The 56,792-nt window shown below is 69.8% G+C and carries 50 protein-coding genes, 1 tRNA gene and 1 pseudogene (1 of these 52 only partly in view); 32 read left to right on the forward strand and 20 right to left on the reverse strand.

Annotation, left to right across the window (positions count from 1 at the left end; all coding sequences use genetic code 11):
* Positions 1-29: 29 nt before the first annotated feature.
* Together OG623_RS18570 and htpG are read right to left on the reverse strand one after the other, a co-directional pair.
* The gene (locus tag OG623_RS18570) at positions 30-824 is read right to left on the reverse strand and encodes an SGNH/GDSL hydrolase family protein (protein WP_406147814.1); all 795 of its coding nucleotides are present in this window, start codon (positions 822-824) and stop codon (positions 30-32) included.
* 371 nt (positions 825-1,195) lie between these two features.
* Positions 1,196-3,109 carry a molecular chaperone HtpG gene (gene htpG, locus OG623_RS18575; RefSeq protein ID WP_406147816.1) on the reverse strand — a complete coding sequence of 638 codons (1,914 nt, stop codon included), beginning with the start codon at positions 3,107-3,109 and terminating at the stop codon, positions 1,196-1,198.
* A gap of 173 nt (positions 3,110-3,282) precedes the next feature.
* Here htpG and OG623_RS18580 point away from each other — a divergent pair, with 173 nt between their 5' ends.
* Positions 3,283-4,503 (forward strand): damage-control phosphatase ARMT1 family protein, encoded by a 1,221-nt coding sequence (locus OG623_RS18580; protein ID WP_406147818.1) that lies wholly within the window; start codon positions 3,283-3,285, stop codon positions 4,501-4,503.
* 9 nt (positions 4,504-4,512) lie between these two features.
* Here the strand turns inward: OG623_RS18580 and OG623_RS18585 are convergent, their stop codons facing one another.
* Entirely contained in the window at positions 4,513-5,163 is a 651-nt protein-coding gene (locus OG623_RS18585; RefSeq protein WP_406147819.1) for a TetR/AcrR family transcriptional regulator, read from the reverse strand.
* Positions 5,164-5,281: 118 nt separating this feature from the next.
* Here OG623_RS18585 and OG623_RS18590 point away from each other — a divergent pair, with 118 nt between their 5' ends.
* From OG623_RS18590 to dacB, 7 genes are all read left to right on the forward strand, one after another.
* Entirely contained in the window at positions 5,282-5,842 is a 561-nt protein-coding gene (locus OG623_RS18590) for an NAD(P)H-dependent oxidoreductase (RefSeq protein ID WP_362894992.1), read from the forward strand.
* Positions 5,843-6,094: 252 nt separating this feature from the next.
* Positions 6,095-6,745, forward strand: a complete 651-nt coding sequence (locus OG623_RS18595; protein ID WP_406147821.1) for a GntR family transcriptional regulator — start codon at positions 6,095-6,097, stop codon at positions 6,743-6,745.
* Positions 6,746-6,865: 120 nt separating this feature from the next.
* Positions 6,866-7,636 (forward strand): 4-carboxy-4-hydroxy-2-oxoadipate aldolase/oxaloacetate decarboxylase, encoded by a 771-nt coding sequence (locus tag OG623_RS18600; RefSeq protein ID WP_406147823.1) that lies wholly within the window; start codon positions 6,866-6,868, stop codon positions 7,634-7,636.
* On the forward strand, positions 7,633-8,820 hold the full coding sequence (locus OG623_RS18605; protein ID WP_406147825.1) for a PrpF domain-containing protein: 1,188 nt from the start codon (positions 7,633-7,635) through the stop codon (positions 8,818-8,820). The genes OG623_RS18600 and OG623_RS18605 overlap by 4 nt, the downstream gene beginning before the upstream one ends.
* Complete coding sequence (locus OG623_RS18610) at positions 8,801-9,751, forward strand: catechol 2,3-dioxygenase (protein ID WP_406147827.1); 951 nt, start codon at positions 8,801-8,803, stop codon at positions 9,749-9,751. Before OG623_RS18605 ends, OG623_RS18610 begins: the two co-directional genes overlap by 20 nt.
* A gap of 195 nt (positions 9,752-9,946) precedes the next feature.
* Positions 9,947-11,275, forward strand: coding sequence for an MFS transporter (locus OG623_RS18615; RefSeq protein WP_406147828.1), 1,329 nt, complete (start codon positions 9,947-9,949; stop codon positions 11,273-11,275).
* A gap of 242 nt (positions 11,276-11,517) precedes the next feature.
* Positions 11,518-12,801 carry a D-alanyl-D-alanine carboxypeptidase/D-alanyl-D-alanine-endopeptidase gene (dacB, locus tag OG623_RS18620; protein WP_406151896.1) on the forward strand — a complete coding sequence of 428 codons (1,284 nt, stop codon included), beginning with the start codon at positions 11,518-11,520 and terminating at the stop codon, positions 12,799-12,801.
* A gap of 118 nt (positions 12,802-12,919) precedes the next feature.
* Here dacB and OG623_RS18625 read toward each other — a convergent pair whose 3' ends face one another.
* Entirely contained in the window at positions 12,920-13,825 is a 906-nt protein-coding gene (locus tag OG623_RS18625) for a CPBP family intramembrane glutamic endopeptidase (RefSeq protein WP_406147830.1), read from the reverse strand.
* 48 nt (positions 13,826-13,873) lie between these two features.
* The gene (locus OG623_RS18630; RefSeq protein ID WP_406151898.1) at positions 13,874-14,842 is read right to left on the reverse strand and encodes an alpha/beta hydrolase family protein; all 969 of its coding nucleotides are present in this window, start codon (positions 14,840-14,842) and stop codon (positions 13,874-13,876) included.
* Positions 14,843-14,932: 90 nt separating this feature from the next.
* Here OG623_RS18630 and OG623_RS18635 point away from each other — a divergent pair, with 90 nt between their 5' ends.
* Complete coding sequence (locus OG623_RS18635; protein ID WP_406147832.1) at positions 14,933-15,463, forward strand: helix-turn-helix domain-containing protein; 531 nt, start codon at positions 14,933-14,935, stop codon at positions 15,461-15,463.
* A 126-nt stretch (positions 15,464-15,589) separates the two neighbouring features.
* Here OG623_RS18635 and OG623_RS18640 read toward each other — a convergent pair.
* Positions 15,590-15,663: transfer RNA gene (locus OG623_RS18640), tRNA-Pro, on the reverse strand.
* A gap of 88 nt (positions 15,664-15,751) precedes the next feature.
* Positions 15,752-16,690 carry a metallophosphoesterase gene (locus tag OG623_RS18645; protein ID WP_406147833.1) on the reverse strand — a complete coding sequence of 313 codons (939 nt, stop codon included), beginning with the start codon at positions 16,688-16,690 and terminating at the stop codon, positions 15,752-15,754.
* A 79-nt stretch (positions 16,691-16,769) separates the two neighbouring features.
* Here OG623_RS18645 and OG623_RS18650 point away from each other — a divergent pair, with 79 nt between their 5' ends.
* Positions 16,770-17,234 (forward strand): GatB/YqeY domain-containing protein, encoded by a 465-nt coding sequence (locus tag OG623_RS18650; protein WP_406147835.1) that lies wholly within the window; start codon positions 16,770-16,772, stop codon positions 17,232-17,234.
* Between the two features lie 115 nt (positions 17,235-17,349).
* Here OG623_RS18650 and OG623_RS18655 read toward each other — a convergent pair whose 3' ends face one another.
* The gene (locus tag OG623_RS18655) at positions 17,350-19,572 is read right to left on the reverse strand and encodes a transglycosylase domain-containing protein (RefSeq protein ID WP_406147837.1); all 2,223 of its coding nucleotides are present in this window, start codon (positions 19,570-19,572) and stop codon (positions 17,350-17,352) included.
* 398 nt (positions 19,573-19,970) lie between these two features.
* On the opposite strand from OG623_RS18655, the gene OG623_RS18660 reads away from it, so the two are divergent.
* Positions 19,971-20,372, forward strand: coding sequence for a WhiB family transcriptional regulator (locus OG623_RS18660; RefSeq protein WP_406147839.1), 402 nt, complete (start codon positions 19,971-19,973; stop codon positions 20,370-20,372).
* A 64-nt stretch (positions 20,373-20,436) separates the two neighbouring features.
* Here the strand turns inward: OG623_RS18660 and OG623_RS18665 are convergent, their stop codons facing one another.
* The gene (locus tag OG623_RS18665) at positions 20,437-21,951 is read right to left on the reverse strand and encodes an ArsA family ATPase (protein ID WP_406147840.1); all 1,515 of its coding nucleotides are present in this window, start codon (positions 21,949-21,951) and stop codon (positions 20,437-20,439) included.
* Entirely contained in the window at positions 21,948-22,982 is a 1,035-nt protein-coding gene (locus OG623_RS18670) for an ArsA family ATPase (RefSeq protein WP_406147842.1), read from the reverse strand. The genes OG623_RS18665 and OG623_RS18670 overlap by 4 nt, the downstream gene beginning before the upstream one ends.
* A gap of 71 nt (positions 22,983-23,053) precedes the next feature.
* Here OG623_RS18670 and OG623_RS18675 point away from each other — a divergent pair, with 71 nt between their 5' ends.
* The 4 genes from OG623_RS18675 to OG623_RS18690 all read left to right on the forward strand — a co-directional run bounded on the left by OG623_RS18675 (position 23,054) and on the right by OG623_RS18690 (position 25,578).
* Complete coding sequence (locus OG623_RS18675; protein ID WP_019992579.1) at positions 23,054-23,212, forward strand: DUF4177 domain-containing protein; 159 nt, start codon at positions 23,054-23,056, stop codon at positions 23,210-23,212.
* The gene (locus OG623_RS18680; protein WP_406147843.1) at positions 23,212-23,682 is read left to right on the forward strand and encodes a RidA family protein; all 471 of its coding nucleotides are present in this window, start codon (positions 23,212-23,214) and stop codon (positions 23,680-23,682) included. Before OG623_RS18675 ends, OG623_RS18680 begins: the two co-directional genes overlap by 1 nt.
* Positions 23,683-23,866: 184 nt before the next feature.
* Positions 23,867-24,751 carry an NUDIX hydrolase gene (locus OG623_RS18685; RefSeq protein WP_406147844.1) on the forward strand — a complete coding sequence of 295 codons (885 nt, stop codon included), beginning with the start codon at positions 23,867-23,869 and terminating at the stop codon, positions 24,749-24,751.
* Complete coding sequence (locus OG623_RS18690) at positions 24,748-25,578, forward strand: MBL fold metallo-hydrolase (protein ID WP_406147846.1); 831 nt, start codon at positions 24,748-24,750, stop codon at positions 25,576-25,578. Before OG623_RS18685 ends, OG623_RS18690 begins: the two co-directional genes overlap by 4 nt.
* Before the next feature lie 144 nt (positions 25,579-25,722).
* On the opposite strand, the gene OG623_RS18695 is transcribed toward OG623_RS18690, so the two are convergent.
* Positions 25,723-26,397 carry a Crp/Fnr family transcriptional regulator gene (locus tag OG623_RS18695; RefSeq protein WP_164258843.1) on the reverse strand — a complete coding sequence of 225 codons (675 nt, stop codon included), beginning with the start codon at positions 26,395-26,397 and terminating at the stop codon, positions 25,723-25,725.
* A gap of 253 nt (positions 26,398-26,650) precedes the next feature.
* Here OG623_RS18695 and nth point away from each other — a divergent pair, with 253 nt between their 5' ends.
* The 3 genes from nth (at position 26,651) to OG623_RS18710 (ending at position 29,782) form a co-directional block, all read left to right on the forward strand.
* Complete coding sequence (gene nth, locus OG623_RS18700) at positions 26,651-27,565, forward strand: endonuclease III (RefSeq protein ID WP_406147847.1); 915 nt, start codon at positions 26,651-26,653, stop codon at positions 27,563-27,565.
* Positions 27,566-27,747: 182 nt separating this feature from the next.
* The gene (locus OG623_RS18705) at positions 27,748-28,485 is read left to right on the forward strand and encodes an NUDIX hydrolase (protein ID WP_406147849.1); all 738 of its coding nucleotides are present in this window, start codon (positions 27,748-27,750) and stop codon (positions 28,483-28,485) included.
* Between the two features lie 91 nt (positions 28,486-28,576).
* Positions 28,577-29,782 carry a MarP family serine protease gene (locus tag OG623_RS18710; protein ID WP_406147851.1) on the forward strand — a complete coding sequence of 402 codons (1,206 nt, stop codon included), beginning with the start codon at positions 28,577-28,579 and terminating at the stop codon, positions 29,780-29,782.
* A gap of 123 nt (positions 29,783-29,905) precedes the next feature.
* On the opposite strand, the gene OG623_RS18715 is transcribed toward OG623_RS18710, so the two are convergent.
* The 6 genes from OG623_RS18715 to OG623_RS18740 all read right to left on the reverse strand — a co-directional run bounded on the left by OG623_RS18715 (position 29,906) and on the right by OG623_RS18740 (position 38,193).
* A complete protein-coding gene (locus OG623_RS18715) occupies positions 29,906-30,109 on the reverse strand; it encodes a hypothetical protein (protein WP_406147853.1) in 204 nt (67 codons plus the stop codon).
* A gap of 105 nt (positions 30,110-30,214) precedes the next feature.
* Positions 30,215-31,192, reverse strand: coding sequence for an alpha/beta fold hydrolase (locus tag OG623_RS18720; RefSeq protein ID WP_406147855.1), 978 nt, complete (start codon positions 31,190-31,192; stop codon positions 30,215-30,217).
* Positions 31,189-31,716, reverse strand: a complete 528-nt coding sequence (locus tag OG623_RS18725) for a phage holin family protein (protein ID WP_406147856.1) — start codon at positions 31,714-31,716, stop codon at positions 31,189-31,191. Before OG623_RS18725 ends, OG623_RS18720 begins: the two co-directional genes overlap by 4 nt.
* A gap of 39 nt (positions 31,717-31,755) precedes the next feature.
* Positions 31,756-33,165 (reverse strand): Na+/H+ antiporter NhaA, encoded by a 1,410-nt coding sequence (nhaA, locus tag OG623_RS18730; protein WP_406147857.1) that lies wholly within the window; start codon positions 33,163-33,165, stop codon positions 31,756-31,758.
* Positions 33,166-33,493: 328 nt separating this feature from the next.
* A complete protein-coding gene (acs, locus tag OG623_RS18735; protein WP_406147858.1) occupies positions 33,494-35,461 on the reverse strand; it encodes an acetate--CoA ligase in 1,968 nt (655 codons plus the stop codon).
* A 197-nt stretch (positions 35,462-35,658) separates the two neighbouring features.
* A complete protein-coding gene (locus OG623_RS18740) occupies positions 35,659-38,193 on the reverse strand; it encodes a SulP family inorganic anion transporter (protein WP_406147859.1) in 2,535 nt (844 codons plus the stop codon).
* Between the two features lie 302 nt (positions 38,194-38,495).
* On the opposite strand from OG623_RS18740, the gene OG623_RS18745 reads away from it, so the two are divergent.
* A complete protein-coding gene (locus OG623_RS18745; protein ID WP_406147861.1) occupies positions 38,496-39,830 on the forward strand; it encodes a hypothetical protein in 1,335 nt (444 codons plus the stop codon).
* 49 nt (positions 39,831-39,879) lie between these two features.
* Here the strand turns inward: OG623_RS18745 and OG623_RS18750 are convergent, their stop codons facing one another.
* On the reverse strand, positions 39,880-40,875 hold the full coding sequence (locus OG623_RS18750; RefSeq protein ID WP_406147862.1) for an ATP-binding protein: 996 nt from the start codon (positions 40,873-40,875) through the stop codon (positions 39,880-39,882).
* Between the two features lie 102 nt (positions 40,876-40,977).
* Here OG623_RS18750 and OG623_RS18755 point away from each other — a divergent pair, with 102 nt between their 5' ends.
* Positions 40,978-41,802 carry an oxidoreductase gene (locus OG623_RS18755; protein WP_362895017.1) on the forward strand — a complete coding sequence of 275 codons (825 nt, stop codon included), beginning with the start codon at positions 40,978-40,980 and terminating at the stop codon, positions 41,800-41,802.
* A 336-nt stretch (positions 41,803-42,138) separates the two neighbouring features.
* On the opposite strand, the gene OG623_RS18760 is transcribed toward OG623_RS18755, so the two are convergent.
* Positions 42,139-42,972 carry an HAD family hydrolase gene (locus OG623_RS18760; RefSeq protein ID WP_406147863.1) on the reverse strand — a complete coding sequence of 278 codons (834 nt, stop codon included), beginning with the start codon at positions 42,970-42,972 and terminating at the stop codon, positions 42,139-42,141.
* 499 nt (positions 42,973-43,471) lie between these two features.
* Between OG623_RS18760 and ssd the strand changes: the two genes are divergently transcribed.
* The 7 genes and pseudogenes from ssd to OG623_RS18795 all read left to right on the forward strand — a co-directional run.
* Positions 43,472-44,620: a septum site-determining protein Ssd gene (ssd, locus tag OG623_RS18765; RefSeq protein WP_406147865.1), complete on the forward strand. Its 1,149-nt coding sequence runs from the start codon at positions 43,472-43,474 to the stop codon at positions 44,618-44,620.
* On the forward strand, positions 44,617-45,765 hold the full coding sequence (locus tag OG623_RS18770; protein WP_406147866.1) for a TadA family conjugal transfer-associated ATPase: 1,149 nt from the start codon (positions 44,617-44,619) through the stop codon (positions 45,763-45,765). The genes ssd and OG623_RS18770 overlap by 4 nt, the downstream gene beginning before the upstream one ends.
* Complete coding sequence (locus OG623_RS18775; RefSeq protein WP_406147867.1) at positions 45,762-46,631, forward strand: type II secretion system F family protein; 870 nt, start codon at positions 45,762-45,764, stop codon at positions 46,629-46,631. The genes OG623_RS18770 and OG623_RS18775 overlap by 4 nt, the downstream gene beginning before the upstream one ends.
* Before the next feature lie 41 nt (positions 46,632-46,672).
* A complete protein-coding gene (locus OG623_RS18780) occupies positions 46,673-47,440 on the forward strand; it encodes a type II secretion system F family protein (protein WP_406151899.1) in 768 nt (255 codons plus the stop codon).
* A gap of 107 nt (positions 47,441-47,547) precedes the next feature.
* On the forward strand, positions 47,548-47,820 hold the full coding sequence (locus tag OG623_RS18785; RefSeq protein WP_406147869.1) for a DUF4244 domain-containing protein: 273 nt from the start codon (positions 47,548-47,550) through the stop codon (positions 47,818-47,820).
* A 40-nt stretch (positions 47,821-47,860) separates the two neighbouring features.
* A complete protein-coding gene (locus OG623_RS18790) occupies positions 47,861-48,190 on the forward strand; it encodes a TadE family type IV pilus minor pilin (RefSeq protein ID WP_406147871.1) in 330 nt (109 codons plus the stop codon).
* Positions 48,191-48,258: 68 nt separating this feature from the next.
* Positions 48,259-48,501, forward strand: a pseudogene (locus tag OG623_RS18795) (Rv3654c family TadE-like protein); the annotation flags it as partial.
* Between the two features lie 40 nt (positions 48,502-48,541).
* On the opposite strand, the gene OG623_RS18800 reads toward OG623_RS18795, so the two are convergent.
* A complete protein-coding gene (locus OG623_RS18800; protein ID WP_406147872.1) occupies positions 48,542-51,118 on the reverse strand; it encodes a DEAD/DEAH box helicase in 2,577 nt (858 codons plus the stop codon).
* A gap of 79 nt (positions 51,119-51,197) precedes the next feature.
* Between OG623_RS18800 and OG623_RS18805 the strand changes: the two genes are divergently transcribed.
* The 5 genes from OG623_RS18805 to OG623_RS18825 all read left to right on the forward strand — a co-directional run.
* A complete protein-coding gene (locus tag OG623_RS18805) occupies positions 51,198-51,551 on the forward strand; it encodes an STAS domain-containing protein (RefSeq protein WP_003967428.1) in 354 nt (117 codons plus the stop codon).
* A gap of 207 nt (positions 51,552-51,758) precedes the next feature.
* Positions 51,759-52,205, forward strand: a complete 447-nt coding sequence (locus OG623_RS18810; RefSeq protein ID WP_406147873.1) for an ATP-binding protein — start codon at positions 51,759-51,761, stop codon at positions 52,203-52,205.
* Between the two features lie 331 nt (positions 52,206-52,536).
* Positions 52,537-54,933, forward strand: coding sequence for a sodium-translocating pyrophosphatase (locus OG623_RS18815; protein ID WP_406147875.1), 2,397 nt, complete (start codon positions 52,537-52,539; stop codon positions 54,931-54,933).
* A gap of 244 nt (positions 54,934-55,177) precedes the next feature.
* Positions 55,178-55,852: a small secreted protein gene (locus OG623_RS18820; RefSeq protein WP_406147876.1), complete on the forward strand. Its 675-nt coding sequence runs from the start codon at positions 55,178-55,180 to the stop codon at positions 55,850-55,852.
* An 86-nt stretch (positions 55,853-55,938) separates the two neighbouring features.
* Positions 55,939-56,792, forward strand: partial view of a methyltransferase gene (locus OG623_RS18825; RefSeq protein ID WP_406147877.1) — the 5' portion only. Its footprint extends 649 nt past the window's final position; 854 of the gene's 1,503 nt are visible here — the first part of the coding sequence; it begins with the start codon at positions 55,939-55,941; its stop codon lies off the right edge, out of view.

Genomic DNA, 56,792 nt, shown 5'->3' on the forward strand with positions numbered 1-56,792 from the left:
ACAGGGCCGACGGGTCCGGTCTACGCGCGTTACCGCGCGGAGTCGAAGGCCGGCAGGTAGCCGTTCGACTGACCGATGGCCTTGGGGTGGTACGAGTTGGTGACCGGGATGGACACGCTGTGGATCCACGCGTCACCCGAGCAGAGCTCGTGCCCGGTGAACTCGTCCACCACGCTCGAGAACGTGAATCCGGCGTCGGCCGCCCGCTTGGCGAGCACGCCGTTCAGGACGTCCGACGCGTCGTTGATGGCTCCGCGCTCGGTCTCCGTGAGACCGGCGATGCAGCTGCCGGACAGCTGGTAGAAGCGCGGGTAGCCCAGGACCACCACATGGGCCTGCGGCGCCCGCGAACTGATGCCCGCGTACAGGGAGTCGAGCTGGCCGGGCAGTGAGCCCTGCATCTGGGAGACCGCCGTGTTCACCCGCGCCACACAGTTGGCCTCGCTCTGCAGGACACAGGTCTGCATGACATCGGCGAACCCGACGTCGTTGCCGCCGGCCGTGACGCTGACGAGCGTGGTCGACGCGCTCAGGGCGCTCAGCTGACCGCTGGACACCGAGGACGTCGTCGCACCCGAACAGGCGACGAACGCGAACGACGAGGGGGAGTTCGCGTTCTGCCAGAGGTACGGGTAGGCGTTGGTGCTGCGCATGCAGTCACCGCTCTCCGATGTGTAGCTCCCTGCGCCGACTCCGGAGGAGTAGGAGTCACCGAGAGCGACGTAGTTCTCGCCGGCGGCCGAGGCCGGCGACGCGAGGCCGAGTGCGGCCACCGCGGCGAGCGCGAGGGCCGTGACGGACGCCCGGAAGGTTCGTACTGACATAGCTGCCAGCCCTTCGAAATGTGGGGGACAAGTGGGGAGTTCGTGGGGCGAGCACGTTTGTAGCAGCTTCCGGTACTCAGCGGTAATGGCTACGGGAAAAGTCGTCTGATATGCCCGAAGGATCGTTCGGTCGCCGACGCTCCGCGCGTAGATAAACCTTCAACGGGCCCTCGAAACGGTGAAGTTATGGATCTCTCCGACACCTCGGCGACTCCTCCGAGTCACCTTCGGCAGGAGCGCCTTCCCTTCGAACGGCAGCCGCCGCCCGCCGTCGCCCCGCCTTCACAACCACCCCCGCCCCGCACACGACTGCGGCCGCCAGGAGTCCTGGCGGCCGCAGTGGATCGGGGGAATCGAGGAAGGGGGCGAAGCTAGAGCGTGCGCTCCAGGCGGTCCGCCATCAGCCTGCTGAAGCGCGAGGGATCACTCAGCTCGCCACCGTCCGAGAGAAGCGCGAGACCGTGGACCAGCTCGGCCGTCTCGGCCAGCTCGGTGCGGGTGCCCTCCTCGTCGCTCTGCGCGGAGTACGCCTTCTGCAGACCGCTGATCAGCGCGTGCGACGGGTTGAGTTCGAGGATGCGCTTGATCTGCGGCACCTCCTGGCCCATCGCGCGGTACATGTTCTCCAGCGCCGGGGTCACATCGTGCGTGTCCGAGACGATGCAGGCCGGTGAGACGGTGAGCCGGGAGGAAAGGCGTACCTCCTTCACCGTGTCGCCGAGCTGCTCCGTCATCCAGGTCAGCAGACCGGCGTACTCCTGCTGACGCTTCTCACGCTCGGCCTCGACCTCCTTCTTCTCCTCCTCGGTGTCCAGGTCGACCTCGCCCTTGGAGATGGACTGGAGCTGCTTGCCGTCGAACTCGGGAACGGACTGGACCCAGACCTCGTCGACCGGGTCGGTCAGCAGCAGTACCTCGAAGCCCTTGGCGCGGAAGGCCTCCATGTGCGGCGAGCTCTCCATGGCGGCGCGCGACTCGCCCGTCATGTAGTAGATCTGCTCCTGGCCCTCCTTCATCCGCTCCACGTACGCGCGCAGAGTGGTGAGCTCCGCCTCGTCCTGGGTCGAGGCGAAGGAGGAGATCTCCAGGATCGCGTCGCGGTTCTCGAAGTCCTGGAGCAACCCCTCCTTGAGTACCCGGCCGAATTCCTTCCAGAGCGTCCCGTACTTCTCGGGGGCGGCGGACCTCATGTCCTTCACCGTCGAGAGCACCTTCTTGACCAGACGGCGCCGCATCATCTCGATCTGGCGGTCCTGCTGAAGGATTTCGCGCGACACGTTGAGCGAGAGGTCCTGGGCGTCGACCACGCCCTTCACGAAGCGCAGATACGTCGGCATGAGCGCTTCGCAGTCATCCATGATGAATACGCGCTTCACATAGAGCTGGACCCCGCGCTTGTGGTCCTGCATGAACAGGTCCTGCGGCGCGTGGGAAGGAAGGAAGAGCAGCGCCTGGTATTCGAAGGTGCCCTCCGCCTGCATGCGGATGGTTTCGAGCGGGTCGGTCCAGTCGTGACTGATGTGCTTGTACAGCTCGCTGTACTCCTCATCGGTCACGGAGTCCTTGGGCCTGGCCCACAGGGCCTTCATCGAGTTGACCGTCTCGGTCCCGGGCTCGGCGCCCTCCTCGCCCCCGACCGTCGCCATGCGGATGGGCCAGGTGATGAAGTCCGAGTACCGCTTGACGATTTCCCTGATCTTCCAGGGTGACGTGTAGTCGAAGAGCTTGTCCTCGGTGTCCTCGGGCTTGAGCCGCAGCGTGACCGATGTGCCCTGCGGCGCGTCGTCGACGGACTCGACGGTGTAGGTGCCCTCGCCGCTGGACTGCCAGCGCGTGCCCGTGTCCTCGCCCGCGCGCCGGGTCAGCAGGGTGACCTCGTCGGCGACCATGAAGGTCGAGTAGAACCCGACGCCGAACTGCCCGATGAGCTCCTCGGAAGCGGCGGCGTCCTTGGCTTCCTTCAGTTCCTGGAGGAATTTCGCCGTACCGGAATTCGCGATCGTCCCGATCAGCTGCACGACCTCGTCGTGCGACATTCCGATGCCGTTGTCGCGCACGGTCAGGGTGCGCTTCTCCTGGTCGGCCTCGATGGCGATATGGAGGTCGGACGAGTCGGCCTGGAGCGTGTCGTCGCGGAGAGTTTCCAGCCGAAGCTTGTCCAGCGCGTCCGAAGAGTTGGAAATGATCTCACGCAGAAATACATCCTTGTTCGAGTAAATCGAATGGATCATCATCTGCAGGAGCTGGCGAGCTTCTACCTGAAACTCGAATGTCTCGGCCGGCATGGGTGCGGGTTCCCTTTCCTGGGGTAAGTCATGAGGCGCTCCATATCGTAACCAGGCGCCGGGCCGCCCATGTGCCGGTTCGGCCACGGCCGTTGACAGCGGGGTGCGCACACGGGCCAGGACACCTGAACCCGCGTGAGGCGAGCGGCTTCCCCGCCGGGCAGACTGGACGCATGGGCGATACGCGAGAGACTTCCGCGGCCGTACGGGACCCCGGCCTCCCCCCGGTCATCACCTGCTGTGAGCCCGGCAGCTTCGCCCGGGGTGTCATGGCCGAGCGCCATCCGGCGCTGATCGAGGAGGTGCGCGAGGCCTTTCCGTACGGGCCCCCGCAGCATCGCGCGCTGGACGCCCTGCGGCAGGAGATCGCCCGGGGCGTCGTCGAACCGCTCGCCCCCGGGAGCCCGGACCGTGAGCTCTGGCTGGCGCGGGGGCGGGAGCACTTCGGGCGCCCGTGGTTCGACGCCCCGTTCCTCTGGTCCGAGAGCTATTTCTACCGTCGGCTGCTGGGAGCCGTCGGCTACTTCGACGAGGGCCCGTGGCAGGGCGTCGACCCCTTCGCCCCCTTCAAGCGCGCGGAACTGCGGGGCGGCACGGTCGACGAGGAACTCCGCGCGCTGGACGACCTCGCCGATGTCCCCGCCGCCGACCGGGCGACAGCTCTGCTCCAGGCATCGCTCTGGGGCAACCGCGCCGATCTCGGCTTCCGCGGCCCTGCGGGCGAATCCACCCCGGGTGAGGCCGATCCCGGTCTGGTGGCCGACGACAGCGCGATGCTGTGGTCACTCCTGCCCGCCGGGTCCGGGGCCACCGTCGCCGTCATCGCGGACAACACCGGGCGCGAGCTGATCCCCGACCTCGTCCTCATCGATCATCTGCTCAGGTACGGCCACGCGGACCGGGTGGTGCTCCATGTGAAGCCCGGCCCGTACTACGTCTCCGACGCCATGACGGCCGATGTCGTCGACTGCCTGCGCCGGATGCGCGAGGCCCCGGGCGAAGCGGGTTCGATCGGCGGGCGGGTCTGGGACGCGATGGGCACCGGCCGGCTCGACGTACGGGCCCATGCGTTCTTCTGCGCCCCCTTCCCGTACGAGCGGATGCCCGATGATCTGCGGGCGGAGCTCGGCGCGGCCACGCTGACGATCCTGAAGGGCGACCTCAACTACCGCCGCCTGGTGGGCGACCGGCGGTGGCCTGCGACCACGCCGTTCGCCGGGCTGACGGCGTACTTCCCCGGGGCCGTCGCCGCGCTGCGTACGCTGAAGTCGGACGTCGTCGTGGGCCTGGACGAGCGGACCCTGGACGGTCTTGAAGGCTCCGGCCGGGCGTGGCGTACGAGCGGTACGCACGCCCTGATCCAGGTGCGGCCGCCGACCGGCACCGAGCGCTGAGGAGTGCCCTCAGCGCTCCACCCCGTACCGGTGGAGAAGGTCGTGCCAGCCCTGCTCCAGCTGATCGGCGGACATGCCGCGTTCGCACGTCAGATGGTGGACGAGGGGCGCGTCGATCGAGCCGAGCAGCGTGTACGCGAGCAGCTCCGGGTCTCCGGTCGCGCGGGCCTGGCGGAGCAGCAGGGTGACATGGCTGTGCCGCAGCCGTTGGGCCGGGACCTCGAAGGTGCGCAGCGGATCGGCCCGGGAGGCCAGGATCAGCTCATGGTGATCGCGCTCGTGGCGCATCAGGGCAGGGCCGAAGGCGTGCAGCCGCTCCGCGGCGGAGGCGTCCGGGCCCATGGGGGGCGGCCCGGAGAGAAAGGCGGCCTGAAGCAGGGCCTCGCGGTGGTCGAGGAGGGCGATCAACAGGCCGGTACGGTCCTTGAAGCGCCGGAAGACCGTGCCCTTGCCGACCCCGGCGGCTGCCGCGACCGATTCCATGGTCAGGTCGGCCGCACCGCAGCGGGCCAGGAGGCGTGAGGCGGCGTCCATCAGGAGCGCACGGTTACGCGCCGCGTCCGCCCGCAGCTCAGGACCGTCGGCGGCGGCGAGCGTGAGATTCGTCCGGGCCTCACCGGGGTCGGGCTGCCCGGGCGGCGGGGGGAGGGGGAGAGTCATGGCTTCAGGGTAGCCCTGGAAGGGTGATAAGTGGACCGTGGTCCGTTTAGGTGGTACAACTTTAAACGGACCACGGTCCGCTTACTTCTGCAGTCTCAGTCTCCCGGGAGCTACCCCCATGTCTGTACGCATCCTCGCCCTTGTCGGCAGCCTCCGCGCCGGCTCCCACAACCGTCAGCTCGCCGAGGCCGCGGTCAAGCACGCGCCCGAGGGTGCCGAGGTCGAGCTGTACGAGGGCCTCGTGGATGTCCCCTTCTACAACGAGGACATCGACGTCGAGGGCGGCGTTCCGGCCGCCGCGGCCCAGCTGCGCGAGGCGGCCGGCCGCGCCGACGCGTTCCTGCTGTTCTCGCCCGAGTACAACGGCACGATGCCGGCCGTCCTCAAGAACGCCATCGACTGGCTGTCCCGTCCGTACGGCGCCGGCGCCCTGACCGGCAAGCCGGTCGCCGTGGTCGGCACCGCCTTCGGCCAGTTCGGCGGCGTGTGGGCCCAGGACGAGGCCCGTAAGGCCGCGGGTCTCGCGGGCGGAGCGGTGCTGGCGGAGGCCAAGCTCTCCATCCCCGGCTCCGTGACCCGCTTCGCCGAGCTCCACCCGGCGGACGACGCCGAGACCGTCACCTCGCTGACCGAGGTGCTCCGCCAGGTCGTCGAGGGCACGACGGCTGTCGCCGCCTGACGTCGATCCACCGCTGACAGCGGTGCGCCGAGGATGCCGCACCGCCGTCTTCGTTCCGTACGGCGCGCCATGTCATGGGCCCGGCCCCTTCTCTCGCGGGAGGGGGCCGGGCCCATGTGCGTTCGCGCGCCCGGGGTCCCGGGGCTGCGCCCGCTGTCGCGGCCGCAGTCCCGGCAATATGGCGAACAGAATCGTTGACAATCCTGTTGGCCTAGATTTAGGTTCGACAGGCACTCACTCAGGGGGGCAACGATGCCGAAGCAAGCCGGTCCGACCAGTGGGGAGCAGGCCAGGCAGCTGGCGCTGACCCAGCTGCGGCAGGCGATTCTGCGCGGCGAGATGGCACCGGCCCAGCGGCTGGTGGAGAACGAACTCGCGGAGCAGTTCGGTGTGACACGGGCCAGCGTCAGAGCGGCGCTGATCGAACTGGAGTCGGAGGGGCTGGTCGAGCGGATCCGTAACCGCGGATCACGGGTGCGTGTGGTGAGCGTCGACGAAGCCGTCGCCATCACCGAGTGCCGCATGGCCCTGGAAGGGCTCTGCGCGGCCAAGGCCGCCGTCGCCGTCGACGACGAGCAGCTGGACCGGCTCACGGACATCGGTGAGGCCATGAGCAAGGCCGTCGCGGGTGGCGAGCCCATGCTCTACTCCGATCTGAACCATGAACTCCACGCCATGGTGAGGGAGTTCTCGGGCCAGCAGACGGCCGTGTCGCTCCTGGAGCGGCTGAACGGTCAGCTGGTGCGCCACAGGTTCCAGCTCGCCCTGAGGCCCGGACGCCCGCAGCAGTCCCTGAGTGAACATCTGGCCATGATCGAGGCGATCAGGGCCAGGGATCCGCAGGCGGCCGAGGCGGCCGTCCGCTCCCACCTGGCGAGCGTGATCGAGGCACTGCGCGGGTGACGCGCGGCGCCTGATCGACGCACTGCGCGCATGGCGCGCCGGCTGGTGGGTCAACACCCTGTCCAGCAAGGAGAGTTCAGCCATGACAACCGAGACGGCGCGGATCGCGGAGCGGCCGGCATGAGCGGCGTCATCGTCACGGGACCGCCCAGGGCGGACGCGCGGGACATCGAGGCGCTCGCGGCGTACGGCGTCGCCACCGTGAGCGAGGCGATGGGCCGCACCGGCCTGATCGGCCCGGAACTGCGCCCCGTCCAGCAGGGCGTACGGATCGCGGGCAGTGCGGTCACCGTGCTCAGCTGGCCCGGCGACAACCTCATGATCCATGCGGCGGTGGAGCAGTGCGGCGAGGGTGATGTCCTCGTCGTCACCACCACCTCCCCCTCGACCGACGGCATGTTCGGCGAGCTGTTCGCCACGGCGCTGCGCAGGCGTGGGGTGCGCGGCCTCGTGATCAACGCGGGCGTCCGGGACACCCAGGAGCTGCGGGACATGGGCTTCGCCGTCTGGGCGAAGGCCGTGTCCGCCCAGGGGACGGTGAAGGCGACCGGCGGTTCCGTCAATGTCCCGGTGGCCATCGGGGGCCAGGTGATCCGCCCCGGCGACGTCGTCGTCGCCGACGACGACGGTGTCGTGGTGGTGCCCCGCGAGCGCGTCCGCAGGACCGCGGAGGCGTCCGAGGCGCGGGAGGCCAAGGAGGCCGAGGCGCGCGCCGCCTTCCTGGAGGGCCAGCTCGGTCTTGACCGCTACGGACTGCGCGAGAAGCTCGAAGCGCTGGGCGTGCGGTACGCCACTTACGAGGAGCACGAGAAGCACGAGGAGCACGAAAGGCGCGAGGAGAGCGAGGCGCACGGGGAACGCGACGGTCATGCGGGGAAGGACGAGGCGTGACCGCCGGACCGACGGAGGTCCGCTGCCTCCTGATGCGCGGCGGGACGTCCAAGGGCGCCTACTTCCTTGCGGACGACCTCCCCCGGGATCCGGCCGCCCGTGACGATCTGCTGCTGCGGATCATGGGCAGCCCCGACCCGGCCCAGATCGACGGTCTGGGCGGGGCGCACCCGCTCACGAGCAAGGTCGCGGTCATCTCCGTACCGAACGGATCCGACGGCCCGGACGCCTCCGACGGCCCGGAGACCTCCTCCGACGGTCCCGACGCGTCCGGCGCCGACGTGGACTACCTCTTCCTCCAGGTCGCCGTCGACACCGCAGAGGTGTCCAACCGCCAGAACTGCGGCAATCTGCTCGCCGGGGTGGGCCCCTTCGCCGTGGAACGCGGCCTGGTGGCAGCGGGGGACGAGCGTACGTCCGTGCGGATCCGGATGGTCAACACCGGTGATCTCGCCACGGCGACCTTCCCCACCCCCGGCGGGCGTGTCGACTACACCGGGGCGGCGCGGATCTCGGGGGTGCCGGGCACGGCCGCGCCCGTGGTGATCGAATTCGCCCGGGGCGGCGGCCCGCTGCTGCCCACCGGACGGGTCCGTGACGTCATCGACGGCACACCGGTGACGTGCGTCGACAACGGCATGCCGACCGTGCTCATCCCGGCCGACGCACTGGACGTCACGGGCTACGAGACGCCGCAGGAGCTGGAGGACAACGCCGCGCTGCGGGACCGTGTCGAGCGGATCCGTCTCGCGGCCGGCACCCTCATGGGCCTCGGCGACGTCCGTGACACGACGGTGCCCAAGCTCAGCCTGCTCGCCCCGCCCGCCCACGACGGCGCGGTGACGACCCGTACCTTCATCCCGCACCGCTGCCACACCTCCATCGGCGTACTCGGGGCCGCCGGTGTCGCCGCCGGGCTGCGCCTGCCCGGCGGCGTCGCCGAGGGCATCGCACGGCCGGCCCCGGACACCGACCGGCTGCGCATCGAGCACCCCACCGGGTTCCTCGACATCGAGACGGGGGTCGGGACCGGGGCGGACGGCACGCCCACGGTCACCCGCACCGCCGTGGTGCGCACGGCACGAAAGATCTTCGACGGAACCGTCTTCCCCCGGTCCGCGCAGACAGCTCCCCCGTCCGAACTCTCCTCGCAAGGAGCCGCAGATGACTCCCCCTCTCGGTGACATCGCCCATGTCGGCCACGCCGAACTGCTCACCCCGGATCTGGATGCCAGCCTCCGTTTCTTCACCGACTACCTGGGCCTGACGGTCAACGGCCAGGACGGTGACTCGGTCTACCTGCGCACCTTCGACGACTACGAGCACCACAGCCTGGTGCTCACCGCCGCGGAGAAACCCGGTCTGCGCCGTACCGCCCTGCGTACATCCAGCGAGGAGGCCCTCGGGCGCAGGGTCGCCGAGCTCGAAGCCACCGGCCACGCGGGCCGCTGGGCCGAGGACGAGCCCGGCATCGGCAAGCTCTACCTCACCACCGACCCGGACGGCCATGAGATCGCCCTGTACTGGGAGAGCGAGCACTACCAGGCGCCCCCGGAGCTCAGGCCGGCGCTGAAGAACCAGCCGCAGGCCAAGCCCAACCGAGGCGTGGGGGTGCGCCGCCTGGACCACATCAACTTCCTCGCGGCCGATGTCGCCGCCAACGCCGACTTCCACCAACAGGTCCTCGGAGCACGGCCGACCGAGCAGATACGGCTGGACACCGGGCTGATCGGTGCCAAGTGGCTGACGTTCAACAACAAGTCGTACGACGTCGTCTACACCTCGGACCGGACCGGCTCCACCGGGCGCCTGCACCACATCGCGTTCGCCACCGACACCCGTGAGGAGATCCTGCGCGCGGCCGATCTCGCCATCGACAGCGGCGTGTTCATCGAGACGGGCCCGCACAAGCACGCCATCCAGCAGACGTTCTTCCTGTACGTCTACGAGCCGGGCGGCAACCGCGTCGAGCTCTGCAACCCGCTCACCCGCCTCGTGCTCGCCCCCGACTGGCCGCTGATCACCTGGACCGAGGCCGAGCGCGCCAAGGGGCAGGCGTGGGGCCTGCAGACGATCGAGTCGTTCCATACGCACGGCACCCCGCCGCTGGACTGACCCGACGGGCGGTGAGGGGGAGGGGAGGACAGTGGGGACAGATTGTTCCTGAGATTGTTGACAAAAGCGTTGACGCCTCAGGCGGTGGTCCTTAACGTCATCGGCACCTCCGGGTCGGGCCGTCATCGAGCCGCACCGACCCGCCCCGCCGAGCCCCTTCAGGGACAGTGCTGTCCCGGACGAGAGGAATCCCCGATGTCCTCCCCGACCCCCGCCCCCGCCGGCGCCCGCAGCAGCCGGCTCGCCCTGCTGGTCGTCGGCCTGTGCTGGCTGGTCGTCCTCTTCGACGGCCTCGACATGTTCATCTACGGCTCCGTCCTGCCGCACATGCTGGAGACCAAGGCCCTCGGTATCGACCCGGGCAAGGCCGGTGACATCGGCTCCTACGCCACCTTCGGCATGCTGCTCGGCGCCCTGTCGTCCGGCACCATCAGCGACTGGGCGGGGCGCAAGAAGACGATCGTCGTCTCCACCGCCGTCTTCTCGCTGGCATCGGCGGTCTGCGCCATGGCCGGCAGCCTCGGAGTCTTCAGCCTCGGCCGCTTCCTGGCGGGTCTCGGCCTCGGCGGCCTCCTGCCGAGCGCCATCACCCTGGTCAGCGAGTACGCCCCGCGTGGCCGCGGCGCCCTGATCGTCGGCTCCCTGATGACCGCCCATCAGGCCGGCGGCATCGTGGCCGGTTTCGTGGCGCTGTGGACCGGCGACTGGCGCGTGTCCTTCTGGATCTGTGTGATCCCGCTCTTCGTAGGGGTCCCGCTGGCCATCAAGTACCTCCCCGAGTCACTGACGTTCCTGCAGGCCAAGGGGCGTACCGAAGAGGCCGGTGCGCTCGCCGAGCGGTACGGCGTCCGAGCGCCCGCCCCCGAGGAGGGGAAGAGGAAGGGCCAGGCGGGCCCCGAGCGCTGGAGCGCGGTCGCCGCTCTCTTCCGCGGTGGTCTGTGGGTGCAGACGCTCTTCTTCTGGCTGGCGTCCTTCGGCGGACTCCTGCTGGTCTACGGCGTCTCCCAGTGGCTGCCCTCGATGATGCGCGCCGCCGGTTACGACCTCGGCTCGTCGCTCGGCTTCGTCGTCGTCATCAACCTCGGCGGCATCGTCGGGATGCTCATAGGCGGCAGGCTCACCGACCGGTTCGGCGGCGCGAGCATCGGCGCGATCTGGTTCGGCGCCACCGCCATCGGCGTCTACATGCTCAGCGTCCACATGCCGCTGCCCGTCACCTACGTCGTGGTGTTCCTGACCGGCCTGTTCCTCTTCAGCGCCCAGGCGATGATCTACGCCACGGTGGCCGCGCGCTCCGACGACGACAACCGGGCCACCGCGGTCGGCTGGACCTCGGGCATGGGCCGCTTCGGCGCGGTCTTCGGTCCCTGGCTCGGCGGCCAGCTCCTCGCCACCGGCTCGACCACCACGGGCTTCACCGTCTTCGCCGCCGCGGGCGTCTTCTCACTGATCTTCATCGGGCTGACGGGTCTGACGTCCGTGAGGGGCGCGAAGGACACCCGGCCGCTTCCCACGGCGAGCTGAGAGGACGCTGCCGAAGCCGACCCGGCAGCCGATCGATTGCGCGGTCCCTGCGGTGGACGGTCACCGAATCTGCACAGGCGACGACTGGTGTGGCCACGTGGAAGAGGGGTAGCTGCCACTAGGTTTATTTGCGTACCTCTTGCCCCTACTCGTCATGTACGTGACGTGGAGACGCTGTGATACCCAGTTCTGACGCCCCGCCCGTCCCCGCCAACGGAGGACGTCACCGCAAGGCCAAGCCCATGAACCGGGCCGTCCGCCGGACGCTCGTCGCCGCCGTCCTCACCCCCGTCGCAGGTGCGGTGATGGCAGGTCAGTCCGCCTTCGCGGCGGACCAGCCGGCAGCGAGCCAGGAAAGCGTCAACAGGCTTGACGCCAACGACCAGAAGCTCGTGGACAACCTCAACGCCCGAGCCCAGGACAAGAACATCGGCAGCACCTTCAGCGGTGTGGTGATGGATGCCGAGTCGAACGAGGTGATCTGGGGCCACGACGCGAAGACGGCACTGATGCCCGCGTCCAACACCAAGCTCGCCACCGCCACCGCGGCCCTGACCCTGATGGGCCCGGACCACAAGTTCACCACCAAGGTGGTCTACGGGGACGGCACCCTCACCCTGGTCGGCGGGGGCGACCGCACCCTGACGACCGCCGATCTCACCGAGCTCGCCAAGAGCGCGACCGCGGGTCTGAAGAACGCGGGCCTGGACACGGTGAAGGTCCGGATCGACGACAGCCTCTTCGCCGAACCGACCCTCGCCGAGGGCTGGAACAGCAGCTACTACGACGACCAGATCGCACCGGTGCGCTCCCTGGTGGTCGACGGAAAGCTCGTCCAGGACACCGCCGTCGACGCGGGCAAGGTCTTCGCCGAGCAGCTCACCGAGCAGGGCATCGACGTCACGGGCGACGTGACCCGTGGCCAGGCCGGCTCGACGGACTTCCCGGTGGCCGAGCACCAGTCCGCCGAACTGTCCACGATCGTCGAGCAGATGCTCAAGACCAGCGACAACGACATCGCCGAGACGCTGCTGCGGGCGACCGCACTCGCCTCCGGCCGTGAGGCCACCTACGAGGGCGGCACCGCGGCCGTGCGTGACGTCCTCACCGGCTGGTACGGGATCTCGGTGAGCAACTTCGAGATCCACGACGGCAGCGGGCTGTCCCGCTCCAACCGCATCACGGCACAGACGGTCGCCGAGATACTCGACCTGACCACCGACTCGCGGCACAGCGACCTCCTGAAGTCCATCACGGACGGACTGCCGGTCGCCGGTGAGGCGGGCAGCACCCTCGGCCCCGAGTGGGGACGGTTCGACACCGAGAACTCCGAGTGCGCCGTGGGCAAGGTCAAGGGCAAGACCGGCACCCTGACGGGGGCCATCGCTCTGAGCGGCCTCACCCAGGGGAAGGACGGCCGCTGGAAGGTCTTCTCCTTCATCGAGAACGATTCCACCGCGGACGGTGGCGCGATCAAGGACGCCCTGGACGGCCTCGCCGCCACGGTGAACGGCTGCTGGGCCTGACCCACCCGCCGTGACATGAGGAAGTGCCCTGCGATCCGCGGTGCCGGAAGCCCCCGGCCCACGCGATCGACAGGGCACTTCCCGCTTCCCCCGCGCGGCCGCGATCCGTGACCTGCCGTCAGGTCCGGGCGGCATCCTCCGGCCGAGGCGTCACCGCGGGTGTGGCGGACAGCGCGGAGGCCTCTTCGGCCCTGGCGGCCCTGCGGCCGGCGGCCAGGATGATTACCACGGCGATCGTCTGGATTCCGATCATCATGGCCTGCGTCCTGGGCGAGGTGATGCCCAGCGAGACCATCGTCAGGTTGACCGCGAAGTGCATGCCCATCGACGCCACGATGCCCGCGCGGTCGTAGGCGCAGGCGACCAGCATGGCCATGGGGATGTTGTTGACGGCGAAGAGGACACCGCTCGGTGTGGCGAGCCCCAGGTCGTGCTGCGGGGTCCCGTCGATGAAGAACAACGGCAGGTGCCACACGGCCCAGACGACACCCAGCAGCAGGCCGACCCGGAAGGGGCCCATCGTCGCGCGGAGCCTCGGGTAGGCGGTGCCGCGCCAGCCGGCCTCCTCGGAGAGCGGGCCGGACGCGATCATGCTGACCAGGAACACCGCGGGACCGCCCATCTCCTCCGCCATGTCCCGCATGGAGTCCAGGGAGAGCGCGGGATCGCCCGCCGCATGCCCGATGAACGCGGCCACCACGACGGTCGCGGAACCGATCACCATCAGCACCGGCGCCCGGAGCAGGTGCTGCCGCCGGAACCTCACCACATGCGTGGGAACGGCCTCGCCGCGCCGCCGCCGGAGGATCCGGATGACCAGGGCGGCTATCAGCGGTCCGAAGGCGCCGAGCGTGTAGGGCAGATTGGCGGGTGCCTCGGTCGACTTTCCGCCGGCCCACATGGCGATGCCCCAGGCCAGCCAGCTCGCGAGGAACGCGATGCCCAGGAAGAGGATCAGATCCTTGCGGTAGCGGCCGGGAGCCGCAGGAGTCCCGGGCGTCGGCTGTGTGTTTGTAGTGCTCATGCCAAAGATTCCTTCGTGGAATGTCCTGTGCGATTGCCTTGCCGGTGCCTACGGGTGTGTACGACCGCCTGGGTCGCGTGTTCCTGTCCCGGCGGGGGCCTCGCCCGAGGGGGTGCCCAGCCGGCGGGTGAGCCAGCCGGTGACCAGGTCGAGGAGCTCGGGGTCGACCGGGTCGCGCAGCAGCCGGCGGTAGGACCGGATGGTGTGCCGCGCGGGGTCACGGCGCAGTACGTGGGTCAGGTCCTGGACCCGGTGGACCTCGGCCCGGCCGCCCGGCACCAGGCTCTTGATCGTGGCCAGGTCGGCGGGCGGCACCTGGATGTCCTTGTCGCCGGTGACGGCCAGTACGGCGGCCCGTACGGCGACGAGGTCGTCACGGGTGTCGTGGACGAGCATCTCGCGCATCCAGCGGGCGTTCATCGGAAGTCCGAGAACGCGGGCCACATCCGTGCGGGTCCGCTTGATCCGGGCGAGAGCCCGGTTGCCCAGTGCCCCGAGCGGCCGCCGGAACAGTCGTATCGGCGCGGGCATGCCGCTGAAGACCGAGGATGCCTGCTTGCGCATGGCGCCCTCGCCCGACCGTGCGAAGCCGGCCAGCAGCACCGCCGCGCGCACCTCGGGGTGCGCCGCCAGGGCCATGGCGTGCAGGGCGCCCTCGCTGTGCCCGATGACGCCGACCGCGTCGGAACGTACATCCGGGTGCGCGGCCAGGGTGTACAGCGCGGCGATGGCGTCCTGGCGGTTGTCGGTGAAGCCGGCCGCCCGCCAGTCACCGGGAGTGGCCCCCGCTCCGCGCCGGTCGTAGCGCAGGGTCGCGATCCCCGCCGCCGCCAGACTCCGGGCCAGCGGCTGCCCGAGGTCCAGGACGAGCTTCGCGGTGTTGCCGTTCCGGTCGAGAGGTCCGGAACCGTGCAGGAGCAGGACGGCCGGATGCGGACCCTGCTCGGCAGGCAGGGTCAGGGTGCCGGCCAGCAGGGTCCCGTCGCCCGCGGCGACCGTTGTCTCGGTTTCGCGTATGTCGGTGTCACGCATGCCGGTGTCACGCAAGGCTTCGCCTCTCATTGATCTCAACAATGAGAACGTTATCAGTTATGAGATCATGAAGGCATGGCTCATGCGAATCTCCTGCTCCACCCCGTGCGCATGCGCATCCTCCAGGCCCTGCTCGGGGAGGACGAGCTGACCACGGCCCAACTCCGCGACCGGCTGCCCGACATCCCCGCCGCCTCCATGTACCGGCACATCGCCACCCTCGCCGGCGCCGGGATCATCGAGGTCGTCCGGGAGAGGCCGGTGCGCGGGACCGTCGAACGCAGCTACCGGGTCCACCAGGACAAGGCCCTCGTCGACGAGGACGCGCGTACGGCCATGACCAAGGAGGACCACCGGCAGGCGTTCACGGTCTTCACCGGCGCCCTGATGAACGGCTTCGACCGCTACCTCTCCCGGGGCGACACCGAGCCCGCGCGCGAGAACGTCCTCTACCGGCAGGGCGTTGTGTACCTGACGGACGAGGAGTACGCGGAGCTGGTCGACGAACTCGAGGCCACCGTCGCCCGCCGGGCCGCCACCACCCCCGACGACGGCCGCACCCGCCACCTCATCAGCCTGGTCATCGTGCCGGACAAGGACGGCTAGGGCCTTTCGTTTGGATCAGACCCCGCGAGCCCGGCCTGATCCAAACGAAAGGCCCTAGGTCCCCGGAAACGGCTCAAGGGCCTGATCCACTCAGTGGATCAGGCCCTTGACCTGGTGTTTCAGCTGTCGGGGTGGCGGGATTTGAACCCACGACCTCTTCGTCCCGAACGAAGCGCGCTGCCAAGCTGCGCTACACCCCGATGCCCACCGGGTGTCCCGGCGACATCGATTACTTTAGCCCACCTGCGCCCGGAGGCGAAATCCGGTTTTGCACCCGGGCGGGAGGCCTCAGTCGCGGGGCGTCAGCGTCAGCAGGGTCGCCTCGGGCGGGCAGGCGAAGCGGACGGGGGTGTAGCGGTTCGTGCCGCAGCCGGCCGAGACATGGAGGTAGGAGCTCCGCTCGCCGACCGTGTGGCCCGAGAGGCCCTTCACCCGGTCCGTGTCCAGGTCACAGTTGGTGACGAGGGCGCCGTAGAACGGGATGCACAGCTGGCCGCCGTGGGTGTGGCCGGCCAGGATCAGCGGGTAGCCGTCCGCCGTGAAGGCGTCCAGGGAGCGCAGGTACGGGGCGTGGACCACGCCGATCGAGAGGTCGGCGCCCGTCTCGGGGCCGCCGGCGACCTCCGCGTAACGGTCCCGCTTGATGTGGGGGTCGTCCAGGCCGGTGAAGGCGATTTCGAGGCCGTCGGCCTTGAGCCGCCCCCTGGTGTTGGACAGGTTCAGCCAGCCCGACGCGTCGAAGCTGTCCCGCATCGGCTCCCACGGGTTGTGGACGGCGCCCACCGCCGGTGCGTTCCCGTTCAGGCCGTGCTTGCCCTGTGTCTTCTCCAGGAGGTAGCGGACCGGGTTGCGGAGCTTCGGGCCGTAGTAGTCGTTGGAACCGAAGACGTAGACCCCGGGGAACTCCATCAGCGGGCCGAGTGCGTCGAGCAGCTCGGGCACGGCCTCAGGGTCGGAGAGGTTGTCGCCGGTGTTCACGACGAAGTCCGGGCGCAGGCCCGCCAGCGACTGGAGCCAGGCGCGCTTCTTGCGCTGGCCACTGACCATGTGGATGTCGGAGACCTGGAGTACGCGCAACGGGCGTGCCCCGTGCGGGAGTACGGGAATGGTGATCCGGCGGAGGCGGAACGAGCGTGCCTCGAATCCGGCCGCGTACACGAGGCCGGCGGCACCGACCGCTGCGCCGACTGCCGTGACTTTCAGGGGTACTCCGTAGCGTGCGCGCATGGGCCCATCGTCGCAGAAAGGCCGCGGCGGGACGAAAACAGGCGGGCGGCAGGTGCCCCGTACCTGTCACAATCGCCGCATGACCACGCTCAAGTCCAAGCTCAAGGAAGACCTCACCACGGCCATGAAGGCGCGTGACGAGCTCACCTCGTCCACCCTCAGGCTCACCCTGACCGCGATCAGCAAGGAGGAGGTCAGCGGCAAGACGTCGCGTGAGCTCTCCGACGACGAGGTGCAGAAGGTGATCGCCAAGGAGGCGAAGAAGCGCCGCGAGGCGGCCGAGGCCTTCGCGCAGGGCGGCCGGACGGAGCAGGCCGAGCGGGAGAAGGCCGAGGGCGAGCTGCTCGACGCGTACCTGCCCAAGCAGCTCTCCGACGACGAGCTCGGCGTGATCGTCGAGCAGGCCGTCCAGGAGGCGAGGAGCGCCGGTGCCGAGGGGCCGCGGGCCATGGGCGCCGTCATGAAGATCGTCAGCCCCAAGGTGGCCGGGCTCGCCGACGGCGGCCGGGTCGCCGCCACCGTGAAGAAGCTGCTCGCGGGCTGAACTGCCGGTGCACGACGCGCACAGGACATGAAGGCGACGAAGGACATGAAGGAGGGGCGCACCCGGCTGGGTGCGCCCCTCCTTCGTTCATGACGCCGTCGCGTGATCCTCGGGGTCAGTGCCCGCCGCGTCCGCCGCCGCCGTGCCCGCCGATGACACCGGGCGGAAGGGTGATGCCGCCGATGGTGCCGGGCTTGTCGTTGCCGTTCCCGCCGTTGTCCTCGTCGCGGCCCTTGTTCTTGTCCTTGTCCTTCCCCTTCTCCTTGGCGCGTGGCACCGAGATCGGGTTGAAGGACGGGGTCTCTCCGGCATCCAGCGCGCCGGTCATCGCCGTCTTCCAGATGGGACCGGGAAGGCAGCCACCGCAGACCTTGTCGTAGTACTGGCCACCGATGGTGATGTCGTACATCTTGGTGGTCTTCTCGCCGATGTCGTCGCCGACCCAGACCGCGGTGGAGAGGTTCGGGGTGTAGCCGACGAACCAGGCGTCGAGGCGGTCGTTCGTCGTACCCGTCTTGCCCGCGTTGTCACGGTCGGTGAGCCCGGCCAGCGTGCCGGTGCCGTCCTCGACCACGCCCTTGAGCATCTGGCTGATCGTGTCCGCCGTCTTCTCGCTCATCGCGCGGGAGCACTTGGTCTGCGGGACGCCGAGCTTCTTGCCGTTGGGGTCGGTGATCGACTCCAGGGCGACGGGCGTGCAGTAGGTACCCCGGTTGGCGAACGTGGCGTACACGGAGGCCATCGACAGCGGGGTGCTCACCTCACCGCCGAGGGTGATCGAGGCGTTCTCCTCGATCTCCTTGCTGTCGCCGCGCTCGTAGCCGACCTTCTTCGCCATCTCGACCGTCTCGCAGAGACCGGCCTTCTGCTCCAGCTTGGCGAAGTAGGTGTTGATGGACTTGCCGAGCGCGCTCGTCATGTCCCAGCTGCCCTTTTCGGTCTCCAGCTCGTTCTGGAGGTCCCAGTTGCTGCTGCCCGTCGGGGATCCCGCACAGGTACGGAAGGAGTTCAGCGGCAGCGAGATCTTCCAGTCAGTGGAGTAGCTCTCCGCCGGGCTGATGCCCTTCTCCAGGGCGGCGGCGGCGGTGATCGGCTTGAAGGTCGAGCCGACCTGGAAGCCGTAGGTGCTGCCGCCCATCTTGTTGTTGACGCCGAGGTTGAGGACCGTCTCGTTCTTCTTCTGGTCCAGGCCGTAGGGCCTGGACTGGGCCATCGACAGGATCTTCCCGGTGCCGGGCTGGACCTGCACCACCGAGGCGGCGACCTTGTCGTCCTTGTAGACCTTCGAGGTCGCGGCCACGTCGGCGGCCTTCTGCGCACGCGGCGAGAGCGTGGTCTTGATGGTCAGACCGCCGAGGTTCCAGAGCTTGGCGCGCTCGTCCTCGGTCTTCCCGAAGGCGGGGTCGGTCAGGATCGTCTTGCGTACGTAGTCGCAGAAGAACCCCGCGCCGCTGACGGCGGTGATGCAGCCGCTGTTCGGCTTGCTGACCGACAGCTTGATGGGGGTGGCGATGGCCTTGTCGGCCTCGGCCTGCGAGATGCTGCCGACGGAAGCCATGCGCCGCAGCACGGTGTTGCGACGCTTGGTCGCCTCCTCCGCGTCGTTGACCGGGTCGTAGCGGGTCGGCGACTGGACGAGGCCGGCCAGCATCGCGGCCTCCTCCACCTTCAGGTCCTTGGCGTGCTTGGAGAAGTAGCGCATGGAGGCCGCTTCGATGCCGTAGGCCTGCTGCCCGAAGAAGGTGATGTTGAGGTAGTTCTCGAGGATCTTCTTCTTGCCGAGCTCTTCCTCGACCTGGATCGCGTACTTCAGCTCCCGGACCTTGCGGCCCATGGTCTGCTGAGTGGCCTCGGCGACCTTCTCGGGGTCGTCGCCCGCCTCCTCGACGAAGACGTTCTTCACGTACTGCTGGGTGAGCGTCGACGCGCCCTGCGAGGCGCCGCCCTCCTGCACGTTGCGGTTCATCGCGCGCAGGATGCCCTTGAGGTCCACGGCGCCGTGCTCGTAGAAGCGGGAGTCCTCGATCGCGACGATCGCGTCCTGCATGTACGGCGAGATGTCCTTGAGCGGGACAACGGTGCGGTCACGCGAGTACACCGTGGCGATCGTGCCGCCCTCGTTGTCAAGGATCTTGGTCCGCTGGCTCAGCGGCGGAGTCTTGAGATTGGAAGGGATCTCGTCGAATCCCTCGACGGTTCCCTTGGCGGCGAGCCCGAGTGCGCCGGCGGCCGGCAGCGCGATGCCTGCCAGCACTGCTCCGGCGAGCGCGGCGACACCGAGGAACTTGGCGGCCTGCTGGGTCGTCGTCAGACCCCCGCCTGAGCGCTTCTTTGGCATGGGGGCAGCCTACGTTCTCATTCGCCGGACATACGTATAGGCCTTGGCCTAAGCTGCTCTCAACTGTCACAGCAGTCCGATTGCGCATCAACCCCCGTGCACAGACCTCAATGGAATTCAGCCACCCATCGAGGCGTTCCCGAATTCGCCTTGTGTGACACTGAATGTCCGTTGTGACTTGGGGTTTCTGTCCCGATTGCGTCGGGAAGGTCCCGCATGTCTCCCCATCACTCCCCTGGGTGATCTGCCGCGTACGCATAGTCCGTTCGGACCATTCAAGATTGGGCCCGAAGGGGGTGTTGTGCCGTGCCTGCCTTCCGTAACGTCCTCAACTGGTAGCGGTGAATATGCCGCTGCCGCCGTGGGGGAGCCTCGATTCGGGAGAGGACGGCGCCGGCATGGGCTGGGTAACCGACTGGAGTGCGCAGGCAGCCTGCCGCACTACCGATCCGGATGAATTGTTCGTACAAGGGGCAGCGCAGAACAGGGCCAAGGCGGTGTGCACCGGATGCCCGGTGCGGACGGAGTGCCTGGCCGATGCGCTGGACAATCGCGTCGAGTTCGGCGTGTGGGGCGGAATGACGGAGCGGGAGCGCCGCGCGCTGCTGCGCCGACGGCCCACCGTCACCTCCTGGCGCCGCCTGCTGGAGACCGCGCGCAGTGAGTACGAGCGGTCCACGGGCATGCTGCCCGCAGCGGTGGGCCTGGACGACGGGCTGCATGGCCACGACGGCCTGCATGGCCACGACGATCTGCGCGACGACGACGCACTGCACGAGACCTTCGCCGCCGTGGGGTGAGACGGGCGGTGTGCGGTACCGCACGGGCTGTTCCTGGGGAGCCCGGCGGCGCTGGAGCGCGGGCCTACGCGGCTCCGGCCGGGGTGGAAGCGGAACCGGTCGCCAGCAGTTCCCCGATGGCCCTGAGGCCCGAGAGATCGTGCACATCACCGGGCAGAGCGGCGACCTCGGCCACCGGTACCTCGGGGTGGAGCGTGGTGAAGCGCTCCCGCGTGTGCTGCTCGCGCGCGACGACCTGCATGCGCTCGGCGTGCAGCCGCAGCAGCCCAGCGGTCAGCTGATCGACGGATGCTTCGTGCGTGTCTGTTTCCGTGTGCGTGGATGGTCCGGACGAGTCAGACGACTTTCGGCCACTGCTGTGCGGCTCGGCGGCGCGCGTCGTCCGGTCGTACGGGGGCGGCTCCTGCTGTGAAGGCTTCTGCGGGGTGTGCTCGCTGCTGCTGGGCTCGGGGGAGAGCGGGGACTCCAGGGCCTCGGGAGAGGGGTCGGCCACCGGGTCCTCCGGGTCACCAAGGCCAGCCTTCCCGGCCGTCTGATCCACAATGCCGGCGCCTTCAAGATTTTCTGCGGCGGCCACGGCCCGCTCCGCGGAGAGCCGCGCGGCCTCGCTGCCGTGCACCCGGTTGAGGACCAGACCTGCCAGCGGCATCTCCTCCGCGGCCAGCCGTTCCACGAAGTACGCCGCCTCGCGCAGGGCGTCCCGCTCGGGCGTCGCGACCACAAGAAAGGCGGTGCCGGGGGCCTGGAGCAGCTTGTACGTGGCGTCGGCCCGGGTGCGGAATCCGCCGAACATGGAGTCCATCGCAGCGACGAAGGTCTGTACGTCACGGAGGAACTGCCCGCCGAGCAGTTTGCCGAGCGTCCCCGTCATCATCGACATCCCGACGTTGAGGAACTTCATCCCGGCCCGTCCGCCGATCTTCGCCGGGGCGATCAGCAGCCGGATGAACTTCCCGTCCAGGAAAGAGCCGAGACGTTTCGGTGCGTCCAGGAAGTCCAGCGCGGAGCGGGAAGGCGGGGTGTCGACGATGATCAGGTCCCACTCGTCGCGTGCCCTCAGCTGCCCGAGCTTCTCCATCGCCATGTACTCCTGCGTGCCCGCGAAGCCGGCCGACAGGGACTGGTAGAAGGGGTTCTCCAGGATCGCGCGGGCGCGCTCGGCGTCCGTGTGCGCCTCGACGGTCTCGTCGAAGGTGCGCTTCATGTCGAGCATCATGGCGTGCAGCTCGCCCTCGCCCCCGATGCCGTCGACCCGACGCGGGATGTTGTCCAGCTGGTCGATGCCCATGGACTGGGCCAGCCGACGGGCCGGGTCGATGGTGAGGACGACGGCCTTGCGGCCGCGCTCCGCCGCCCGTACGCCGAGGGCCGCAGCGGTCGTGGTCTTGCCCACACCCCCGGAGCCGCAGCAGACGACGATACGGATCTCCGGGTCGTCCAGGAGCGCATCCGTCTCCAGTCCGGGCGCGCTCTCCGGCCCCTGTACGTTCTCCGAGCCCGGTGTCTTCTCCGAACCCGGTGCGTTCTCCGGCCCCGCACCGTCCCCCGAGCCCGCTGCGTTCTCCATGCCCGGTGTCATGCGCCCGCCCCTCGTCCGGAGCCGCGTCGCTTCCCGCCCCGGGGTGCCTGCCCCGCCGGGCCGACGGCCTCGTCCCCGACTCCCTGCTTACGGAACTCCTCCGCCAGTTCGTACAGCGCGGACAGGCTCACGCCCTCGCCCATCAGCGGCAGCTCGGCCGTGGGCAGCCCGAGGCCGGCCAGTACGGCGCGCTGCTCACGCTCCAGGCCCACGCGCTGGGCATGCTCCGCGGCCTGTTCGACGAGGGGCCGCACGAGTGCGGCGGAACCTGTCACGCCGGCCCGGGTGAGCGTCTTGGCGATCTCCTTGCGCCGGCCTCCCGAGGCCGTACGCAGCGTGTCCTCGTCCAGCAGGTGGGGCCGCACCATGTTCACGACGACCCGGCCCACGGGCAGTTCGGCGGCCCGGAGCTCCGCGATGCCGTCCGCGGTCTCCTGGACCGGCATCTCCTCCAGGAGCGTCACCAGATGGACCGCGGTCTCGGGGGACTTGAGGACCCGCATCACCGCCTGCGCCTGATTGTGTATGGGGCCGATCCGCGCCAGCCCCGCCACCTCGTCGTTCACGTTGAGGAAGCGGGTGATGCGGCCGGTGGGGGGCGCGTCCATGATCACGTAGTCGTAGACGAACGCGCCCTGCTTGTCCTTGCGGCGTACGGCCTCACAGGCCTTGCCTGTCAGCAGCACGTCCCGGACCCCCGGGGCGATGGTGGTGGCGAAGTCGATCGCGCCGAGCTTCTTCAGCGCGCGGCCCGCGCTGCCGAGCTTGTAGAACATCTGGAGGTAGTCCAGGAGGGCACGCTCGGCGTCGATCGCCAGGGCGTGTACCTCACCGCCGCCCGGCGCCACGGCGATCCTGCGCTCCTCGTAGGGGAGGGGCTCGGATTCGAAGAGCTGGGCGATGCCCTGCCTTCCCTCGACCTCGACGAGGAGTGTGCGCCTGCCCTCGGTCGCGAGGGCGAGCGCGAGTGCGGCGGCGACCGTGGTCTTACCGGTCCCGCCCTTGCCGCTGACGACCTGGAACCTGCTCACGTCTTCGAGCCTAACCAGTCGGCAGGCAGGCTACGCACGAGGCCGCCTGTGCCAGGCATTACAGTCGGCTCATGACCAAGTGGGAATACGCGACCGTGCCCCTTCTCGTGCACGCGACCAAGCAGATTCTGGACACCTGGGGCGAGGACGGCTGGGAGCTGGTCCAGGTCGTTCCCGGGCCGAACAACCCCGAGCAGCTCGTGGCCTACCTGAAGCGGGAGAAGCCGTAGTGGCGGGCGTCGTCGAGGCGAAGCTCGCCGAACTCGGCCTGGTGCTCCCGGACGTCGTACCGCCGCTCGCCGCCTACCAGCCGGCCGTGCGCTCGGGGGTGTACGTCTACACCTCGGGCCAGCTCCCGATCGTGGACGGCACGCTCGCGGTGTCCGGCAAGGTCGGCGCCGAGGTGACTGCGGACGAGGCCAAGGAGCTGGCGAAGACCTGTGCGTTGAACGCCCTGGCCGCGGTCAAGTCGGTCGCCGGTGATCTGGACCGGATCGCACGGGTCGTGAAGGTCGTGGGCTTCGTCGCCTCCGCCACCGACTTCACCGGCCAGCCGGGAGTGATCAACGGCGCGAGCGAGCTGCTGGGCGCGGTCCTCGGCGACAAGGGCGTGCACGCCCGCAGCGCCGTGGGCGTCGCGGTGCTGCCGCTGGACGCACCGGTGGAGGTCGAGGTCCAGGTCGAGCTCGTCGACGCCTGAGCCGGCACTCCTCCGCCCGCCCGACCCCGCGGTTGCCCTCGCCCGATCCCGTAGTTCCACGATCCCGCCCGGTCCGGCGACCGGGCGGGATCGTGCGCGTACGGACGGTGTGCATACGTGTGGGGGCAGGCATGGGTGTCCTGGGCCCCTCGAACATCGGCGCGGTTCCGGATAGCCTCCGGCCATGTCCAACGGTCAGTGGTACCCACCGGAATGGCCCGCCCGGATCAGGGCACTCGCCGGCGGCGAGCTGACAGCCGTGACCCCAAGGCGTGCGGCCACGGTGATGCTGCTCCGCGACGAGGCACCGGGGCCGGGCACCACCGGCCTGGCCGTCCACATGCTGCGCCGGCGCACCTCCATGGCCTTTGCCGGCGGCGCGTACGCCTATCCGGGTGGCGGGGTCGACCCGCGCGACGACGACCACCTCGTCCGCTGGGCAGGACCGTCCCTGGACACCTGGGCCGGCCGGCTGGGTGTCGGCACCGTCGCAGAGGCGCAGGCCGTCGTCTGCGCCGCGGTCCGTGAGACGTACGAGGAAGCGGGCGTCCTGCTGGCCGGGCCCACCGCCGACACCGTCGTGAGCGACACCACGGGTGCCGACTGGGAGGCCGACCGCGAGGCCCTCGTCGCCCGCGAGCTGTCCTTCGCGGACTTCCTGGACCGCCGGGGCCTGGTGCTGCGCTCCGACCTGCTGGCCGCGTGGGCGCGCTGGATCACCCCGGCCTTCGAGCCACGGCGCTACGACACCTGGTTCTTCGTGGCCGCGCTCCCGGAGGGACAGCGCACCCGGAACGCCTCCACCGAGGCAGACCGGGCGGTGTGGATCCGGCCGGGTGACGCGGCGGACGGCTACGACCGGGGCGAACTGCTGATGATGCCGCCCACCGTGGCCACCCTGCGGGCCCTGAGGCCTTACGGGACGGCCGCGGAAGCGCTGAAGGGGGCGGATGCCCAGGAATTGGCTCCTGTGCTGGCAGAGGCCCGTATGGAGGGTGATGAGCTGGTGCTGAGCTGGCCGGGGCACGAGGAGTTCACCAAGCACGTCCCGACGGACGGTGGATCATGAGCGACGCGGCCGCACTGCCCGGGCAGCCCCGTGGCGGGGTCGTCTCAGGGCCCGCGACCACCCGTACGGTCAACGTCCTGGCGCCCAACGCCTCGGCGATGACCCTGGACGGCACGAACACCTGGATCGTCGCGGAACCGGACTCCGACCTCGCGGTCGTGATCGACCCGGGCCCGCTCGACGACGTACATCTGCGGGCCGTCGTCGACACCGTGGAGCGTGCGGGCAGGCGGGTCGGCCTCACCCTGCTCACGCACGGACACCCCGACCACGCGGAGGGCGCAGCGCGCTTCGCCGAGCTCACCCGTACGAAGGTGCGCGCCCTGGACGTGGCGCTGCGCCTGGGCGACGAGGGACTCGAAGCGGGTGACGTGATCACCACGGGCGGGCTGGAGCTCAGGGTGGTCCCGACCCCGGGACACACCGCCGACTCGCTCTCCTTCCACCTGCCCGCCGACCGGGCCGTGCTGACGGGCGACACGGTTCTCGGGCGCGGCACCACCGTCGTCGCGCACCCGGACGGCCGGCTCGGGGACTACCTGGACACCCTGCGGCGGCTGCGCTCGCTGACGGTCGACGACGGGGTGCACACGGTGCTGCCGGGGCACGGGCCGGTGCTGGAGGACGCACAGGGCGCGGTCGAGTTCTATCTCGCTCACCGGGCACACCGGCTGGCCCAGGTGGAGACGGCCGTGGAGGCGGGGCACCGGGCGCCCGCCGAGGTCGTGGCGGCGGTGTACGCGGATGTGGACCGTTCCCTCTGGCCGGCGGCGGAACTGTCGGTACGGGCTCAGCTGGAGTACCTCGGCGAGCACGGCCTGATCTGACCCGACCCGGCCCGGCCCGGTTCCGATCTGGCCCCGGGCGCGCCCCGCAGCCCGCACAACACGACAAGGCCCCACCTGCCGGTGGGGCCTTGTCGGATGCGTCAGCGCGGCCGCTCGTGTCGGGCGGTCGGACGGTCGGTCGGGTCAGCGGGACCGCTTCGCCAGCCGCTCCACGTCCAGCAGGATCACGGCGCGCGCCTCGAGCCGCAGCCAGCCGCGGCCCGCGAAGTCCGCGAGTGCCTTGTTGACCGTCTCGCGGGAGGCGCCGACCAGCTGGGCGAGCTCCTCCTGCGTCAGGTCGTGCACCACGTGGATGCCCTCCTCCGACTGCACGCCGAAGCGGCGCGACAGATCGAGGAGCGCACGGGCGACGCGGCCCGGCACATCGGAGAAGACCAGGTCGGACATCTGGTCGTTGGTCTTGCGCAGGCGGCGGGCGACGGCGCGCAGCAGTGCGGTGGCCACCTCGGGGCGGACGTTCAGCCAGGGCTGGAGGTCTCCGTGGCCGAGGCCGAGGAGCTTGACCTCCGTGAGCGCGCTGGCCGTCGCCGTACGCGGGCCCGGGTCGAACAGGGACAGCTCCCCGATCAGCTCTCCGGGGCCGAGGACGGCCAGCATGTTCTCCCGCCCGTCGGGGGAGGTGCGGTGGAGCTTCACCTTGCCCTCGGTGACCACGTACAGGCGGTCGCCCGGGTCGCCCTCGTGGAACAGCGCGTCTCCGCGTGCGAGGGTCACCTCACTCATCGAGGCGCGGAGCTCCGCGGCCTGCTCATCATCGAGCGCCGCGAAAAGCGGGGCGCGCCGCAGAACGTCGTCCACGAGTTCTCTCCTTGTCGGCCTGTTCAGGGAAGCGTCGTTTCCATGATGCCGGACGGTAAAACCGTGCGATCGATCACAAACCAGTTTGACGCACGCGCGTGCCGGTCCCTACGGCAGGGGGCCGATTGGGCGTGGATACGCGGTGACCGGGGCGGATGTCAGCCCCTGGCTCTAGGCTGGCCGGGTGTCCGTGACGCCGGTGAAAGCGCGGGCCGAGGGGGCTGATGGGGTGTCGGGAGACAGGAATTCCGCTGTGGGCGAACAGGTCGCACGAAGCAAGAAAAATGCCGCAAGTCGCTCGACGGGAGCAGCGCGCGGAGCAGCGTCGGGGACATCACGAGGAGCGGCGTCGGGGGCGGCGCGTGGAGGAGGGGCAGGAGCGGCCTCCGGCAAGCCCGCGAAGCCCGAGTCGCATCTCGCGATGGTCCGCCGTGCCCGCCGGATCAACCGTGAGCTCGCCGAGGTCTATCCGTACGCCCATCCCGAGCTGGACTTCCGCAATCCGTTCGAGCTCCTGGTGGCCACGGTGCTTTCCGCCCAGACCACCGACCTGCGGGTCAACCAGACCACCCCGGCCCTCTTCGCGGCCTACCCGACGCCCGAGGACATGGCCGCCGCCGTGCCCGAGAAGCTGGAGGAGATCATCCGGCCGACCGGTTTCTTCCGGGCCAAGGCGCGGTCCCTCATGGGCCTGTCGGCCGCTCTGCGCGACGACTTCGACGGCGAGGTACCCGGGCGTCTCGCGGATCTCGTCAAGCTGCCGGGCGTCGGGCGCAAGACGGCCAACGTCGTCCTCGGCAACGCGTTCGGCGTGCCCGGAATCACTGTGGACACGCACTTCGGCCGGCTGGTCCGACGCTGGAAATGGACCGAGCAGGAGGACCCGGAGAAGGTCGAGGCGGAGATCGCCGCGATCTTCCCGAAGAGCGAGTGGACGATGCTCTCGCACCGTGTGGTGTTCCACGGCCGTCGCATCTGCCACTCCCGTAAGCCCGCCTGCGGAGCGTGCCCCATCGCCGCTCTCTGTCCCGCCTACGGGGAGGGCGAGACGGACCCGGAGAAGGCGAAGAAGCTCCTGAAGTACGAGATGGGCGGCTATCCGGGCCAGCGCCTGAGCCCGCCCCCTGACTATCCGGGCAGCCCCGCACCGCCGCTGGGAGCCGGGTGAGCGCCCTTCGCCCCCGCCCGCCGGGTGCGCATGGGCCCCTTGCGCCCTGCCCGCCGGGTGCGCACCGGCGCCCTGTGTCCCACCCGCCGGGCGCGCATGGGCGTCCTGTGCCCCGCCCGCCCGGCGTGGCCCCGTGCGGAACGAAATGACCGACGACAGGCGTTGGAACGACGGGGGTGCCCATGACGCACGCACAAGGAACACGGGCCGCGGCTGACGCGGCCACCGACGGTAGGGGTGCGCCCCACGACAGCGCCCTCACCGTCACCACCGACGGCCTGCCCGCCTGGCTCGATCCCGTGGCCCGAGCGGCGCGCACGGTGCAGGCGCAGCAGCTCAGCCGGTTCCTGCCGCCGGAGAGCGGGGCCGGGCGCCAGTCCGCCGTCCTGGTGCTCTTCGGCGAGGGTGAGCGCGGCCCTGAGCTGCTCCTGATGGAGCGTTCAGGGTCCCTGCGTTCCCACGCCGGCCAGCCGTCCTTCCCCGGGGGCTCCCTCGACCCCGAGGACGGCGACCACACGACCACCGGGCCTCTCAGGGCCGCGCTGCGGGAGGCAGAGGAGGAGACCGGACTCGATCCGAGCGGTGTCCAGCTCTTCGGCGTGCTGCCCCGGCTCTACATCCCGGTGAGCGGCTTCGTCGTCACGCCGGTCCTCGGCTGGTGGCGGACGCCCAGCCCGGTGGGAGCCGTCGATCCCGCCGAGACCGCCCGGGTCTTCACGGCTCCCGTGGCCGATCTCACGGATCCGGCCAACCGCGCGACGGCGGTCCACCCCAGCGGGCACCAAGGCCCCGCGTTCCTGGTCGAATCGGCCCTGGTCTGGGGATTCACAGCGGGTGTGATCGACAGGATTGTGCACTTCGCGGGGTGGGAACGCCCCTGGGACAGGACCAGGCAGGTGCCGCTCGACTGGCGCGCATGACAGGCTGACTCCCGTGCTGCGCTGTTCCGGGCCTGGCCCGGACCCCGTCGAACCGGACGGGCCAGGTGACGAATCTGCGAGGCTATAGACGGTGAACGTGCTGGACATCCTGCTGCTCGTCGGCGCCGTGTGGTTCGCGGTCATCGGCTACCGCCAGGGTTTCGTCGTCGGCATCCTGTCCGTGATCGGCTTCCTGGGCGGCGGTCTCGTGGCCGTCTACCTGTTGCCCATCATCTGGGACCAGGTGACCGACGGATCCGAGGTCTCCTCCACCGCGGCCATCGTCGCGGTGGTGATCGTGATCGTGTGCGCCTCCGTGGGCCAGGCTTTCACCACCCATCTGGGCAACCGGCTCCGCCGGCACATCACGTGGTCGCCCGCGCGCGCCCTGGACGCCACGGGCGGTTCCCTGGTCAACGTGGTGGCCATGCTCCTGGTGGCCTGGCTGATCGGATCCGCGCTGGCCGGTACCTCACTGCCGACGCTGGGCAAGGAGGTCCGCAGCTCCTCGGTCCTGCTCGGGGTCTCGCGGGTGATGCCCGATCAGGCCTCCACCTGGTTCACGGACTTCTCGTCCGTCCTCGCGCAGAACGGCTTCCCGCAGGTCTTCAGCCCCTTCGCCAACGAGCCCATCACCGAGGTCGACGCCCCGGACCCGGCGCTCGCCGGGAGCCCGGTGGCCACCCGTGCCAAGAAGTCCATCGTCAAGGTCGTCGGGATGGCGCCGGGCTGCGGCAAGGTCCTCGAAGGAACCGGTTTCGTCTTCTCCGACCGCCGTGTGATGACCAACGCCCACGTGGTCGGCGGCGTGGACGAGCCGACCGTCCAGATCGGCGGCGAGGGCCGGCTGTACGACGCCAAGGTCGTCCTCTACGACTGGCAGCGGGACATCGCCGTACTGGACGTCCCCGACCTGGACGCCAAGCCCCTGCACTTCACCGGGAGCGACAAGGACGCGGCCAGCGGCGACAGCGCCATCGTCGCCGGCTTCCCTGAGAACGGCGGCTACGACGTACGTTCCGCACGCATCCGGGGCCGTATCGACGCCAACGGCCCGGACATCTACCACCGGGGCACCGTGCGGCGTGATGTGTACTCGCTCTTCGCGACCGTCCGCCAGGGCAACTCCGGCGGCCCGCTGCTCACTCCGGACGGGAAGGTGTACGGAGTGGTGTTCGCGAAGTCGCTCGATGACCCCGACACGGGTTACGCGCTGACGGCCGACGAGATCCGCGAGGACATCGAGCTCGGCAGGTCCACCGCCCAGCAGGTCGACAGCCAGGGCTGCGCTCTCTGAGGTCTGCGCACGGCGGCCGGCGTCCCGTCCAAGGCGACGGTGCCGGTGCCGGTGGCGACGTGTGCGGGGACGGCGACCGTCCCATCGATGCGGACGGCTACATCCACAGGGACGGCGACCGTGTCATCCACGGGGATGGCGCAGGCGTGCCGAGACCCAGCGGGCCCGGCGGTGGAGAATGCGCGGAATGCCCAGCCGGAGATCGCGGAAGTCGCTCACATCGTGCACCCGGCTCGGGGAGCCGCCCCCCTCATGAATGCTCGGACCAGCAGGAGCGGTCGAGCGGCGGTTGCGTGCTGCGTCATTGAAGTCGCGCGTCCAGCCCATACCCCGACGTCTGCCCGTGACCCAAGGTCGGTAATCGTGCGCGAGTCAGCCAATTGGCTTATGCGGCAGGCAATTGGCTGTTCGTCGGACAACTGTGCCCACCGACTACCGGTCGGGCTCAGGGTCCTTGAGCCAGTTGATGAGTTCGGCCGAGAAGCCGACCGGATCCTCCTCGTGGGGGAAGTGCCCCAGACCGTCGAAAAGTCGCCATCGGTAGGGCGCCTCGACGTACTCGCCGGATCCCGCGGAACTGCGGGTCCTGATCGCCGGATCGAGCGAGCCGTGGAGATGCAGGGTCGGCACCCGCACCGGGCGCTTCATACGCCGGTTGAACTGGACGCCGTCCGGGCGGGCCAGTGAACGGACCATCCAGCGGTACGGCTCGATCGAGCAGTGGGCCGTCGAGGGGATGCACATCGCGCGCCGGTAGACGTCCGTGGTCCGGTCGTCGGGGAAGCCGGGAGTGCGCGGGCCGGACCAGTCACGGATCAGCCGGGCCACCAGAGCCGCGTCGTCCGCCACGAGCTGACGCTCAGGAACCCACGGACGCTGGAAGCCCCAGACGTGCGAGCCGGCCTTGGACTGAGCGAAGTCCGAAAGCATCGAGGAACGCCAGCGTCGCGGATGCGGCATCGAGGACACCACGAGCCGCCGGACCAGCTTCGGCCGCATCACGGCCGCGGTCCAGGCGAGGTAACCGCCCATGTCGTGCCCGACGAGCGCCGCGTCGGGCTCGCCGAGCGAACGGATCACGCCGGTGACGTCGAGCGCCAGGTTGGCCGGGTCGTAGCCCCGGGGCGTACGGTCGCTGCCGCCGACCCCGCGGAGGTCCATCGCGACCGCGCGGTACCCGGCGTCGGCCAGGGCCGTCAGCTGATGGCGCCAGGTCCACCAGAACTGCGGGAAACCGTGCAGCAACAGCACCAGTGGGCCGTCGCCGATCTCGGCGATGTGGAAGCGCGCGCCGTTGGCGGCCACGTCGCGGTGGGTCCAGGGCCCGTCGATGCGGACGGGGCTGCCGGAACCGGCTGCCGGTCCCAGTGGCCCCACCGGTCCTGATGCACTGAAGTCGGGGTCGGTCATGCGGACGAGCGTGTCACAGAGGGCACCGCGTCCTGGACAGGTCCGCTCTCGATGGCCTTGTCCGAGAGCGTGCTGCCCTGCGCGTGTTCGATCGCATGCGCGCCGGTGGGGCGGGGGTGGGGCTTGACGCCCTGGAGGACCGCCGCGGTCTGCTTGGCCGAGGCGATGGACTTCTCCGGCGGCTTGACCTTCTTGAACTTGGCCCACCCGAACAGGGCGAGCAGGATCCCCAGCAGGATGAACGCACCGCCGACGATCAGGAACGACCAGGCGAGACCGAGCCCGAGATTGTGGATCCCGTAGGCCGCGGCGAAGCTCAGCACCGGGATCGCGAACAGGATCAGCACACCTGTGACGATGAAAGCCACACTGCCGATCACGCCGCGCTTGACGTCCTGGCGCACCTCGGCCTTGGCCAGGGCGATCTCGTCGTGCACCAGCGCGGACATCTCAGCAGTCGCCGAGGCGAACAGCTGTCCGATACTACGGTCGGTGCTGCCCGCGTAGTTGCCGGGGTCGCTCATCCCTGACTCCCTCTCTTATTCCGTACATCCGATGTCAGATCATGCCGGACTGTCCGGCTTGCTGCTCGCTGCCCCCGCCCGTTCGGCAAGGCGACGGTGCTCGGCAGCCTTCCTCTCGTGGACCGCGGCCATGCGGAGGTGGTACTCGGGGTCGTCCTGTTCGTAGACGTCGGGCACCCCCGATCCGTCCGCGTCGAGCTCTTCGGCCTCGTACAACGCCCTGTATCTGCGTACCCGCAGTTTGAGCAGTACACCGGAGAGTACGGCGGCAATCAGGGAACCGATGAGCACAGCGGCCTTGACGTCGTTGATCATGGCCTCGTCGCCGTTGAAGGCGAGTTCCCCGATGAGCAGCGAAACGGTGAAGCCGATGCCGGCCAGCGTGGCCACGGCGAAGACGTCTGCCCAGGCGAGGTCCTTGTTCAGCTGGGCCTTCGTGAAGCGGGTGACGAGCCAGGTGCCACCGAAGACGCCCACGGTCTTGCCGACGACCAGACCGAGGACCACACCGAGCGTCTCGGGCCGGGTGAACACTCCGGCCAGGGCATCGCCCTTGAGGGTGACACCGGCCGAGAAGAGAGCGAACAGCGGGACCGCGAAGCCGGCCGACAGAGGCCGCGTCAGGTGCTCGATGCGCTCACCGGGTGACTGCGCCTCTCCCTCGCGCGGGGTGCAGCGCAGCATGAGCCCCATGGCGACCCCGGCGATCGTCGCGTGGACGCCGCTGTTGTACATCAGCCCCCAGATCACCAGGGCGAGCGGCAGATAGATGTACCAGCCTCGTATCCCGGTGCGCAGCAGCACATAGAACACGGCGAGACCCACGAAGGCGCCGCCGAGCGCCAGGAAGTCGATGTTCTCGGTGAAGAAGACCGCGATGATGAGGATGGCGAAGAGGTCGTCGACGACAGCGAGCGTCAGCAGGAAGGCACGCAGCGCCGACGGCAGCGAGGTGCCGATGACCGCGAGGACGGCGAGCGCGAACGCGATGTCGGTGGCCGTGGGGACGGCCCAGCCGGCGAGGGATCCACCGCCGAGTGCCGTGGTCAGCGTGTAGACGACGGCGGGGACGGCCATGCCGCAGAGCGCCGCCGCGACGGGGAGGGCAGCGGCCTTGGGATCGCGGAGCTCCCCTGCGACCAGCTCACGCTTGAGTTCGACGCCCGCGACGAAGAAGAAGATGGCGAGCAGCCCGTCGGCCGCCCAGTGGGCTACCGAGAGATGAAGCCCCAGTGTTTCGGGCCCGAAATGGAAATGGCTGACGGACGCGTAGGCGGAGCCGAAGGTGTTGGCCCAGATCAGCGCGGTGACGGCCGCGGCCAGCAGGATGACACCGCCGACGGTCTCGGTGCGCAGGGCATCGGCGACGTAGTTGCGCTCGGGGAGCGACAGCCGGCCGAGCAGAGTACGGCGGCCGGAAGGGGGGACTGGGGGCAGGGGCGGGGCCACGGGGGAGACCTCCGGGTCGGGTTACGGCAGTGGTGGCATGGCGAATACACATGCCGACCAGACTTCCCGGCGCCCCTGTGGAGATTTTTCTGTTCTGTTGGTGCGTGTGGTGCGTGCTGCTCGCGTTGTTGTGCGTGCTGCTCGCGCTGACGCCGTTACGCCGGACCAGGCCGAACCACGACGACGAAGCCATCACTCTACCTGGGCTATCGGAAGGTATCCGGATCCGGCTCCCGCCGCACGCTCTCCGGCTGCCGACAGGCCGGCCTGTCGGCGGAAGGGGCACCCGGTTTGCCCGCTCCGGGTGCCCCTCCCCCTGCCTGGTCCTCTAGTCCTCGGAGGAGGCGGACGGCAGCTGCGTCTGGATGAGCGACATGACCGAGGAGTCCGTGAGCGTGGTGACATCGCCCAGCTCCCGATTCTCGGCGACATCACGCAGCAGGCGCCGCATGATCTTGCCGGAACGGGTCTTCGGGAGCTCCGCCACCGGCAGGACGCGCTTGGGCTTGGCGATCGGTCCCAGAGTGGCGCCGACGTGGTTGCGCAGGTCGGCGACCAGTTCCTCGGAGGCGGTGGCCGTCCCACGCAGGATCACGAAGGCGACGATGGCCTGGCCCGTGGTCGCGTCGTTGGCGCCGACCACGGCGGCCTCGGCGACCGACGGGTGCGAGACGAGAGCCGACTCGACCTCGGTGGTCGAGATGTTGTGCCCCGACACGAGCATGACGTCGTCGACCCGGCCGAGCAGCCAGATGTCGCCGTCCTCGTCCTTCTTCGCGCCGTCGCCCGCGAAGTACTTGCCCTCGAAGCGCGACCAGTAGGTGTCGATGTAACGCTGGTCGTCTCCCCAGATGGTGCGGAGCATCGACGGCCACGGCTCGGTGAGGACGAGATAGCCGCCCCCGCCGTCCGGCACCTCGTTGGCCTCGTCGTCGACGACGGTGGCGGAGATGCCGGGCAGGGCCCGCTGGGCCGAACCCGGCTTCGTCGCCGTGACCCCGGGGAGCGGCGAAATCATCATGGCGCCGGTCTCGGTCTGCCACCAGGTGTCCACGATCGGGCAGGAGTCGGCGCCGATGTTCTTGCGGTACCAGATCCACGCCTCGGGGTTGATCGGCTCACCGACCGAACCGAGGACACGCAGCGACGAGAGATCGAACTTGGCGGGGATGTCGTCTCCCCACTTCATGAACGTACGGATCGCTGTCGGCGCGGCGTAGAGGATCGTGACGCCGTACTTCTGGACGATCTCCCAGAAGCGTCCCTGGTGGGGCGTGTCGGGCGTTCCCTCGTACATGACCTGGGTCGCGCCGTTGGCCAGCGGGCCGTAGACGATGTACGAGTGCCCGGTCACCCAGCCGATGTCGGCCGTGCACCAGTAGACGTCGGTCTCGGGCTTGAGGTCGAAGACCGCGTGGTGGGTGTACGCCGTCTGGGTCAGGTAGCCACCGGAGGTGTGCAGGATGCCCTTCGGCTTACCCGTGGTGCCCGAGGTGTAGAGGATGAAGAGCGGCTGCTCCGCTTCGAAGGCCTCGGGCGTGTGCTCCGCCGACTGCCGGCCCGTGATCTCGTGCCACCAGACGTCCCGGCCCTCGGACCACGCGGTGTCCTGCCCGGTGCGCCGGACCACGAGGACGTGCTCGACACCGGCGATGCGTGAGACGGCTTCGTCCACCGCGGGCTTGAGCGCCGAGGGCTTGCCGCGGCGGTAGCCGCCGTCGGCGGTGATGACCACCTTGGCGTCGGCGTCCTGGATGCGGGCGGCGATGGCGTCCGCGGAGAAGCCGCCGAAGACCACCGAGTGGGCCGCGCCGATACGGGCGCAGGCCAGCATCGCCACGACGGCCTCCGGGATCATCGGCAGATAGACGGCGACCCGGTCACCCTTGCCGACACCGAGCTCGATGAGTGCGTTGGCCGCGCGGGAGACCTCGTCCTTCAGCTCCGCGTAGGTGATGGCGCGGCTGTCCCCCGGCTCGCCCTCGAAGTGGATCGCGACGCGGTCGCCGTTGCCGGCCTCGACATGACGGTCCACGCAGTTGTACGCGACGTTGAGCTTGCCGTCCGCGAACCACTTCGCGAAGGGCGGGTTGCTCCAGTCGAGCGTCTCGGTCGGCTCCGTGACCCAGGTCAGGCGGCGGGCCTGCTCGGCCCAGAAGCCCAGCCTGTCCGCCGCGGCCTGCTCGTACGCCTCCGCGGTCACGTTGGCGTTGGCGGCCAGATCGGCGGGCGGTGTGAACCGCCGCTCCTCCTTGAGCAGATTGGCCAGGCTTTCGTTGCTCACGACATCTCCCATTCCCAGGGTGTCCGTTGTGTCCCGGAGGACAGCTCATCAGGCATCGGGCCAGGTGACAAGTGTCTACCGGAAAGTGGTTTAGACCTGTGTCCTCGTGCGGGGAGTCACATGTCCCGCTCGGGCAAGCACCTGCCGTGCGTCGCCCAAGCGGGATCACGCGGGATCACAAGGAATCACGGACCGGGTGTGTGAGTGGTTCAGGCGCTGACGGTGGTTCCAGGAGCTGTGTGCAGCGCCTCGATGCCGTGCTCCGCACCGGGGGCGACCCGGACGAACACCTCGTCGGGCCCTGTACCCGAACTGGCGCCCTCGGTCAGCAGATAGGCCTGCGCCTCGCCGACATGGAAGTACATGCCGTGCAGTTGCAGGGTGCCCGCTGCCAGTCGGCGGGCCACCGACTCATGGGCTCGCAGATGCTCCAACTGCTGGACCACATTGGTGAGGCAGAGCTGCTCCACCGCGTCGGTGGGCAGCCGGCCTGCGATGCGCGCCCAGGAGTGATGGCGCGAATGCATGCGATCCAGGCTCGGAAGGCCATGCCGCAACCAGCGCCACAGAGGCGTCCCAGGTGTCTCCGGCGCTGCCTCCGACAGGGCCTGCATCGCCCCGCATCCGGAGTGGCCGCAGATGGTGATGGATTCGACCCCCAGCACATCCACCGCGTACTCGATGGCGGCAGCCACGGAATCGTCTCCGTTCCCCGTGTCCCCGGCACCGGAAGGCGGCACCAGATTGCCGACGTTCCGCACGGTGAAGAGATCGCCGGGACCGCTTGCTGTGATCATGCTGGTGACCAGGCGGGAATCGGCACAGGTGAGGAACAGCTGCGAAGGCCGCTGCCCCTCGGCGGCCAGCCGGGCCAGCTCGTCACGGACCAGCGGCGCGGTGGTGCGCTGGAACGAACTCAGGCCGCTGAGAAGGCGATGCGCACCGTGCGGACGCCCGGCGGAACCTCTGGGGGCAGTGGAAGGGGAGGACTCGAAGGACTGGAGGGACTGGGAGGACTTCGATACGGCGTGCACGGCAGGTGAGGCACCGGTGGCGCCGGCCGGCGCGATGTCCCGCGTGCGGTCGTGGCAGTGATGATTGCGCCACGGTGTCCAGGGACGGCAACAGGAGTGCGCGGCCGACGCGGGCTCGGCGATTCGGCCCCCGGAGCGCCCGGTGAACTCGACGCGGCCGCCCATCGCGGTCTGCGCCGCATACCAGTCCTGAATCGTCTCGTACGCCGCGTGGTCCATGAAGAAGCCGTCCAACTCGACCACTGCGTCCACCCCTTGGGGAAGCCTTCCGAGCAGGCGGCTGAGCCGGGGGACGGCCAGGAAGGTCAGTTGACCGCGTGCGGCCACCAGATAGCGGCCGTCCCTCTCCGTCACGGTGATCCTGGTGTGTGCCAGCCGGTGCAGGGCGACGGCCACCGCCACGACGATGCCGATCGCCACCCCCTGGAGCACCCCGGCCAGAATCACACCGCTGATCGTGGCGCCGTACACCAGGAATTCCCGGTGTCTGTGGACCTTTCGGATGTGGGCGAAGCTGACCATCTGGACCCCGACGACCATCACCAGGGCTGCGAGCGCGGCCAAGGGGATCCATTCGAGGACTGTGACCAGCAGCACGGATGCCAACAACACCCAGACGCCGTGCAGCACAGTGGAGGCCCGACTCCTCGCGCCCGCCCGCACATTCGCGGAACTCCGTACGGCGCCGCCCGAGACGGCGAGCCCTCCGGCCAGGCCCGAGACCGCGTTGGCGATGCCCTGGGCCCGCAGCTCCCGGTCGAGATCCGATCGCTTGACGGGTGGGTACGGCGCCGTACCGTCCTTGGGTGTGGCCATGGAGCGGTCCGCGGCCAGCTTGTCCACGGAGACGGCGGCCAGCAGGGATTCGAGGCTCGCGACGAGCATGACGGTGAACACCGCCGTCGCCAGCGCCGCCACCGGGCCGTGCGGCAGCTCGGGCAGTGCGTGCGCGCGCCAGGAGGGAAGGTCGACCCGGGCGATGCCAGGTGCTGCCACCGCGGCTACAGCCGTCGCGGTGACCACTGCGGCGAGCGCCGCGGGGATTCTGCCCAATGACGCGCCGACCCGCCTGGGCAGGCGTGGCCACAGGACGAGAAGGGCAACCGTCAGGGCTCCGATGAGGGGCCCGGCCGGCTCGACGTGCGCCAAGCGGGAGGGCAGCGACAGCGCGTTGTCGAGGGCCGAGCTGCGCGGCACCTCGCCGAACACGATGTGCAGCTGGGCGAGCGCGATGGCCACACCGATGCCGGCGAGCGTGCCGTGCACGATGGCCGGACTGACGGCGAGGGCGCTGCGGGCCGCTCTCAGCGAGCCCAGCAGAATCTGCAGGAGCCCCGCCCCGACGGTGATGGCACACGTGGTGCGCCACCCGTAGATCTGGATCAACTCGGCCGTGACCACGGTCAGTCCGGCGGAGGGGCCGCTGACCTGGAGCGGTGTGCCGCCCAGCAGTCCGGCGACGATGCCCCCGATCGCGGCGGACACCAGTCCGGCGGCGAGTGGGGCGTCCATAGCGACGGCTAGGCCGAGCGACATGGGGACGGCGATCAGGAAGACGGTGATCGATGCGGACAGATCCGCACCCGAGACGCGGAAGCGGCCGCGACGGGGTGAGGACGGCGGACTGTGCGGACGCTTGATTCCCGAGGCCCTGGAAGGGCGTGAACTTCGGGATGAGCGGTCGTTGCGAGTAGGGACGCAGGCAGACATGTTTCCCGTCTCCTCCGGGGCAGCGCGGTCGCGGTGTGCGAATGACGGCGGCCGTGGTTCACGGCGTGCAGCGGTGGGGTAAAGCGGCGGGATTTCTCAACTCTCCGTAAATGAATCGTAATGGAGGGTAAAGAAAGGTGTCCATGCTTTCGAGCAGATAGGCCAGCGAGTCACTCTTCTCAGTGAATAAGCAGCTTTTCATCCGGCTTGTCGTACTGATTCCGGCAGGGCTGCGTGTGAGGTTGGCCGCGCCGTGTCGGCGTACTTCAACGCACGAATCCTGCAAGGAAGAGGGTGGACGGATGATGGCCGTCGCGAAGCGGATCGCCCTGGGAGCCGTGGCCACGGCCCTGGTCGCCGGACTTGCCGGCTGCTCGGTTCCCGGGACGGGGGCGTCCGGCTCCGCGCCCGGGGCGGGCAAGAAGTCCGCCCCGGGCGCGGAGGAGAACTCTCCCGCGGCGGCGCCCAAGGGGGCGGTCGAGCTCATCGGCGACGGCTCCACCGCCTTTACCGGAGCCCAGCCGGAAATCCCCGTGGCCAAGCGGCTCAAGCCCGGCCAGAAGCCCCCGCAGTTCGTGGTGTTCTCGTGGGACGGTGCGGGTGAGGACAGCCAGAAGCTCTTCTCGCATTTCCGGGAGGTCGCGAAGAAGTACGACGCCAAGATGACGTACTTCCTCAGCGGCGTGTACCTCCTGCCGGAGAAGAAGAAGGCACTCTACGACCCCCCGCAGCACTCGGTGGGTAGCTCCGACATCGGATTCAACGATGCGGAGGGAATCCACGACACGCTGAGGGAGCTGCGTGCGGCGTGGCAGGAGGGCAACGAGATCGGCACCCACTTCAACGGGCACTTCTGCGGTCCTGACGGGGGTGTCGGCACCTGGTCGGTCGAGGAGTGGAAGAGCGAGATCAGCCAGGCCAAGTCGTTCGTGAAGAGCTGGAAGACGAACTCCCCCGATCTCAAGGGGGAAGCGCCCCTGCCCTTCGACTACGACAAGGAGCTGATCGGCGCCCGCACCCCGTGCCTGGAGGGGCAGAAGAACATGGTCGCGGCCGCACGGACCATGGGGTTCCGCTACGACTCCAGCGGAATCCGTAACCAGGTCTGGCCCACGAAGAAGGACGGGCTCTGGGATCTCTCCATGCAGCTCGTCCCCGTGCCCGGCCGGGCGTTCGAGACGCTCTCGATGGACTACAACTTCATGTTCAACCAGTCCGGTACGACGACGCAGGGCGACCCCGACAAGCGCGAGTACTGGGGCAACCAGCTGCGGGACGGTCTGCTTCAGGCCTTCGACCGCGCCTACAGCGGCAACCGGGCTCCGCTGATCATCGGCAACCACTTCGAATCCTGGAACGGCGGCACCTACATGCGTGCGGTCGAGGAGACGATCAAGACGGTGTGCACCAAGAAGGACGTGCAGTGCGTCTCCTTCCGCCGGCTCGCCGACTGGCTGGACGCGCAGGATCCGGCCACGCTCGCCAGGCTCGGGACGCTGAAGGTCGGTCAGGAGCCCAAGCCCGGCTGGACCGCCTTCCTTGCTGGGACGGCCCCGGGTAAGCCCGCGAGCAGCCCCGTGCCTGCCAGGCCGGCAGACCAGCCGGCAGGCAAGGGGGCCGATGGGAGTGCGGAGTAGCGCTCACCCGTAGGCGCGGGGCTCACCCGCGGGCGCCGCTCGCTCCGGCTCAGGCCGGCTGGGCGGCGTCCGCCTCCGCACGGTGTTCCTGCAGGACGAAGGCGGGGTCGACCTGGGCAGCCAGATCGGCGCCCGTCTTCTCGTTGCCCCAGCTCTCGGCGTTCTTCAGGTGGAAGTGCACCATCTGCCGCGTGTAACGCTCCCAGTCGCGCAGGGCGTACGAGTCCTCCGCGGCGTTCTGCAGGGCTTGCAGGGCCATCCGGTTGTCCGCTTCCAGCAGTTCGAACGGCGCAGGGCGGCCCTTTTCCATCGTCCGGACCCAGTCGGACTGGCCGACGCCGATCAGCAGGTCGTCGCCGACCTCCGCGCGCAGGAACTCCAGGTCGTCCTCGTTCTGGACCTTGTTGCCCACCACCTTCAGCGCGACTCCGAAGTCCCGCGCGTACTCCTTGTACTGGCGGTAGACGGAGACACCCTTCCGAGTCGGTTCGGCGACCAGGAAGGTCATGTCGAAGCGGGTGAACATCCCTGACGCGAACGAGTCCGACCCCGCCGTCATGTCGACCACCACGTACTCGTCCGGCCCGTCGACCAGGTGGTTGAGGCAGAGCTCGACCGCCCCGACCTTCGAGTGGTAGCAGGCGACGCCGAGATCGGACTCGCTGAACGGGCCGGTGGCCATCAGCCGGATCTCCCCGTCGTCGAGACGGACCGTGCGGGCGCAGGCGTCGTAGACAGGGTTGTCCTCGCTGACGCTCAGGAGCCGGGACCCCTCTCCGGGCGGCGTCGTCTTGATCATCGTCTCGGCGGACGCGATACGGGGGTTGCTTCCCCGGAGGTAGTTCTTGATGAGAGGCAGCTGGGCCCCCATGGCGGGCAGGGCGGCGGCCTCCCGTTCGTCCAGGCCGAGGGCGGCCCCCAGATGCTGGTTGATGTCGGCGTCCACCGCGACGACATGGGCTTCATTGGCAGCGAGGTGGCGGATGAAGAGCGAGGACAGCGTGGTCTTGCCGCTGCCGCCCTTCCCTACGAAAGCGATCTTCATGTTCACTTACGGTAGCGGACTCATCGCTCACTGTTGTCCCTCTTCGTGAAGAAGACCACTCCCGGGCGGCATCCGTAATCGGGGCGCGTAGCCTCCTTACCTATGAGTACGACTTCCTCGGACCCGCTTGCCGCCCTGGGTGACCTGCCGGGGGTGGCCGACGCGGTGGACTCCGTACGCAAGGCCGTGGACCGGGTCTACGGGCACCGGGTCATGCGACGCCGCAGCAACGAGGTCACCGCGGAGGCGGCCCTGCGCGGCGCCCGTGGCTCGGCGGCGCTCTCGGGTGCCGACTGGAATCTCGAGGAGGTGCGCCGGCGCACCGACTTCAGTGGTGAGGCCGACGCCCGTACCATCGGTGCCGCTCTGCGGCTCACTGCAGAGGCGGGGCAGCTGCTCTCCATCTGGCGGCAGTCCCCGCTTCGCGTCCTGGCCCGCCTGCATCTGGTGGCGGCGGGCGGCGCGACTCCGGACGAGACGGTCGGCCGGCCGCGACTGGCGGGTGAGCCGGTCGACGAGCCGTTGATCGAGGCGCCGGTACCGGGTGCGGACGAGGTGTCCGGACGCCTTGAAGGCCTGTCGCAGCTGATCATCGCGGGCGGCTCGGCCCCCGCTCTGGTGACGTCGTCGGTGGTGCACGGTGAGCTGTTGGCGCTGAGGCCCTTCGGCTCGCACAACGGCCTGGTCGCCCGGACCGCCGAGCGCATCGTGCTGATCGGCAGCGGACTGGATCCCAAGTCGATCTGCCCTGCCGAAGTCGGCCATGCCGAGCAGGGCCGCGCGGCTTACGTGGCAGCGTTCGAGGGGTACCTGTCGGGGCGGCCGGAGGGTATGGCCGCCTGGATCGCCCACTGCGGGCGCTCGGTGGAGCTCGGTGTCAGGGAGTCCACGGCGGTGTGTGAGGCGCTCCAGCGCGGCGCGGCCTGAGCGGAGAAAGTGTTGCGGCGGTACCGGTTCCGGTACCGCCGCTGGCACGTCCGCCCAGTTACCAAGCGTCCTCGGTGTGTGCCCATCAGGTCGGGTTCTTGCCCGTCACCTGGTGCGGCTGGCCCGTAATCGACGGGTCGACGTCGCGTGGGTGCTCGGCTTTCGTGCTCGGTCCGTGGGGCCTGTGCGTAAAGGTGATCCTCTCGGATGTCCTTGGTCTCGCGGGCCGTTGAATCCTTTGTACTCCCGGACCGGGCGGAGCGGAAGTGCCGGCCGCTTTTCTTTACTTTTATGTTCAAACGCGGCCAGGTCGGACATGTCCGCCGGTCGGAACGGTCAGATGGTGGCGGTGCGGCGACGGTTGGCGTACCAGACGAGCCCGGCGGTCACGGCGGCCGCGCCCAGTGCGGCCGCCGCGACGAGTGCCGGGCGCGGTGGCATCGAGAAGGAGGGCAGGCGCTGCTTGAGCCGGACCGGTCGGTCGAAGGAGAGAACGGGCCATTCCCGGAGCGTGGCCTCACGCCGCAGTGCCCGGTCCGGGTTCACGGCGTGCGGATACCCCACGGACTTGAGCATCGGCACATCGGTGGCGGAATCGCTGTACGCGTAGCAGCGGGACAGGTCGTAGCCTTCCGATTCCGCGAGAGCCCTGACCGCCTCGGCCTTGGTCGGCCCGTAGGCGTAGTACTCGATCTCGCCGGTGTAGCAGCCGTCGTCTCCCACGACCATCCGGGTCGCCACCACCCGGTCGGCGCCGAGGAGTTCCCCGATCGGCTCGACGACCTCGGCGCCGGAGGTCGAGACGATGACCACGTCCCGCCCGGCGGTGTGATGCTCCTCGATGAGGGTCGCGGCCTCGTCGTAGATGATGGGGTCGATCAGGTCGTGCAGAGTTTCGGCCACGAGGTCTTTGACCTGCTGGACGTTCCACCCCTTGCAGAGCGCCGAGAGATATTCACGCATCCGCTCCATCTGGTCGTGATCGGCGCCCCCGGTGAGGAACACGAACTGTGTGTACGCGGTGCGCAGTACGGCGCGACGGTTGATCAGCCCTCCTTGGTAGAAGGACTTGCTGAAGGTCAGTGTCGATGACTTCGCAATGACCGTCTTGTCCAGGTCAAAGAAGGCTGCTGTGCGCGGCGAGAAGCAGTTATCCACAAAGGTGAGCATAGGGGCCCGCCATTCGGCGTAAAATCCGGTAGGCGGGTTTGCCTGAGAAGGGGCTCGGGTACACCATGGAAGTCACGGATCGTTCGCGACCGTGCTAACCCGGTCCGACTCCTCCCCCCCCGAGTCGGCCGTGGGGACGACCCCCGCTCTCCCCCCCGGCGGGGGTCGTCGCATGTCCGGACACGTTTCGTGTGGAAAATCCGGACCCGCCCCCTCCTGATGCTCCGTTTCTGGCTTCTCCCGTGCGGGCTCCCTCGATCATGGCTCGTCACCGTGTGTAGTGGAAGGGATGCGCTGCGAAAGTCCCCTGTACGAGCTACAGAGATATTCACAACGCTTCACTTGTCCACAGTTTTTGAGCAAGATCCACATGTTTTTCCGCGTCGCTGCATGTTGATTCCACCCGCGAAGTCCGTGGGTTCCGGAATCGCGCATCTCGGAAGGGTTCGAGATCGCCGCGAGACCGCACTTGGAGGAGACAGCGAGAGGGGCGGAGATCGTGGCTGGATCTATCGGGGGCGAAGGCCTGCCGAGCGCCGGAGAACGGCGGGACGGGCCGTTGATCCTCACCGAGGACCCGGATCTGCTGGACGATCTGCTCAGGTTGTGCGCGGCGGCCGGGGCGGTGCCGGAGGTACGCCACGGGCCGCCGCGGGAGAGAGGTGCCTGGGAGCGGGCCCCGATGATCCTGGTGGGTGACGACGCGGCGCGCGGGTGCCGCGGGGTGCCCCGCAGGACAGGCGTCATGCTCGTCGGACGGAGCGAGCGCGACCCCGACGACCCCGGCGTCTGGCGCCGCGCGGTGGAGATCGGGGCCGACCATGTGCTGACACTGCCTGATTCCGAAGGCTGGCTCGTCGACCAGATCGCCAATGCGGTGGAAGGCGTGGGCCGGTCGGCGCTCACCGTGGGAGTGATGGGGGGACGCGGCGGCTCGGGAGCGTCCACGCTGGCCTGCGCGCTCGCCGTGACGGCGGCTAGGACGGGTCGAAGGACCATGCTGGTCGACGGCGATCCCTTGGGCGGCGGGATCGATGTGCTGCTCGGCGGGGAGCAGTCCGAGGGCCTGCGATGGCCGGATTTCGCTCGCTCGAAAGGGCGACTGGGCGGAGGTGTGCTGGAGGAGTCCCTGCCCGCGCTGCACGGGCTGCGGGTGCTCAGCTGGGACAGGGACGACCAAGTGATCGTTCCCCCGCAGGCCATGTGCTCGGTGCTCGCTGCCGCTCGGCGGGTCGGTGGGGCGGTGGTCGTGGACCTGCCGCGGCGGTTCGACGCAAGCGTGACCGAGGCACTGGCGCAGCTGGACATCGGGCTGCTGGTCGTGCCCGGGGAGCTCAGAGCGGTCGCGGCGGCTCAGCGTGTGTCGGCGGCCGCCCGCACGGTCCTGGAGGATCTGCGGGTCATCGCCCGTGGGCCCTACACAGCGGGCCTGGACGAGCAGTGGGTGGCACAGGCGCTGGGCCTCCCACTCGTCGGCGACCTGCCCACGGAAGCCGGACTGTCATCGGCTCAGGACGGCGGTGTGCCCCCGGGCGGGAATCCCCGCGGTGCGCTGGCCCGTTTCTGTGCGGCCTTCTGGGATCTGGCGGATGCTCCGGGCCGCCCCGACGCCGTCCCCGCCGGGCTTCGCGGGGGTGGGACGTCATGACCGACGCGCTGCTCGACGCCGTACGGCAACGACTGGCCCGCAGCGGTGCGGCGCCGACCCCGGCCGGGGTGGCTGCCGCGCTGAGGGAGCAGGGCCGTCTGCTCGGTGACGCGGAAGTCCTGGGCGCCGCCGAGGAACTGCGCGGCGAGCTGGTCGGCACCGGAGTGCTGGAGCGGCTGCTGGCCGACCCGGCGGTGACCGATGTGCTGGTGTCCGCTCCGGACCGGGTGTGGGTGGACCGCGGCGGTGGACTCGAGCTCACCCGTGTCGTCTTCGAGGACGCGGCGGCGGTCCGGAGGCTGGCTCAGAGGCTTGCCGCTGTGGCGGGGCGCAGGCTGGACGACGCCCGGCCGTGGGTCGACGCGCGGCTGCCGGACGGGACGCGTATGCACGCGGTCCTGCCGCCGGTGTCCGTCGGCTCGACGTGCCTCTCGCTGCGTGTGGTGCGGCCCCGTGCCTTCACACTGGCGGAGCTCGTGGCGGCGGGGACGGTCCCGCCCGGCGGTGACCGGCTGCTGAGAGCTCTGGTGGAGGCCCGCGTCTCGTATCTGATCAGCGGGGGGACGGGCGCGGGGAAGACGACCCTGCTGTCGAGCCTGCTGGGTGCGGTCGGCGAGCGGGAGCGCATCGTGCTGGCCGAGGACTCGGCGGAACTACGCCCGGATCACCCGCATGTGGTGCGGCTGGAGTCGCGTCCCGCCAATCAGGAAGGTGCTGGGCGAGTGACGTTGCGGGACCTCGTGCGCCAGGCGCTGCGCATGCGTCCTGACCGGCTGGTGGTGGGAGAGGTCCGGGGCGCCGAGGTGACGGAGCTTCTGGCAGCCCTCAACACGGGCCACGAGGGCGGCTGCGGCACGGTGCACGCCAACGCCGCCGAGCACGTACCGGCGCGCCTGGAAGCGCTCGGGACGGCCGCGGGGCTCGACCGGGCGGCCCTGCACAGTCAGTTGGCAGCGGCGCTGTCCGTGGTGGTCCATCTCGTGCGGGACAGGGGCGGGAGACGGCGGGTGGCCGAGGTGCATGTGCTGGAGAGGGACACCACGGGCCTGGTCATCACCGCGCCCGCGCTGCGCTGGGGCGCCGGCGGGTTCGAGCCGGACCGCGGCTGGGCGCGGCTCGGGGCGCTGATCGGGGATGGGTCATGACGCCGTCGGGCTCTGACGTACTGACGCAGATGCCGGCGTGGACGATGGCGGGATGTGCGGGTCTGGCGGGCGCTCTGGCCGTGTCCCGGGACCCGGGGGCGCGGCGGGCCCGGATGCTGATGACCGGGCGGGGCGACGAGCAGCGGCGGTCGGCGGTCCTGGCCATGGGCCGCAAGCTCTTCGCCGGGCGACGGGAATGGCTGTGTGCCCCTGTGGCGGCCTTTCTCGCTCTGCTGGGTGAATCGGTGCTGCCGCTGCTCGCGGGCGCCGTGGCGGTTCCCCTCGTGAGGCGCTGGCTGCGTCGACGGGCGCAGCGGCGCGAGCGGGAGGAGGCGGCCGACGCGGTGACAGCGCTCTGCGGGGCGGTGGTCGGTGAGCTGCGGGCAGGGCGCGAGCCCGGACAGGCGCTCCTCGCTGCCGCGCGGGATGCCGCCGCGCTGGGCACCGCCGAGCCCGCCGTGCTGGCCGCCGCACGGTTCGGCGGCGATGTGGCGGGCGCGCTGCGGCACGCGGCGGCGGGGCCCGGCCTCGGTGGGCTTGCGGGTATGGCCGCCTGCTGGCGGGTGGCGGTGGACGGCGGCGCCGGTCTCGCGGCAGGCCTGGCACGCCTGGAGAAGGCCTTGCGGGGTGAAAGACGGCGCCGGGAGGAGCTGCGGGCGCAGCTCGCGGGCGCGTGGTCGACGGTTGTGGTCCTCGCGCTGCTGCCCGCGGTCGGTCTGGGGCTCGGGGCGGCACTCGGAGCGGACCCGCTGGAAGTTCTGCTGCACACCCCGGGCGGACTCGTCTGCCTGGTGACGGGCGGCCTGCTGGAGGGCGCGGGGCTGTTCTGGGCGTCGCGGATCGTGCGGGCGGGGGAGGCGGTGTGAGCGGCGTGCCCGGCGCGGAGGATGCGCGGGGCGCGGCCGGGATGGCGGGGACCGCGCTGGGCGCAGCCGCGTATCTCGCCCTCGCTCTCACGGCCCGGCGACACGAGCGGGCGATACGCAGACGAGGGGCGCTGCTGACCAGCTGGGAGGCGGGCGGCCCGAGGAAGCGGTGGGTGGATCCGAGGACACATGACTGGAGCCGCGCCCGACGGTGGGCGGTCTTCTCGGCCGTCTGGGCGGCCGGCTGGATCCTCGTGGGCGGACCGGCCGGGATCGGGGCAGGTCTCGCGGCGGCGTACGGCCTGTGGCGCTGGCGACGAGCCGTCAGGACGCGTGGCTCCGCCAGCCGGGACGCCGAGGCCGCTCTGATCACCCAACAGCTGCCGATCACCGCGGATCTGCTGGCGTCCTGCCTTTCGGCGGGAGCGGGACCGCGGGACGCGGCGGAGGCCGTCGGGGAATCCATCGGCGGACCGGTCGGCGAGCGGCTGGCTCGTACGGCGGCCGAGATCCTGCTCGGAGGTGAACCGGCCGAGGCATGGGGCCGCTTCGGGGAGTTGCCGGGTGCCGCACCCCTGGCCCGCTGTCTTGAGCGCGCCGCGTCGACGGGTGCGCCTGCGGCGGATCCGGTTTCCGGGCTGGCCGACGAGATGCGCGCCGAGCGGGCGAGCGCGGCCGTGGCGCGTGCCCAGCGGGCGGGTGTGCTGATCACCGCGCCGGTGGGGCTCTGCTTCCTGCCCGCCTTTCTGGCGGTGGGAGTGGCGCCGGTGGTGATCGGACTGGCGACCGGTCTGTTGCACCGCGGCTGAACGGTGAGCTGTTTCCCCTGTGCCAGTCCGAGGGGCGGCGGGGCGCAGTTCCGAACGAAACAACGTGGGACCTGATCGAGCGTGGAGTGGTGAGCATGGGGGCTGAGATGAGCAGGAAAGTCAGGAACATCGGGAACGCCAGGAACAGCAGGCACGTCCTGGGGCGATCCCTGGGCGCTCTGCGCCGTACGTGGCAGAACAGGATCGGCGCGTGTGTCCGGTGTCGTGGGCACGACCGGGGGATGACGACGTCCGAGTACGCGGTGGGCACCATCGCCGCCTGCGCGTTCGCGGCGGTGCTCTACAAGGTGGTTACCAGCGGGGCGGTGCTGTCGGCCTTGCAGTCGCTGATCAAGGGCGCTCTCGATGCGAAGTTCTGAGGGGCCCCGGAGGCGCGGCAGAGGCGGCGACGGGGGAGCGGTGACGGCCGAGGCCGCCATGGCCGTCCCTGTGCTGGTGGCGTTCGTCCTGGCCCTCGTCTGGGCGCTGGTGGCCGCGGCGGACCAGATCCGCTGTGTGGACGCCGCTCGGGCCGGAGCACGCGCTGCGGCCAGGTCGGAGCCGGAGGGCTCGGTGCGGTCGGCGGCGCAGGAAGTGGCGCCCGGCCGGGCCCGGGTCGCCGTGGAGAGGTCCGGTGAGCTGTGGCGGGTCCGGGTGGAAGCGCCGACGCCGGGACCGGGACCGCTGGGCCTGACACTGCGGGCCGAGGCCGTCGCATTGGCCGAGGACACCGTCGGGGAGGAGCCATGAGGAGAACGGGGCCGAGGAGGACGGGGCCGAACGGGACGGCTGCGGGGTCCCGGGCCGGGGACCGGGGGATGGCCACGGTCTGGGCGGCCATCACCACGGCGACACTCTGCGCGGTGTTCGCGGTGGTGCTCGCTCTCGGCCAGGCCGTGGCCGCCCGGCACAGGGCCGGCGGGGCGGCGGATCTGGCGGCTCTCGCCGCGGCCGATCGGGCGCTGCGGGGCGCGGAGGCGGCGTGCGGGGCGGCCGGTGAGGTCGCCGTTGCCCAGGGGGCGGAGCTCGTGCGTTGTGGGGTCCAGGGCGAGATCGCCGACGTGACCACCCGCGCGCGCTTCGGCCCGTACGCGCCGGAGGTCAGGGCGCGAGCGGGGCCTCCGGAGGCTCCGACGCCCCTGACGCCCCTGACGCCCCCGGCGGCCCCGGCGCCCCCGGCGCCCCCGGCGCCCCCGGCGCCCCCGGCGCCCCCGGCGGTGGGGATGCGTCCTGCGGTGCGGTCCTGAGCAGTTCGGTCAGGAGGCGTACGGCGCCCCGTTTGTGCAGGGGTTCGTTGCCGTTGCCGCACTTGGGGGACTGGATGCAGGACGGGCAGCCCGCCTCGCAGTCGCAGGACGCGATGGCCTGACGCGTGGCCGTGAGCCAGGTGCGGGCGGTGTGGAAGGCGCGCTCGGCGAAGCCGGCACCCCCCGGGTGGCCGTCGTAGACGAAGACCGTGGGAAGGAGCGTGTCGGGGTGAAGCGGAACGGAGACACCGCCGATGTCCCAGCGGTCGCAGGTGGCGAAGAGCGGCAGCATCCCGATCGAGGCGTGCTCGGCGGCGTGCAGGGCGCCTCCGAGGATCTCCGGGGTGATCCGGGCGGCATCCAGCTGATCCTCGGTGACGGTCCACCACACGGCACGGGTGCGCAGGGTGCGGGGCGGCAGGTCGAGCTTGGTCTCGCCCAGGACCTCTCCGGTGATCAGCCGGCGGCGCAGGAAGGAGACGACCTGGTTGGTGACCTCGACGGAGCCGAAGCAGAGCCGCCCGTCACCCCACGGGATCTCGGTGTCGGTCTCCAGCACGGTGATCGCCGTCGTGTCGCGGGCGTTGGTCGAATACGGGGGGACGGCTTCCTCCACCAGGGCCACCGCATCCTCCAGATCCAGCGTACGGACGAGATACGTCCGGCCCTGGTGGAGGTGGACGGCGCCCTCGTGAACAGCGGTGTGCGCCGCCGATTCGTCCACGGTCCCCAGCAGCCTGCCCGTGCCTTCCTCGACGATCTGGACCGGACGGCCGCCCCCGCCGCGGATGTCGGTGAGGTCGGCGGCGCGTTCGCGGCGGGTCCAGTGCCAGCCCGTTGGCCGCCTGCGCAGCAGTTTCGCGGCCTCCAGCTGCGGCAGAAGCTCGGGGACCGCGGGGCCGAAGAGCGAGATGTCGGTCTCCGTGAGGGGGAGTTCCGCAGCGGCGGCGCACAGGTGGGGAGCAAGGATGTACGGGTTGTCCGGGTCCAGAACGGTCGACTCCACGGGCTGCTCGAACAGCGCCTCGGGGTGATGGACGAGGAAGGTGTCCAGCGGGTCGTCCCGGGCCACGAGGACGGCGAGGGCGCCCTGCCCCGAGCGTCCGGCGCGGCCCGCCTGCTGCCAGAGGGAGGCACGGGTCCCCGGATAGCCGGCGATGACGACGGCGTCCAGGCCCGAGACGTCGATGCCGAGTTCCAGGGCGGTCGTGGCGGCCAGTCCGAGCAGGTCCCCGGAGTGCAGCGCGCGCTCCAGGGTCCGGCGTTCCTCGGGCAGATAACCGCCGCGGTAGGCCGCGACGCGCCCGGGCAGCGAGTGGTCCACCTCGGCGAGCCGCTCCTTGGCGATCAGGGAGATGAGCTCCGCGCCGCGCCGGGAGCGCACGAAGGCGACCGAGCGCACGCCCTGGAGGGTCAGGTCGGTCAGGAGGTCGGCGGTCTCGGCCGTGGCGGTACGGCGTACGGGGGCCCCCTTCTCGCCGTGCAGCTCGGTCAGCGGCGGCTCCCAGAGGGCGAAGACCATCTCGCCCCGGGGTGAGCCGTCGTCGGTGACCTCCTTGACGGGAAGGCCCGTGAGGCGGCCCGCGGCGACCGAGGGCTGCGCGGCGGTGGCGGAGGCGAGGAGGAAGACGGGGTCGGACCCGTAGCGGGCGCAGAGGCGGCGGAGACGGCGCAAGACCTGGGCGACATGGGAGCCGAATACGCCCCGGTAGGTGTGGCACTCGTCGATGACCACGAAGCGAAGGGAGCGGAGGAAGGATGCCCAGCGTGGGTGGGACGGAAGTATCCCCCGATGCAGCATGTCGGGGTTGGTCAGGACGTAATTGGCGTACTGGCGCACCCATTCGCGTTCTTCGACCGGCGTGTCCCCGTCGTAGACCGCCGGCCGGATCGCGGAGCCGAGTGGGGCTGCGAGCGCCTTCACCGCCCGGCGCTGGTCGGCGGCCAGAGCCTTGGTGGGGGCGAGATACAGGGCGGTGGTGCCGCGGCCGTTCGGGGCCTCGGAGCCGTCGAGGAGGGTGCTGAGCACCGGAGCGAGGTAGGCCAGCGACTTTCCGGACGCCGTCCCGGTGGCGATCACGACGGACTCGCCGTCCAGGGCGTGCTCGGCCGCGGAGGCCTGGTGCGTCCACGGATGGCCGATTCCGGCCTGGCCGATTGCCGAGATCACTTCCGGCCGGATGCGGTCCGGCCAGAGGGCATGGGTTCCCGTCCGCGGGGGCAGGTGCTCCGTATGAGTGATGCGCGCTGCCCGGCCCGCCGCTGCGGCGAGCCGGTCGAGAACCACCGTGGGAGAGGGGCGCGAGCCCGCGTTCTCGGGTGGTCGACTGGGGCGGTGATTCTTGGCCATCGGCACCGAGTGTGTCACTGGCGTGGCGGACAATGGTCCCAAGGCGTCGTGCATGGCTGCTGGTAAGTGATTGAATGCCATCGCGGCTGGCGATCCGTCCCCTGGCCTCCGTCGGGGAGACCGAGGGGCGACCGCTCGATAGCAAGGTGCTGGAGGATCCGTGGACCTGTCCCTGTCGACTCGCAATGTGTCCGGGCCTGGTGGCGACCGTACGGTCGTCGAGGTCGGTGGCGAGATTGATGTGTATACCGCGCCCAAGCTGCGCGAGCAGTTGGTCGAGTTGGTGAATGACGGCAGCTACCACCTGGTTGTCGACATGGAAGGCGTCGACTTCCTCGACTCCACCGGCCTCGGCGTGCTCGTGGGCGGCTTGAAGCGTGTCCGGGCCCATGAGGGCTCGCTGCGCCTGGTGTGCAACCAGGAGCGCATTCTCAAGATCTTCCGGATCACAGGTCTGACCAAGGTGTTTCCCATTCACACCACGGTCGACGAGGCTGTCGCCGCCACCGACTGAACCGTCGGATGCGGGTGGGCAGCGCCAAGGCCGACCAGCAGGCAGTGACAGACCGGCAGACGGCAGCAGACGGGCCGTCATGAGCAGGCGGTCGGCCATGTGGTCGGCTGCCGGCTTCGTCGGTTCTCGGAAGAGAACGAGAACAGGGGTACCGGGCGCCAAGCCCGGGCCCCTGAGATGCACGCCCGTACGTTCGAGGGGGATGGCATGCCAACCGTTGAACTCCGCTTCAGCGCTCAGCCCGAACACGTCAGGACGGCCCGCCTCGTGGCAGCCGCCGTGGCGCGCCGGGCCGGCGTGGACGAGGCGGTGCTCGACGAGGTCAGACTCGCGGTCGGTGAGGCGTGCAGTCGCGCCGTGGGACTGCATCGGAGCCATGACATCGCCGCCCCGGTCACGGTCGTCCTGACCGAGGAGGAGAAGGCGTTCTCCATCGAGGTCGGCGATGGGCTTCCCGCCCCCGGGAGCGAGGTGGCACGGGCAGTGGCCGGTGGCGGAGGTCCGGACGATCCGGAGACCGAGGCCGACAGCGAGGACGAGATGGGCCTCGCGGTCATCAGCGGGCTGGTCGACGACGTGGAAGTCCGCACGGGTGCGGACGGCGGAGTGATCCGCATGACCTGGCCGACGGCCCCCGCCGTAGCGCTTCCCTGATCTTTCCGGCTCCTGGCCTTTCCCCGCTCCTGGCCTGTTCCTGGCCCGTTCCTGTGCCTTTCCCCGCTCCTGACCCTGGCCTTTTCCGAACCACGGGCCCTGCTGAGCAGGGCATTTTTTGTTCGGGCTTGATCCATCGGGTAGATCAATGATCTCCAGCGATTAAGTGCGCCATGCCTCTGGCCCATTACTGCATTCGGGTTCCGGCGCGAGCGAGATAATTTGCCATTGGGTGCACGGAAGCCGATTTCATTGACCACCCACTGTTTTGATCAGCTTATTCTCCCTACAATCCGTCCACGTCTTGAGCGCTCAGCGTCAAGGAGGACGTATGGCGGAGTTCTTCAACACCCCACTGGCAGAACTGACGCACGGGTCCGTACCCACCGGCCGGTCCACCTCACTCGCAGCCGCAGTACTCACCGACGGCAACCGGCTCGTCGTCGTCGTCATCGCGGTCGTCGCCCTGGCCGCACTGGTCGTGGCCCAGTTGCTGGTACGCCAGGTGCTGGCGGCCGGCCAAGGCACCGAACGCATGAAACAGATCGCGGCGGCCGTCCAGGAAGGCGCGAATGCCTATCTGGCCCGGCAGCTGCGTACCGTCGGCATCTTCGCCGTCGTCGTGTTCCTCCTGCTTCTGCTGCTTCCGGCCGACAACTGGTCGCAGCGCGCGGGGCGCTCGCTGTTCTTCCTGGTGGGTGCGCTTTTCTCGGCGGCCACCGGATACATCGGTATGCGGCTCGCCGTCCGCAGTAATGTGCGCGTGGCCGCCGCCGCGCGTGAGGCGACTCCGGCAGAGGGCGGGCCGGAAAAAGATCTCACCACCGTTTCCCACAAAGCGATGAAGATCGCTTTTCGTACCGGCGGTGCGGTCGGCATGATCACGGTGGGCCTCGGCCTGCTCGGCGCCTCCTGCGTGGTGCTCGTCTACGCCGCCGACGCGCCCAAGGTGCTGGAGGGGTTCGGCCTCGGCGCCGCGCTGATCGCCATGTTCATGAGGGTCGGCGGAGGCATCTTCACCAAGGCCGCCGACGTGGGCGCCGACCTCGTGGGCAAGGTCGAGCAGGGCATCCCGGAGGACGACCCACGCAACGCCGCCACCATCGCCGACAACGTGGGCGACAACGTCGGCGACTGCGCGGGCATGGCCGCCGACCTCTTCGAGTCGTACGCCGTGACGCTCGTGGCCGCACTCATCCTGGGCAAGGCCGCCTTCGGCGACGCGGGGCTCGCCTTTCCGCTGATCGTTCCGGCGATCGGCGTGGTCACCGCGATGATCGGGATCTTCGCCGTCGCTCCCCGGCGCGCCGACCGCAGCGGGATGAGCGCCATCAACCGCGGATTCTTCGTGTCCGCCGTGATCTCGCTCGTCCTCGTGGCCGTGGCCGTCTTCGTCCATCTGCCCTCGTCGTACGCCGAGCTTGACGGCGTCACCGACGGTGCCATCGCCTCGCACGGCGGAGACCCGCGTGTGTTCGCCCTGGTCGCCGTTGCGATCGGCATCGTGCTCGCCGCCCTCATCCAGCAGCTCACCGGCTACTTCACCGAGACAGGTCGGCGCCCCGTCCGGGACATCGGGAAGTCCTCGCTGACGGGGCCGGCCACCGTCGTGCTCGCGGGTATCTCCATAGGGCTGGAGTCGGCCGTCTACACCGCGCTCCTGATCGGGCTGGGCGTCTACGGCGCGTTCCTGCTCGGCGGTACATCGATCATGCTGGCGCTCTTCGCTGTCGCCCTGGCAGGGACCGGCCTGCTCACCACCGTGGGCGTCATCGTCGCGATGGACACCTTCGGGCCGGTCTCCGACAACGCCCAGGGCATCGCCGAGATGTCCGGGGACGTCACGGGGGCGGGTGCCCAGGTCCTCACGGATCTGGACGCCGTCGGCAACACCACCAAAGCCATTACCAAGGGCATCGCGATCGCCACGGCCGTCCTGGCCGCGGCCGCGCTCTTCGGCTCGTACCGGGACGCCATCGCCACCGCGGTCGACGACGTGGGCGCCCGGACGGGAGAGCTCGGGCTGAGCCTGGACATCTCACAGCCCAACAATCTGGTCGGCCTGATCCTCGGGGCCGCGGTCGTCTTCCTCTTCTCCGGTCTTGCCATCAGCGCGGTCTCCCGTTCGGCGGGGGCCGTGGTCCACGAGGTGCGGCGGCAGTTCCGGGAGCACCCCGGGATCATGGATCACACGGAGAAGCCGGAGTACGGCAGGGTCGTCGACATCTGCACCAAGGACGCGCTGCGCGAGCTGGCCACACCCGGGCTGCTCGCGGTCCTGGCACCGATCGCCGTGGGATTCACCCTCGGCGTCGGGGCCCTCGGTTCGTATCTCGCGGGCGCCATCGCCACCGGCACCCTGATGGCGGTCTTCCTCGCCAACTCCGGTGGCGCGTGGGACAACGCCAAGAAGCTCGTCGAGGACGGCCACCACGGCGGCAAGGGCAGCGACGCCCACGCCGCGACGGTCATCGGCGACACGGTCGGCGACCCGTTCAAGGACACGGCGGGTCCTGCCATCAACCCGCTTCTCAAGGTGATGAATCTCGTGGCCCTGCTCATCGCCCCCGCGGTGGTGCAGTTCAGTTACGGCGGTGACGCGAGTGCGGGCGTGAGGGCCCTGGTGGCCGTCATCGCCATCGTCGTCATCATCGGTGCCGTCCATGTGTCGAAACGGCGGGGCATCGCCGTCGGTGACAGCGAGGGCGACAGCGTGGCTCACCACTGACGCCCGTTCAGAACGGCGGCGGACGGCGCGTCCTGATGTGCCGTCCGCCGTCTCCGGTCCCGGGCGTCTCTTCTCCGGCCCGAGGGGCCGCACATGTGTCCGAGTGGGCAGGTGAGTTGTATCTCCCTGGTTTCGCTTGGTGCAAATGGCTGCAAAAGAATATATATCGGAAGCACAGCGCCTGATTGTCGCCCACTTGGCGTGTAAGTTCCGGGGCCGAGAGCCTTGGAAGGGACCCAATCCGGTGAACAAGAAGCTTGCAGCCGCACTGTCCGGCGGTGCGGTACTCGTGCTGACGCTGTCGGGCTGCGGTGACGACAGCGACGACAAGGTGAACGACTGGGCGAAGGACGTCTGCGACCAGGTTCAGCCGCAGTTGCAGAAGATCGCGAACGCCAACGCCGCGATCCAGCAGCAGACGGCCGACAACAGCAAGCCCGCTGACGTCCAGAAGACCGACTCGGCCGCCTTCCAGCAGATCTCCAAGGCCTACAAGGCACTGGGCGCGGCCGTGAAGTCGGCCGGCGCGCCTCCCGTGGACGGCGGAGAGAGCACCCAGAAGGAGGCGGTGAAGGAACTCAACGCCTCCTCCGTGGCCTACGCGGACCTGAAGACGAAGGTCGACGCGCTCGACACGAAGGACCAGGCGAAGTTCGCCGACGGCCTCAAGGACATCGCCGACGAGCTGACCAAGATCAGCACCAACGGGGACCAGGCGCTGAAGAAGCTTCAGTCCGGCGATGTCGGCTCAGCGATGGCCAAGCAGAAGGGCTGCCAGAAGCCGACGGCCTCGGCTCCACCCGCCGCCGGTTCGTCCGCTTCGGCTTCGGAGGACTCGGAGGGTTCGGAGACCGCGCCGGACTCCGAGTCGTCCTCGAAGTCCGCGTCTCCCTCGGCCTCGGCGAGTGAGAAGTCGTAGCGGAGCAACCTCCTCCGCAGTGGTCCGGTCGCCCTCGTGGGCGCCGGGCCGCTGCCGTTGTCGGTGGGAGCGGCCACAATGGTCGGGTGAGTACGTCCAGCCTTCCCGCATCCGACCGTGCCCCCCGGCTCCGCGAAGCCCTGATCGCCGCCGCCTTCACCGCCGACGGCCTCCTCGAACGCCTCGGTGCGCCCGCGTACGCCGCGCTCGCCCGCAGCGAGACCGTCCCGGCGCTCCGGGCCACCCGTGGGGATTCACCGCTCGACACGCTGGTGCGGCTGTTCCTTCTGCAGCGCCCCGTCCCGGCCACCGCCGCCGCCGCGGCCCTCCCGCTGGGGGAGTGCGAACAGGACGGCTGGGTGGTCCGCGAGGGCGATCTGGTCAGAGCGACCGTCGACGTCCGGCCCTACGGCGGGCCCGAGGGCCAGGACTGGTTCATCGTCTCCGACCTGGGCTGCGCCGTCGGCGGTGCCGGCGGCATCGGCTCCCATGAGGAAGGCGTCGTCCTGGGGGTCGGCGGGGCCTCCACCACGCTCGCCGGCATCACCGTGCGCAGGCCCGTGGCCTCGGCCCTCGACGTCGGTACGGGCTCCGGAATCCAGGCCCTGCACGCGGCCCAGCACGCCACCGGGGTCACGGCCACGGACGTCAACCCGCGTGCTCTGGAATTCACCCGTCTCACTCTCGCCCTGTCCGGAGCCGCCCCTGCCGACCTGCGGGAGGGTTCGCTCTTCGAGCCCGTGGGTGCCCGGACGTACGACCTGATCGTGTCCAACCCGCCCTTCGTCATCTCGCCCGGTGCCCGGCTGACGTACCGCGACGGGGGCATGAGCGGTGACGACCTGTGCAGGACCCTGGTGCAGCAGGCCGGGGACCGGCTCAACGAGGGCGGTTACGCGCAGTTCCTCGCCAACTGGCAGCACGTGGAGGGCGAGGAGTG

The sequence above is a fragment of the Streptomyces sp. NBC_01012 genome (assembly GCF_045162755.1).
Classification (GTDB): domain Bacteria; phylum Actinomycetota; class Actinomycetes; order Streptomycetales; family Streptomycetaceae; genus Streptomyces.

Bases quoted from the DNA above. Each gene is read 5' to 3' on its own strand.
- OG623_RS18780 (WP_406151899.1), top strand. From the start codon at position 46,673: ATGGCGGGGACCGCGCTGGGCGCAGCCGCGTATCTCGCCCTCGCTCTC.
- OG623_RS18690 (WP_406147846.1), top strand. From the start codon at position 24,748: ATGAGCGACGCGGCCGCACTGCCCGGGCAGCCCCGTGGCGGGGTCGTC.
- OG623_RS18585 (WP_406147819.1), bottom strand. From the start codon at position 5,163: ATGACTCTCCCCCTCCCCCCGCCGCCCGGGCAGCCCGACCCCGGTGAG.
- dacB (WP_406151896.1), top strand. From the start codon at position 11,518: ATGAACCGGGCCGTCCGCCGGACGCTCGTCGCCGCCGTCCTCACCCCC.
- OG623_RS18595 (WP_406147821.1), top strand. From the start codon at position 6,095: ATGCCGAAGCAAGCCGGTCCGACCAGTGGGGAGCAGGCCAGGCAGCTG.
- OG623_RS18740 (WP_406147859.1), bottom strand. From the start codon at position 38,193: ATGTCTGCCTGCGTCCCTACTCGCAACGACCGCTCATCCCGAAGTTCA.
- OG623_RS18755 (WP_362895017.1), top strand. From the start codon at position 40,978: ATGAGTACGACTTCCTCGGACCCGCTTGCCGCCCTGGGTGACCTGCCG.
- OG623_RS18660 (WP_406147839.1), top strand. From the start codon at position 19,971: ATGGGCTGGGTAACCGACTGGAGTGCGCAGGCAGCCTGCCGCACTACC.
- OG623_RS18580 (WP_406147818.1), top strand. From the start codon at position 3,283: ATGGGCGATACGCGAGAGACTTCCGCGGCCGTACGGGACCCCGGCCTC.
- OG623_RS18675 (WP_019992579.1), top strand. From the start codon at position 23,054: ATGACCAAGTGGGAATACGCGACCGTGCCCCTTCTCGTGCACGCGACC.
- OG623_RS18610 (WP_406147827.1), top strand. From the start codon at position 8,801: ATGACTCCCCCTCTCGGTGACATCGCCCATGTCGGCCACGCCGAACTG.
- OG623_RS18725 (WP_406147856.1), bottom strand. From the start codon at position 31,716: ATGAGCGACCCCGGCAACTACGCGGGCAGCACCGACCGTAGTATCGGA.
- OG623_RS18705 (WP_406147849.1), top strand. From the start codon at position 27,748: ATGACGCACGCACAAGGAACACGGGCCGCGGCTGACGCGGCCACCGAC.
- OG623_RS18665 (WP_406147840.1), bottom strand. From the start codon at position 21,951: ATGACACCGGGCATGGAGAACGCAGCGGGCTCGGGGGACGGTGCGGGG.
- OG623_RS18615 (WP_406147828.1), top strand. From the start codon at position 9,947: ATGTCCTCCCCGACCCCCGCCCCCGCCGGCGCCCGCAGCAGCCGGCTC.
- OG623_RS18745 (WP_406147861.1), top strand. From the start codon at position 38,496: ATGATGGCCGTCGCGAAGCGGATCGCCCTGGGAGCCGTGGCCACGGCC.
- OG623_RS18590 (WP_362894992.1), top strand. From the start codon at position 5,282: ATGTCTGTACGCATCCTCGCCCTTGTCGGCAGCCTCCGCGCCGGCTCC.
- OG623_RS18600 (WP_406147823.1), top strand. From the start codon at position 6,866: ATGAGCGGCGTCATCGTCACGGGACCGCCCAGGGCGGACGCGCGGGAC.
- OG623_RS18625 (WP_406147830.1), bottom strand. From the start codon at position 13,825: ATGAGCACTACAAACACACAGCCGACGCCCGGGACTCCTGCGGCTCCC.
- OG623_RS18645 (WP_406147833.1), bottom strand. From the start codon at position 16,690: ATGCGCGCACGCTACGGAGTACCCCTGAAAGTCACGGCAGTCGGCGCA.
- OG623_RS18785 (WP_406147869.1), top strand. From the start codon at position 47,548: ATGAGCAGGAAAGTCAGGAACATCGGGAACGCCAGGAACAGCAGGCAC.
- OG623_RS18635 (WP_406147832.1), top strand. From the start codon at position 14,933: ATGGCTCATGCGAATCTCCTGCTCCACCCCGTGCGCATGCGCATCCTC.
- OG623_RS18760 (WP_406147863.1), bottom strand. From the start codon at position 42,972: ATGCTCACCTTTGTGGATAACTGCTTCTCGCCGCGCACAGCAGCCTTC.
- OG623_RS18685 (WP_406147844.1), top strand. From the start codon at position 23,867: ATGTCCAACGGTCAGTGGTACCCACCGGAATGGCCCGCCCGGATCAGG.
- OG623_RS18655 (WP_406147837.1), bottom strand. From the start codon at position 19,572: ATGCCAAAGAAGCGCTCAGGCGGGGGTCTGACGACGACCCAGCAGGCC.
- htpG (WP_406147816.1), bottom strand. From the start codon at position 3,109: ATGCCGGCCGAGACATTCGAGTTTCAGGTAGAAGCTCGCCAGCTCCTG.
- OG623_RS18810 (WP_406147873.1), top strand. From the start codon at position 51,759: ATGCCAACCGTTGAACTCCGCTTCAGCGCTCAGCCCGAACACGTCAGG.
- OG623_RS18650 (WP_406147835.1), top strand. From the start codon at position 16,770: ATGACCACGCTCAAGTCCAAGCTCAAGGAAGACCTCACCACGGCCATG.
- OG623_RS18800 (WP_406147872.1), bottom strand. From the start codon at position 51,118: ATGGCATTCAATCACTTACCAGCAGCCATGCACGACGCCTTGGGACCA.
- acs (WP_406147858.1), bottom strand. From the start codon at position 35,461: ATGGGAGATGTCGTGAGCAACGAAAGCCTGGCCAATCTGCTCAAGGAG.
- OG623_RS18570 (WP_406147814.1), bottom strand. From the start codon at position 824: ATGTCAGTACGAACCTTCCGGGCGTCCGTCACGGCCCTCGCGCTCGCC.
- OG623_RS18715 (WP_406147853.1), bottom strand. From the start codon at position 30,109: ATGGGCTGGACGCGCGACTTCAATGACGCAGCACGCAACCGCCGCTCG.
- OG623_RS18815 (WP_406147875.1), top strand. From the start codon at position 52,537: ATGGCGGAGTTCTTCAACACCCCACTGGCAGAACTGACGCACGGGTCC.
- OG623_RS18775 (WP_406147867.1), top strand. From the start codon at position 45,762: ATGACGCCGTCGGGCTCTGACGTACTGACGCAGATGCCGGCGTGGACG.
- OG623_RS18720 (WP_406147855.1), bottom strand. From the start codon at position 31,192: ATGACCGACCCCGACTTCAGTGCATCAGGACCGGTGGGGCCACTGGGA.
- OG623_RS18770 (WP_406147866.1), top strand. From the start codon at position 44,617: ATGACCGACGCGCTGCTCGACGCCGTACGGCAACGACTGGCCCGCAGC.
- OG623_RS18750 (WP_406147862.1), bottom strand. From the start codon at position 40,875: ATGAAGATCGCTTTCGTAGGGAAGGGCGGCAGCGGCAAGACCACGCTG.